The organism is Streptomyces sp. NPDC057287 (genome assembly GCF_042667905.1).
Classification (GTDB): Bacteria; Actinomycetota; Actinomycetes; order Streptomycetales; family Streptomycetaceae; genus Streptomyces.
The window spans coordinates 1-56,831 of sequence record NZ_JBHUYV010000027.1; the positions used below are offsets into that span (position 1 = coordinate 1).

Annotated in this window: 50 protein-coding genes (1 of these 50 running past the window's edge); 16 read left to right on the forward strand and 34 right to left on the reverse strand. The window is 71.0% G+C overall.

Annotated elements, in window-relative coordinates; translation table 11 throughout:
• Positions 1-41: 41 nt before the first annotated feature.
• From ACFUNE_RS35040 to sigE, 5 genes are all read right to left on the reverse strand, one after another.
• Positions 42-704: a hypothetical protein gene (locus ACFUNE_RS35040; RefSeq protein ID WP_383576566.1), complete on the reverse strand. Its 663-nt coding sequence runs from the start codon at positions 702-704 to the stop codon at positions 42-44.
• 125 nt (positions 705-829) lie between these two features.
• The gene (locus ACFUNE_RS35045) at positions 830-1,297 is read right to left on the reverse strand and encodes a sec-independent translocase (protein WP_383576568.1); all 468 of its coding nucleotides are present in this window, start codon (positions 1,295-1,297) and stop codon (positions 830-832) included.
• Positions 1,298-1,417: 120 nt separating this feature from the next.
• A complete protein-coding gene (locus ACFUNE_RS35050; RefSeq protein ID WP_383576570.1) occupies positions 1,418-3,301 on the reverse strand; it encodes a trypsin-like peptidase domain-containing protein in 1,884 nt (627 codons plus the stop codon).
• Between the two features lie 89 nt (positions 3,302-3,390).
• The gene (locus ACFUNE_RS35055) at positions 3,391-4,350 is read right to left on the reverse strand and encodes an anti-sigma factor family protein (RefSeq protein WP_383576572.1); all 960 of its coding nucleotides are present in this window, start codon (positions 4,348-4,350) and stop codon (positions 3,391-3,393) included.
• Positions 4,347-5,108, reverse strand: a complete 762-nt coding sequence (sigE, locus tag ACFUNE_RS35060; protein WP_383576700.1) for an RNA polymerase sigma factor SigE — start codon at positions 5,106-5,108, stop codon at positions 4,347-4,349. Before sigE ends, ACFUNE_RS35055 begins: the two co-directional genes overlap by 4 nt.
• A 177-nt stretch (positions 5,109-5,285) precedes the next feature.
• Between sigE and ACFUNE_RS35065 the strand changes: the two genes are divergently transcribed.
• Positions 5,286-5,951: an O-methyltransferase gene (locus ACFUNE_RS35065; protein ID WP_383576574.1), complete on the forward strand. Its 666-nt coding sequence runs from the start codon at positions 5,286-5,288 to the stop codon at positions 5,949-5,951.
• Between the two features lie 186 nt (positions 5,952-6,137).
• On the opposite strand, the gene ACFUNE_RS35070 is transcribed toward ACFUNE_RS35065, so the two are convergent.
• Complete coding sequence (locus tag ACFUNE_RS35070; RefSeq protein ID WP_003966491.1) at positions 6,138-6,305, reverse strand: DUF3117 domain-containing protein; 168 nt, start codon at positions 6,303-6,305, stop codon at positions 6,138-6,140.
• Positions 6,306-6,619: 314 nt separating this feature from the next.
• Between ACFUNE_RS35070 and ACFUNE_RS35075 the strand changes: the two genes are divergently transcribed.
• Positions 6,620-7,432, forward strand: a complete 813-nt coding sequence (locus tag ACFUNE_RS35075) for an enoyl-CoA hydratase/isomerase family protein (RefSeq protein ID WP_383576576.1) — start codon at positions 6,620-6,622, stop codon at positions 7,430-7,432.
• Positions 7,433-7,434: 2 nt separating this feature from the next.
• Here ACFUNE_RS35075 and ACFUNE_RS35080 read toward each other — a convergent pair whose 3' ends face one another.
• Positions 7,435-8,019, reverse strand: a complete 585-nt coding sequence (locus tag ACFUNE_RS35080) for a DNA-3-methyladenine glycosylase I (protein ID WP_383576578.1) — start codon at positions 8,017-8,019, stop codon at positions 7,435-7,437.
• On the reverse strand, positions 8,016-8,408 hold the full coding sequence (locus ACFUNE_RS35085) for a DivIVA domain-containing protein (protein WP_383576702.1): 393 nt from the start codon (positions 8,406-8,408) through the stop codon (positions 8,016-8,018). Before ACFUNE_RS35085 ends, ACFUNE_RS35080 begins: the two co-directional genes overlap by 4 nt.
• A 96-nt stretch (positions 8,409-8,504) precedes the next feature.
• Between ACFUNE_RS35085 and folP the strand changes: the two genes are divergently transcribed.
• Positions 8,505-9,377: a dihydropteroate synthase gene (folP, locus tag ACFUNE_RS35090; RefSeq protein WP_383576580.1), complete on the forward strand. Its 873-nt coding sequence runs from the start codon at positions 8,505-8,507 to the stop codon at positions 9,375-9,377.
• A gap of 51 nt (positions 9,378-9,428) precedes the next feature.
• Here the strand turns inward: folP and ACFUNE_RS35095 are convergent, their stop codons facing one another.
• Both ACFUNE_RS35095 and dapE read right to left on the reverse strand, forming a co-directional pair.
• Positions 9,429-10,214: a TIGR00730 family Rossman fold protein gene (locus tag ACFUNE_RS35095; RefSeq protein ID WP_356737962.1), complete on the reverse strand. Its 786-nt coding sequence runs from the start codon at positions 10,212-10,214 to the stop codon at positions 9,429-9,431.
• A gap of 85 nt (positions 10,215-10,299) precedes the next feature.
• Positions 10,300-11,379, reverse strand: a complete 1,080-nt coding sequence (dapE, locus tag ACFUNE_RS35100) for a succinyl-diaminopimelate desuccinylase (RefSeq protein WP_383576582.1) — start codon at positions 11,377-11,379, stop codon at positions 10,300-10,302.
• A gap of 62 nt (positions 11,380-11,441) precedes the next feature.
• Here dapE and ACFUNE_RS35105 point away from each other — a divergent pair, with 62 nt between their 5' ends.
• On the forward strand, positions 11,442-12,347 hold the full coding sequence (locus tag ACFUNE_RS35105) for a hypothetical protein (RefSeq protein WP_383576584.1): 906 nt from the start codon (positions 11,442-11,444) through the stop codon (positions 12,345-12,347).
• 308 nt (positions 12,348-12,655) lie between these two features.
• Positions 12,656-12,988 carry an ATP-binding protein gene (locus ACFUNE_RS35110; RefSeq protein ID WP_383576586.1) on the forward strand — a complete coding sequence of 111 codons (333 nt, stop codon included), beginning with the start codon at positions 12,656-12,658 and terminating at the stop codon, positions 12,986-12,988.
• A gap of 121 nt (positions 12,989-13,109) precedes the next feature.
• On the opposite strand, the gene dapC is transcribed toward ACFUNE_RS35110, so the two are convergent.
• Positions 13,110-14,213 (reverse strand): succinyldiaminopimelate transaminase, encoded by a 1,104-nt coding sequence (gene dapC, locus ACFUNE_RS35115; RefSeq protein ID WP_383576588.1) that lies wholly within the window; start codon positions 14,211-14,213, stop codon positions 13,110-13,112.
• A gap of 99 nt (positions 14,214-14,312) precedes the next feature.
• Positions 14,313-14,633: a ferredoxin gene (gene fdxA, locus ACFUNE_RS35120; protein WP_014154250.1), complete on the reverse strand. Its 321-nt coding sequence runs from the start codon at positions 14,631-14,633 to the stop codon at positions 14,313-14,315.
• 117 nt (positions 14,634-14,750) lie between these two features.
• Here fdxA and ACFUNE_RS35125 point away from each other — a divergent pair, with 117 nt between their 5' ends.
• The 3 genes from ACFUNE_RS35125 to ACFUNE_RS35135 all read left to right on the forward strand — a co-directional run bounded on the left by ACFUNE_RS35125 (position 14,751) and on the right by ACFUNE_RS35135 (position 18,673).
• Entirely contained in the window at positions 14,751-15,752 is a 1,002-nt protein-coding gene (locus tag ACFUNE_RS35125; protein WP_383576590.1) for a GNAT family N-acetyltransferase, read from the forward strand.
• A 30-nt stretch (positions 15,753-15,782) separates the two neighbouring features.
• Positions 15,783-16,634 carry a transglutaminase-like domain-containing protein gene (locus ACFUNE_RS35130; RefSeq protein ID WP_383576592.1) on the forward strand — a complete coding sequence of 284 codons (852 nt, stop codon included), beginning with the start codon at positions 15,783-15,785 and terminating at the stop codon, positions 16,632-16,634.
• 245 nt (positions 16,635-16,879) lie between these two features.
• Positions 16,880-18,673 carry a coagulation factor 5/8 type domain-containing protein gene (locus ACFUNE_RS35135; protein WP_383576594.1) on the forward strand — a complete coding sequence of 598 codons (1,794 nt, stop codon included), beginning with the start codon at positions 16,880-16,882 and terminating at the stop codon, positions 18,671-18,673.
• A gap of 66 nt (positions 18,674-18,739) precedes the next feature.
• On the opposite strand, the gene ACFUNE_RS35140 is transcribed toward ACFUNE_RS35135, so the two are convergent.
• The 5 genes from ACFUNE_RS35140 to ACFUNE_RS35160 all read right to left on the reverse strand — a co-directional run bounded on the left by ACFUNE_RS35140 (position 18,740) and on the right by ACFUNE_RS35160 (position 23,186).
• Positions 18,740-19,177: a VOC family protein gene (locus ACFUNE_RS35140; RefSeq protein ID WP_383576596.1), complete on the reverse strand. Its 438-nt coding sequence runs from the start codon at positions 19,175-19,177 to the stop codon at positions 18,740-18,742.
• Between the two features lie 116 nt (positions 19,178-19,293).
• Positions 19,294-21,114 carry a hypothetical protein gene (locus ACFUNE_RS35145; protein ID WP_383576598.1) on the reverse strand — a complete coding sequence of 607 codons (1,821 nt, stop codon included), beginning with the start codon at positions 21,112-21,114 and terminating at the stop codon, positions 19,294-19,296.
• Between the two features lie 430 nt (positions 21,115-21,544).
• The gene (locus ACFUNE_RS35150; protein WP_383576600.1) at positions 21,545-22,003 is read right to left on the reverse strand and encodes a DUF6113 family protein; all 459 of its coding nucleotides are present in this window, start codon (positions 22,001-22,003) and stop codon (positions 21,545-21,547) included.
• Positions 22,000-22,917, reverse strand: a complete 918-nt coding sequence (mshB, locus tag ACFUNE_RS35155) for an N-acetyl-1-D-myo-inositol-2-amino-2-deoxy-alpha-D-glucopyranoside deacetylase (RefSeq protein WP_383576602.1) — start codon at positions 22,915-22,917, stop codon at positions 22,000-22,002. Before mshB ends, ACFUNE_RS35150 begins: the two co-directional genes overlap by 4 nt.
• 74 nt (positions 22,918-22,991) lie before the next feature.
• On the reverse strand, positions 22,992-23,186 hold the full coding sequence (locus ACFUNE_RS35160) for a hypothetical protein (protein WP_014154257.1): 195 nt from the start codon (positions 23,184-23,186) through the stop codon (positions 22,992-22,994).
• 166 nt (positions 23,187-23,352) lie between these two features.
• On the opposite strand from ACFUNE_RS35160, the gene ACFUNE_RS35165 reads away from it, so the two are divergent.
• Positions 23,353-25,479: an alpha/beta fold hydrolase gene (locus ACFUNE_RS35165; RefSeq protein WP_383576605.1), complete on the forward strand. Its 2,127-nt coding sequence runs from the start codon at positions 23,353-23,355 to the stop codon at positions 25,477-25,479.
• A gap of 47 nt (positions 25,480-25,526) precedes the next feature.
• Here ACFUNE_RS35165 and ACFUNE_RS35170 read toward each other — a convergent pair whose 3' ends face one another.
• From ACFUNE_RS35170 to ACFUNE_RS35245, 16 genes are all read right to left on the reverse strand, one after another.
• Positions 25,527-26,648: a hypothetical protein gene (locus tag ACFUNE_RS35170; protein ID WP_383576607.1), complete on the reverse strand. Its 1,122-nt coding sequence runs from the start codon at positions 26,646-26,648 to the stop codon at positions 25,527-25,529.
• A gap of 203 nt (positions 26,649-26,851) precedes the next feature.
• A complete protein-coding gene (locus tag ACFUNE_RS35175; RefSeq protein WP_383576609.1) occupies positions 26,852-28,057 on the reverse strand; it encodes an ABC transporter ATP-binding protein in 1,206 nt (401 codons plus the stop codon).
• The gene (locus ACFUNE_RS35180) at positions 28,047-29,024 is read right to left on the reverse strand and encodes an ABC transporter ATP-binding protein (RefSeq protein ID WP_383576611.1); all 978 of its coding nucleotides are present in this window, start codon (positions 29,022-29,024) and stop codon (positions 28,047-28,049) included. The genes ACFUNE_RS35175 and ACFUNE_RS35180 overlap by 11 nt, the downstream gene beginning before the upstream one ends.
• A gap of 13 nt (positions 29,025-29,037) precedes the next feature.
• Positions 29,038-30,030: an ABC transporter permease gene (locus ACFUNE_RS35185; RefSeq protein WP_383576613.1), complete on the reverse strand. Its 993-nt coding sequence runs from the start codon at positions 30,028-30,030 to the stop codon at positions 29,038-29,040.
• Entirely contained in the window at positions 30,023-30,946 is a 924-nt protein-coding gene (locus ACFUNE_RS35190) for an ABC transporter permease (RefSeq protein ID WP_014154263.1), read from the reverse strand. Before ACFUNE_RS35190 ends, ACFUNE_RS35185 begins: the two co-directional genes overlap by 8 nt.
• Before the next feature lie 129 nt (positions 30,947-31,075).
• Positions 31,076-32,704: an ABC transporter substrate-binding protein gene (locus ACFUNE_RS35195; RefSeq protein WP_383576616.1), complete on the reverse strand. Its 1,629-nt coding sequence runs from the start codon at positions 32,702-32,704 to the stop codon at positions 31,076-31,078.
• A 157-nt stretch (positions 32,705-32,861) separates the two neighbouring features.
• A complete protein-coding gene (locus ACFUNE_RS35200; protein ID WP_383576618.1) occupies positions 32,862-34,004 on the reverse strand; it encodes an ABC transporter ATP-binding protein in 1,143 nt (380 codons plus the stop codon).
• Positions 33,997-35,055, reverse strand: coding sequence for an ABC transporter ATP-binding protein (locus tag ACFUNE_RS35205; RefSeq protein ID WP_383576620.1), 1,059 nt, complete (start codon positions 35,053-35,055; stop codon positions 33,997-33,999). The genes ACFUNE_RS35200 and ACFUNE_RS35205 overlap by 8 nt, the downstream gene beginning before the upstream one ends.
• An 11-nt stretch (positions 35,056-35,066) precedes the next feature.
• Positions 35,067-36,011, reverse strand: a complete 945-nt coding sequence (locus tag ACFUNE_RS35210) for an ABC transporter permease (protein WP_383576622.1) — start codon at positions 36,009-36,011, stop codon at positions 35,067-35,069.
• The gene (locus tag ACFUNE_RS35215; protein ID WP_383576624.1) at positions 36,004-36,933 is read right to left on the reverse strand and encodes an ABC transporter permease; all 930 of its coding nucleotides are present in this window, start codon (positions 36,931-36,933) and stop codon (positions 36,004-36,006) included. Before ACFUNE_RS35215 ends, ACFUNE_RS35210 begins: the two co-directional genes overlap by 8 nt.
• A 119-nt stretch (positions 36,934-37,052) precedes the next feature.
• A complete protein-coding gene (locus ACFUNE_RS35220; RefSeq protein ID WP_383576626.1) occupies positions 37,053-38,678 on the reverse strand; it encodes an ABC transporter substrate-binding protein in 1,626 nt (541 codons plus the stop codon).
• Between the two features lie 442 nt (positions 38,679-39,120).
• The gene (gene typA / locus ACFUNE_RS35225; protein ID WP_383576628.1) at positions 39,121-40,995 is read right to left on the reverse strand and encodes a translational GTPase TypA; all 1,875 of its coding nucleotides are present in this window, start codon (positions 40,993-40,995) and stop codon (positions 39,121-39,123) included.
• 334 nt (positions 40,996-41,329) lie between these two features.
• The gene (locus tag ACFUNE_RS35230; protein WP_383576630.1) at positions 41,330-43,579 is read right to left on the reverse strand and encodes an ABC transporter family substrate-binding protein; all 2,250 of its coding nucleotides are present in this window, start codon (positions 43,577-43,579) and stop codon (positions 41,330-41,332) included.
• A gap of 193 nt (positions 43,580-43,772) precedes the next feature.
• Positions 43,773-44,324: an isochorismatase family protein gene (locus tag ACFUNE_RS35235; protein WP_383576632.1), complete on the reverse strand. Its 552-nt coding sequence runs from the start codon at positions 44,322-44,324 to the stop codon at positions 43,773-43,775.
• Between the two features lie 115 nt (positions 44,325-44,439).
• On the reverse strand, positions 44,440-45,870 hold the full coding sequence (locus ACFUNE_RS35240) for an MFS transporter (RefSeq protein ID WP_383576634.1): 1,431 nt from the start codon (positions 45,868-45,870) through the stop codon (positions 44,440-44,442).
• Positions 45,867-46,334, reverse strand: a complete 468-nt coding sequence (locus ACFUNE_RS35245) for a MarR family winged helix-turn-helix transcriptional regulator (RefSeq protein ID WP_383576636.1) — start codon at positions 46,332-46,334, stop codon at positions 45,867-45,869. The genes ACFUNE_RS35240 and ACFUNE_RS35245 overlap by 4 nt, the downstream gene beginning before the upstream one ends.
• 194 nt (positions 46,335-46,528) lie before the next feature.
• Here ACFUNE_RS35245 and ACFUNE_RS35250 point away from each other — a divergent pair, with 194 nt between their 5' ends.
• Positions 46,529-47,584: a LacI family DNA-binding transcriptional regulator gene (locus ACFUNE_RS35250; protein WP_383576704.1), complete on the forward strand. Its 1,056-nt coding sequence runs from the start codon at positions 46,529-46,531 to the stop codon at positions 47,582-47,584.
• A 102-nt stretch (positions 47,585-47,686) separates the two neighbouring features.
• Here ACFUNE_RS35250 and ACFUNE_RS35255 read toward each other — a convergent pair whose 3' ends face one another.
• Positions 47,687-48,661, reverse strand: coding sequence for an acetylxylan esterase (locus ACFUNE_RS35255; protein ID WP_383576638.1), 975 nt, complete (start codon positions 48,659-48,661; stop codon positions 47,687-47,689).
• A 270-nt stretch (positions 48,662-48,931) separates the two neighbouring features.
• Between ACFUNE_RS35255 and ACFUNE_RS35260 the strand changes: the two genes are divergently transcribed.
• From ACFUNE_RS35260 to ACFUNE_RS35285, 6 genes are all read left to right on the forward strand, one after another.
• Positions 48,932-50,176: a sugar ABC transporter substrate-binding protein gene (locus ACFUNE_RS35260; protein WP_383576640.1), complete on the forward strand. Its 1,245-nt coding sequence runs from the start codon at positions 48,932-48,934 to the stop codon at positions 50,174-50,176.
• A gap of 5 nt (positions 50,177-50,181) precedes the next feature.
• Positions 50,182-51,168, forward strand: coding sequence for a carbohydrate ABC transporter permease (locus ACFUNE_RS35265; RefSeq protein WP_383576642.1), 987 nt, complete (start codon positions 50,182-50,184; stop codon positions 51,166-51,168).
• Positions 51,165-52,040 (forward strand): carbohydrate ABC transporter permease, encoded by an 876-nt coding sequence (locus ACFUNE_RS35270; protein ID WP_383576644.1) that lies wholly within the window; start codon positions 51,165-51,167, stop codon positions 52,038-52,040. The genes ACFUNE_RS35265 and ACFUNE_RS35270 overlap by 4 nt, the downstream gene beginning before the upstream one ends.
• An 80-nt stretch (positions 52,041-52,120) precedes the next feature.
• Positions 52,121-53,323, forward strand: coding sequence for a glycoside hydrolase family 1 protein (locus tag ACFUNE_RS35275; protein ID WP_383576646.1), 1,203 nt, complete (start codon positions 52,121-52,123; stop codon positions 53,321-53,323).
• A gap of 152 nt (positions 53,324-53,475) precedes the next feature.
• Positions 53,476-54,972, forward strand: a complete 1,497-nt coding sequence (locus tag ACFUNE_RS35280) for a glucoamylase family protein (RefSeq protein WP_383576648.1) — start codon at positions 53,476-53,478, stop codon at positions 54,970-54,972.
• Between the two features lie 111 nt (positions 54,973-55,083).
• Positions 55,084-56,831: the 5' portion of a TPM domain-containing protein gene (locus tag ACFUNE_RS35285; RefSeq protein ID WP_383576650.1), read on the forward strand. The gene runs 376 nt beyond the window's last position; the window shows 1,748 of its 2,124 coding nt (coding positions 1-1,748); its start codon is at positions 55,084-55,086; the stop codon falls past the right edge of the window.

A 56,831-nucleotide genomic window follows, 5' to 3' on the forward strand; every position in this document is an offset into this window, starting at 1 on the left:
CTCCTGAAGAGGAGGCCGCCCCCGCCCGTTCCGCGTGCCGCTCAGTTCTCGTACGAGGCGATGTCGCCGATCACGGCGAATCCCAGGCCGTAGGCGCTCATGCCGCGCCCGTACGCCCCGATGTGGACCCCGTCGGGTGCGGAGCCCGCGAGCACCCAGCCGAACTCGGACTCGCGGTAGTGGAAGTCCACCGGTACGCCGTCCACGGGAAGGGACAGCGTCGACCAGGGCGCCCGGCCCAGGTCGTCCGCGATCTCGAACGCGGTCTCGGTCTGCTGGTTCAGCCATTCACCACGCAGGGTGTGGTCCATCTGCGGGGGCCAGGTGCAGTCCAGCAGGCCGGAACCGGCCAGCCAGGCAGCCGACGCGACCGTGGTCGCGTCCAGCACCCCCGTGCCGTCGTCGCTGTGCCGTACGGGGCTGCTGCCCACGGTCACGACCACGGCGAAACGCGCCTTCTCCGCACCGGCGTCCGCCCGCACGACGGGCTCCTCGCCGTGCCCGGTGGAACCGTGCTGCACCGTGTCGTCCGCCGCGGCGGTGACGTGCATCAGCCAGCGCGGCCCCGTGAACGCCTCGTCCAGCCCGTACCAGGGGAACGGCGCCTTGAGATAGCCGTCGACAGTACGCCGGGTCGCCGGCAACCCCTCTGCGGTGACTGTGCTGGGCGCACCGTCCGCCCCTGCCCGACTCGTCGTCTCCACTGCCCGGCCGCCTCCTCGATCATTCGCTGATCCGGAGCGGCCCTCCCCCCGTGGGCATGGGCAAACTCGCAACCGGACAGATGGAGAATAGCCATACCGTCCGGACGAGCCGGGATTGACGGGTCTCAGGTGGCGTCTGCGTCGAAGGGCGGGCGCTCGTCCTTGGCCGGCTGAGCGGGCTTCTTCAGGAGGTCGGGCGCTGCCGCCGCGCCGGTCGCGGCAGCGGCCCCGGACGCCGCGGCCCTGCCGGCGGACGAGGCGCTCTCGCTGCCGTTCACCGCGTCGGTGACCTCGGCCATCTCCTTGCGCAGGTCGAAGCTCTCCCGGATCTCCTTGAGCCCCAGCTCGTCGTTCCCGTCCATGAGCTGCTTGCGGACGAACGTCTTGGGGTTGAGGTCCTCGAACTCGAAGTCCTTGAACTGCGGTCCGAGCTCCGAGCGGATGTCTTCCTTGGCACTGTCCGAGAACTCACGGATCTTGCGGATGGTGCGCGTGACGTCCTGGATGACCTTCGGCAGCTTCTCCGGGCCAAATACGAGCACGGCGAGAACCACGAGCGTCAGCAGCTCGAGTGCGCCTATGTCATTGAACACCTTGCTGCTCCTCGTGTTCTCTGCGTGGTCTCCGCGTGATCTCCGCCGCCAGGTCGTCAGGGGCCCGGACCGCTCCACGGTACCCGCCGAAGCTGTCCTCGCGGTACCTGCCGGTGGCCGTCAGGTGCCGCTCGCCGAACCGAGCGTCAAAGTCATGGTCAGGTCTTTGCCACCGCGGGTCAGGACGAGCGCCAGCCGGTCACCGGGGCGGTGGGCACGGATCTTGACGATCAGTTCCTCGCCGCTGTGCACGCGCTGGCCCTCCACCTCGGTGATGATGTCGCCCGACCGGATGCCGGCGTCGTCGGCCGGTCCGCCCTTGGTCACCGCGGCCCCGCCGTCGGCCCTCTCGCCGCCGACCTTGGCTCCGTCGCCGGTGAACTCCATGTCCAGGGTGACGCCGATCACCGGGTGGGTGGCCTTGCCGGTGTTGATCAGCTCCTCGGCGACCCGCTTGCCCTGGTTGATCGGTATCGCGAAGCCGAGGCCGATGGAGCCGGACTGGCCGCCTTCGAGGCCGGATCCGCTGTCGGCGGCGCGGATGGCGCTGTTGATGCCGATGACCCGGGCCTCGGCGTCCACCAGCGGACCGCCGGAGTTGCCCGGGTTGATCGGCGCGTCGGTCTGGAGGGCGTCGACGTAGCTGACGTCCGTCCCGTCGCCCTTCTCGCCGCCCGCGGTGATGGGCCGCTCCTTGGCGCTGATGATCCCGGACGTGACCGTGTTGGACAGGTCGAAGGGTGCGCCGATGGCCACCACCGGGTCGCCCACCTGGACGTTGTCGGAGTTTCCGAGGGGCAGCGGCTTGAGGCCCGCGACACCGGTCACCTTGACGACGGCCAGGTCGTACCCGCTGTCCTTGCCGACGACCTCGGCGGGCGCGCTCTCCCCGCTGCTGAACGTGACGGTGATGTCCCCGCTGGAGCCCGCAGGCGCGACCACGTGGTTGTTGGTCAGGATGTGGCCCCTGGCGTCGAGGACGAAGCCGGTGCCCGTGCCGGACTCGGCGGAGCCGTTGACGTGCAGGGTGACCACGCTGGGCAGCGCGCTGGAGGCGATACCGGCGACGCTGTCGGCTGCGCGGCCTCCGTCGTCCCGGCCGGCCTGCGGCAGTTCGACCGTGGTCAGACCGCCGTTGCGCTCGACGTAGGCACCGATTCCGCCGCCGATCCCGCCCGCGACGAGGGCGAGCAGCGCCGCTGCGACGACGAGCGGTCCCCGGCGGCCCTTGCGCGGCCGGGCGTCCGCGCCCTGGCCGGGGCCGGGGTGGCTCAGCGGCTGCTGCGGGAGCGTGCCCCAGGGGTCGTAGCGCAGCCACTGCGAGGCCGGCTGCGGGGACTGCTGGTCCGGAAAGGTGGATGACATGCCGGTCCCGGGCGCCGCGGGCTGCTGCGGCACCGCGGGAGCCGGGGGTGCGTAGACCTCGCCGTGCCCCTGGCCGCCCTGCGCGGGGGCGGCGGGGAGGGGCGCGGGCGCGCCGTGGCCGTTCGTCCCGGCGTACGGGGGCGGTACGGCGGTCCCGTGGGCCGGAGTCGGCACCGGGCGCTGCACGGGCGGCGCGGGCGCCCAGGGGCCCGGGCCGCCGTAGGGCGGGGTGCTGTACTCGTCGGGCGCGTGCAGCGGCTGCGCACGGGGCCCGGCGGCTGACGGTCCGTGCGGCTCGGCGACCGGGGGTGCGGGCACCACGGACTCCGGCGCCACCGGGCCCGCGGCCGGCGGTGCGGCGGCCGGCGGTGCGGCGGCCGGCGGTGCGGCGGCCGGCGGTGCGGTGATGAAGTCGCCGGAGGGCGGGGCAGGTGTGAAGTCGCCGTCCGGTGTCACCGCCCCGGGCGGCTTCCCGGCTCCGTGCACGGCGGCCTCGCCGGCGCCCGCCGTCGCGGGCCCCGCGTCGTCCGCGCCGGCGGTGGCCGGGGTGTCGTCCTCCGGTCCGGCCGGGCGGTTCCGTTCCGTGGAAGGACGGCTCCACCACTTCGTCTTCGGCCCGCTGGGCTTCCCGTCGTCCATGCTCTCCCCGCCACTGGCCCTCGCACGCCCCACAGAGGCGTCCCTGCCGGAATTCAACCAGGTTTGCGAATCCGTGCGCAGGGACCCGGTCAGCGCAGCGGGGTGAGCGGCATCGCACGGTCCTGCAGCGGCGGGGCGGAGGCCGTGGCGGACGGTGCGGACGGCTTCGTGTCCGCTCCCTCACCGAGCAGGGCCGAGTACAACGGGCCGGCGTCGGTCGGGCGTATCAGCGGGGGCACCGCGACGTTCAGTGCCGGGTAGGCGAAGGTGCCCCCGGTGACCGTCGAGGTGCTCAGCAGCGAGGGTGCGGAGGCGAGCGCGGATCGGGCGGAAGCGGACGGCGTGATGCCGGGCAGGGCTCCCCGGTCGTCCCCGACCGCTAGGGCGCCTCCACCGCTGCGGCTCACCGCGGCGGCACCACCGGTCCGGTCCACCGCGTCGAGCGCGGGCGTGCTGGTCCCCGCGCCCTCGGCGCTGAGGGGCGGCTCGGGGCCGTAGTCGAGCGGGAGGGAACCGCCCAGAGCGATGGCCGCGAGCGAGACCGCGCTGGCGGCGACGAACGCGAAGCGCCGGGCGCGCCAGGGCGAACGGTCCGCGTCACGGCCCACGTCGTGGATGCGGAAGCCGGAGGCGGACGGGCCGCCCGGCAGCACGGCGGTCGAGCCGTGGGGCGTGGGGAGGTAGCCGAAGCCGTCCAGCGGCGAGCGCTCCGGGCCGACGGGCCCGCCGGGCTGCAGCACGGGGAAGATCCCCTCCCCGAATCGCCGGCCACCGCCGAAGCCGTCACCGGGGCCGCCGTCACCGCCGCTGGGGCCCCCGGGGAGGCCCTGGAGACGGGCGAGGAAGCCCTCGGAGGGCGAAGGGGCGGCGGAGGTCGCGAAGGCGCTCTTCAGCCGCCGCTGGGAGTCGGCCTCGGCCTTGCACCTGGCACAGGTCGCCAGATGGGCCAGGACCCGCTCCCGCGCGTCGTGTTTGAGCTCGCCGTCGACAAGCGCGGCGAGCCGGTCCCCCAGATGCTGTTCCGCGGGGGTCGGACCTGTGCCACTCACGCCGTACCTCCCTCCCCCGCCAGGACCGCGTCCGCGAGGGAACGCTGCTCGGCTCGGGCCTCGGGCGAACGGTGCTGGAGCGCCTTGCGCAGGTGCGAACGGCCGCGGTGGATGCGGCTGCGCACCGTCCCGAGCTTGACGCCGAGCGTGGCGGCGATCTCCTCGTACGACAGGCCCTCGATGTCGCAGAGCACGACCGCGGCACGGAATTCGGGCGCGAGGGTGTCCAGCGCCTGCTGCACGTCCGCGTCGAAGTGCGTGTCGTTGAAGACCTGCTGCGGGGACGGCTCACGGCTCGGCAGCCGTTCGGCCGCGTCGTCGCCGAGGGAGTCGAAGCGGATCCGCTGCTTGCGGCGGACCATGTCCAGGAAGAGATTCGTCGTGATTCTGTGCAGCCAGCCCTCGAAAGTGCCGGGCGTATAGGTCGACAGCGACCGGAAGACGCGGACGAAGACTTCCTGGGTGAGGTCCTCGGCGTCGTGCTGGTTGCCCGTCAGCCGGTAGGCGAGGCGGTACACACGAGCGCTGTGCGTGCTGACGATCTCTTCCCATGAGGGCGGGGTCCACGCCTGGGAATCCGCATCTGAGGCGAAGGTCGCGGTCGGTGCGGAATCGTTGGAAGAACGGTCAGCAATGTCGGTCACGGATTTCGGCTCACCAGCCGACCTGAGAAAGCGCCGCAGCGCACCTCTCCGATCCACAGGCGCAGCCGCACCTCCCCTATCGGCTCTGGTGGTGTCCAGTAGAGCCCCTACCATAGCCACCTCGCCCGTTAGCTCCGGATAAGCCTTTTACCTGCTGGTGCCCCGGTGTTCCGGGGAGCAAGGGGAACATTCCGGGCCCGGCCCCGGGGCCCGGTCCACGTGTTTCCCTCTGCCCCTTCCTAACGCCCGGTCCCATCAGCGGGTTCCCGGGTCCAGCGGATACAGTCACCGTTGCGCCAACTACGGGGACAGGAGAGGGTCATCACCGCCAACCGGCAGACGAGCTGGGCATTCGCCGACGCCTTTGTCGCCGAGGAAGAAGCTCTGCTCTGGGCCCGGGACCGGGCACACGAGACAGGGCTCCGCCCCGTGTCCTCGGGCACCGGTGCGGCACTGCGCCTGCTCGCTGCCAGCGCGGACGCCAAGTCGGTCGCCGAGATCGGCACCGGAACCGGCGTGTCCGGTATCTATCTGCTGCAGGGCATGCGCCCGGACGGCGTACTGACCACCGTCGACCCGGAGCCCGAGCGCCAGCAGTTCGCCCGTGAGGCCTTCCGCGCCGCGGGCTTCGCCACGAACCGGGCCCGCTTCATCCCGGGGCGCGCGCTGGACGTCCTGCCGCGGCTCGCCGACGGCGGATACGACCTCGTCTTCTGCGACGGCGACCGGCTCGAGAGCCTGGACTGCCTCGCTGAATCGTTGCGCCTGCTGCGACCCGGCGGCCTGGTCTGTTTCGAGGGTGTCTTCGCGGACGGCCGCACGATCGACTCCGCCGCACAGCCGGCCGAGGTGCTGCGCCTGAGGGAGCTGCTGCGGGCCGTGCGCGAGAGCCAGGAACTCATGGCGACGCTGCTGCCCGTCGGCGACGGACTGCTGTGCGCGGTGCGGCGCGGCTGACCGCGGGCCGGGCACGGCGCGGCTGACCGCGGGCCGGGCACGGCACGGTGCGGCGCGGCTGACCGCGGGCTTGGCGCGGCGACCGTCCGGCCGTGTACGGGACATGCGTCGGAGCCGGCCCCGACGCACCGCTGCCCCGGTACGGATTCCGTACCGGGGCAGCGGTGAAGTGTGGGCGCTTCCGCCTCAGCCGACGACCTTCTTCAGCGCGTCGCCGAGTGCATCGGCCTCGTCCGGAGTCAGCTCGACGACAAGCCGACCGCCGCCTTCGAGCGGAACGCGCATGACGATGCCCCGCCCCTCCTTTGTCACCTCGAGCGGGCCGTCGCCCGTCCGCGGCTTCATGGCCGCCATGCTCGTTCCCCTTCCTGAAACCAGCTCATCGCAGCCGGCGGCCCCATGACAGGCGCTGCCTCACCGGCGTCGAACACAATGCTTCCTCCGCATTATCCCGCATCAAAGACCCCGATGACCAACATCGGCCGGCATCGCTTGCGCAACGCGCTCTCTCAAAACCACCCAATTCGGCGATCCGGCTGCGATACTGCGCCGCCGCCGGGCCCCAGCCGAGGTCCAATCGTTAGACGCAGGTCACATGTCCGGCCCGCCGGATGTCCGCCATGCTTGCCTGGACAGGCACAACGCCGGAGCCGTAAGGGGACTGAGGAATGGCCGACACCATGGCTGACACCGTGCTCACGGACGTGAGCGACGGGCTCGCGACGATCACGATCAACCGACCCGACGCGATGAACGCCATGAACACCGCCGCCAAGGTCGCGCTCCGCGACACGCTCCGGGCGGTCGCCGACGACCCCGCAGTGCGGGCGGTTCTGCTCACCGCGACCGGGCGCGCCTTCTGCGTCGGCCAGGACCTCAAGGAGCACGTCGCCAAGCTCTCCGAGGCGCGCGAGGCGGACGGCGGCAACGCGCTGAGCACGGTGCAGGAGCACTACAACCCCATCGTCCGGGCCCTCACGGAGATGGAGAAGCCCGTGGTCGCGGGGGTCAACGGGGTGGCCGCCGGGGCGGGCTTCGGATTCGCGCTCGCCGCCGACTACCGCGTGGTCGCCGACACCGCCTCCTTCAACACGTCCTTCGCGGGCGTGGCGCTGACCGCCGACTCGGGCGTCTCCTGGACCCTCCCCCGGCTGATCGGCGCGAGCCGCGCCGCCGACCTGCTGTTCTTCCCGCGCTCGATCTCCGCCCAGGACGCCTACGAGCTGGGCATCGCGAACAAGGTGGTGCCGGCGGCCGACCTGGCCAAGGAGGCGCACGCGGTGGCCCGCGCCCTGGCGGACGGGCCGACGGTGGCCTACGCGGCCCTGAAGGCCTCCGTGGCGCACGGCGCAGGGCACACGCTCGCCGAGACACTGGAGAAGGAGGACGAACTCCAGACGAGGGCGGGCGCGTCGCAGGACCACACGATCGCGGTCGAGGCCTTCCTCGCCAAGCAGCGGCCGAAGTACCTCGGCAGGTAGGGCTACCGGCCGCCGCCCCGCGCCACGCAGTCGGCCAGATGGTCGTCGACCAGGCCGCAGGCCTGCATGAGGGCGTACGCGGTGGTGGGGCCGACGAAGCGGATGGACCGCTTCTTCAGCTCCTTGGCCAGCGCGGTGGACTCGGGGGTGACCGCCGGGACGTCGCCGAGGACGCGCGGGGCCGGACGCGTGGCCGGATCGGGGGCGTACGACCAGATGAGCGCGTCCAGTTCGCCCGCGCCCCAGCCGGCCAGCACCCGGGCGTTGGCGAGCGTGGCGTCGATCTTGGCGCGGTTGCGGATGATCCCGGCGTCGGCGAGGAGCCGTTCCTTGTCGGCGTCGGTGAACTCCGCCACGGCGGAGATCTTGAACCCGGCGAACGCGCTGCGGAAGCCTTCTCGGCGGCGCAGGATCGTCAGCCACGACAGACCCGACTGGAACGCCTCCAGGCAGAGCCGCTCGAAGAGGGCGTCGTCGCCGTGGACGGGGCGGCCCCACTCGGTGTCGTGGTAGGCGAGGTAGTCCTCCGTGGACAGGCCCCACGGACAGCGCAGGCGCCCGTCGGGCGCCGGCTCGGCGCCGCTCACCGGCCGCCCTCCCCGTCCTGAGGACCTTCCCCGGCCGCGGGCGGCTCCCCGGGGCGCTTGAACAGGTCGGGGCCGTTCACCGCGGTCGCCTGGGCACCGGCGAGTGCCGACTCCAGCTCCGCGATGTGGGCGTCCCGCTCGGCCAGCTCGGCGCCCAGCCTGCCGAGGGCCTCGTCCACGTCCGTCATGCGGTACCCGCGCACGGCCATGGGCAGCCGCAGGGACTCGACATCGGCGCGGCCGACGGGCCGGTTCGTGGGCAGCGGGTCGGTGAGCCGCTCGGGCTCGACGTCCTGCAGCACCGCGCTTCCGCCTCCACCGACCACCGCCAGGGTGACCGCGGCCACGACCACGGCCATCGTGAGCAGCAAGAACCAGAACACGTGCATCTCCCCGGGAGCGGAATACCTGTCCAGGTCAGATCGTGCCATGCGCCACCGACAGTTAGGGTCGCAGGCGCAGGCGAGCTACAGGAGGAACCAGGGATGGGAAGCGCGGCGCTCAGGCTGGGGCGGCGGGAATTCGGGCCGGACGAGCCGGTGATCATGGCGATCGTGAACCGGACCCCCGATTCCTTCTACGACCAGGGCGCGACGTTCCGCGACGAGCCCGCCCTCTCCCGGGTCGAGCAGGCCGTCGCGGAGGGCGCGGCGATCATCGACATCGGCGGGGTGAAGGCCGGCCCCGGCGAGGAGGTGACGGCCCAGGAGGAGGCGCGCCGCACCGTCGGGTTCGTCGCGGAGGTGCGCCGCCGCCATCCGGACGTCGTGATCAGCGTGGACACCTGGCGCCACGACGTGGGCGAGGCCGTCTGCGAGGCGGGGGCGGACCTGCTGAACGACGCCTGGGGCGGCGTCGACCCGAAACTGGCCGAGGTGGCCGCACGGTACGGCGCGGGGCTCGTGTGCACGCACGCGGGCGGCGCGGAGCCCCGTACGCGGCCGCACCGGATCGCCTACGACGACGTCATGGCGGACATCCTGCGGGTGACCGTGGGGCTCGCCGAGCGAGCCGTCGGGCTCGGGGTCAGGCCGGACGGGATCATGATCGACCCGGGGCACGACTTCGGGAAGAACACCCGGCACTCCCTGGAGGCGACGCGCCGGCTGGACGAGATGACGGCCACGGGCTGGCCGGTGCTGGTCTCCCTCTCCAACAAGGACTTCGTCGGGGAGACGCTCGACAAGCCGGTGAAGGAACGCGTGCTCGGAACGCTCGCGACGACGGCCGTGTCGGCCTGGCTGGGGGCACGGGTGTACCGGGTGCACGAGGTGGCCGAGACCCGGCAGGTCCTGGACATGGTGGCGTCCATCGCGGGACACAGGGCCCCGGCGGTCGCCCGGCGGGGGCTGGCCTGAGCCGTCCCCGGCACCGGGGACGGCGGGCCCCGGGAGGGCCCGCCGCCGCTGCTACCGGCCGACCTCCTTCGTCACCAGCCGGACCGCCTCGTCCACGTCGTCCGTGACGTGGAACAGCATCAGGTCCCGCTCGGACGCCTTGCCTCCCGCGACCACCGTGTCCCGCAGCCAGTCCACCAGGCCGCCCCAGTACGCCGTACCGAACAGGACGATCGGGAAGCGCGTCACCTTGCCCGTCTGCACCAGGGTCAGCGCCTCGAAGAGCTCGTCGAGCGTGCCCAGACCGCCGGGCAGCACGACGAAGCCCTGCGCGTACTTCACGAACATCGTCTTGCGGACGAAGAAGTAGCGGAAGTTGACGCCGATGTCGACATGTGGATTCAGTCCGGACTCGAAGGGAAGCTCGATGCCGAGCCCGACGGAGACGCCCTTGGCCTCCCGGGCCCCCTTGTTCGCCGCTTCCATCGCCCCGGGACCACCGCCCGTGATGACGGCGAACCCCGCCTCGACGAGCGCCCTGCCGATCCGGACGCCCGCCTCGTAGTCCGGTCCGCCGGCCGGGGTGCGGGCGGAACCGAAGACGCTGATCGCGCTCGGCAGTTCCGCCAGCGCGCCGAAGCCCTCCACGAACTCCGACTGGATCCGCATGACCCGCCACGGGTCGGTGTGGACCCACTCCGAGTCGCCCTCGGAGTCCAGCAGCCGCTGATCGGTCGTGCCCGGCTGGACCTGGTCCCTGCGACGCAGTACCGGGCCCAGTCGCTGTTCCTCGGGCTTCACCGCGCCCTCGGGAATCTGCGCGCCCTCGGGGATCCGTGCGTCCTCCGGGTTGCCCATGACCTGCTCCCTCCGCCGACCTGCGATGTGCGTGTGTCGCTTCAGCGTAGATCGGCGGAGGTTACGCGCAGGGGAATGCCGTGAGTCAGCTGGTGAGCCAGGAGCGCAGGCGCTCCTCGCAGTGGGTGATCCGGTCGACCTTGACGTGCTCGTCCCGCTTGTGCGCGAACAGCGCGTCCCCGGGGCCGTAATTCACCGCGGGCACACCGAGCGCGCCGAAACGGGACACGTCCGTCCAGCCGAACTTGGGCTGGGCCGTGCCGCCGACCGCCTCCATGAAGGCCTTGGCGGCGGGGTGGGAGAGGCCGGGCATCGCGGCACCCGAGTGGTCGTCGAGGACGAACTCGGCGACGCCGCAGTCCGCGAAGACCTCCCGGACGTGCGCCTCCGCCTGCTCGGGGGTGAGGTCGGGCGCGTACCGGTAGTTGACCACCACGGTGCAGGCGTCCGGGATGACGTTGGTGGCGACGCCGCCCTCGATGCCCACGGCGTTGAGCCCCTCCCGGTACTCCAGTCCGTCGATGACCGGGCGGCGCGGCTCGTAGGCGGCGAGCCTGGCCAGGACGGGCGCCGCGGCGTGGATCGCGTTGGAACCCATCCAGCTGCGCGCGGAGTGGGCCCGCTCCCCCGTCAGCCGCAGGTGCACCCGGATCGTGCCCTGGCAGCCGCCCTCGACCTGCGCGTCGGAGGGCTCCAGGAGGACGGCGAAGTCCGCGTCGAGCCACTCGGGGTGCGCCTCGGCGATCTTTCCGAGGCCGTTGAGGTGGGCGGCGACCTCTTCGTTGTCGTAGAAGATGAAGGTGAGGTCGCGGTTGGGCTCCGGCACCGTCGCCGCGATCCGCAGCTGGACGGCGACGCCCGACTTCATGTCGGAGGTCCCGCATCCCCACAGCACGCCGTCGCCGTCGAGCCGGGACGGGACGTTGTCCGCGATCGGGACGGTGTCGATGTGCCCCGCCAGGACGACGCGCTCGGCACGTCCCAGCTGCGTCCTGGCCACGATGTTGTTGCCGTGGCGGTCGACGGTCAGGTGCGGCAGCGGGCGCAGGACCGCCTCGACCGCGTCCGCGAGGTCCTTCTCCTGCCCGCTGACCGAGGGGAAGTCGACCAGCCGGGCGGTGAGCTCCGGACCGTCCAGGGCGAGGTCGAGCGTGTGTCCATCCATGGTCCCGAGCCTAAGGGACTTCGGCCTCGGCCCCGGCCGTACCCTCCAGTACGGTTGGCCCCGTGCCCCGGACCAGCGCCCCTCCCCGCCGCCGCAGCCGCCTCCTCCGCGTCGTGGCCGCTCTCGCCGTGCTCGTGGCACTGTCCGGCTATCTGGCCGTGCAGTACCTCTCCGGGCACAGGGGGGCGCCCCGCTGCACCGTGGGCCCCGCCGACGGCGGCGAGGGACGTACCTACGAGCTGACCCCCGACCAGGCCGCCAACGCGGCGACCGTCTCCGCTGTGGGCACCACGCGCGGGCTGCCCGAGCGTGCGGTGACGATCGCGCTGGCGACCGCGCTGCAGGAGTCCGCGCTGCGCAACATCGACCACGGCGACCGGGACTCGCTCGGACTCTTCCAGCAGCGCCCCTCGCAGGGGTGGGGAACCCCCGAGCAGATCATGGACCCGGTCTACGCGTCGGGGAAGTTCTACGACCACCTGGCCGAGGTCCCCGGCTACTCGCGGCTGCCCCTGACCGTCGCGGCGCAGAAGGTCCAGAAGAGCGGGTTCCCGCAGGCGTACGCCAAGCACGAGCCGGACGCGGCGCTGCTGTCGGCCGCGCTGACCGGGCGCGCCCCCGCCTCACTGACCTGCTCGCCGTCGACGGCGGCCGAGGGCCCGGGGGACGCGGCCGAGGTGCGGTCCGACCTGGCGCGCGCCTTCGGGAAGGACGTCCTGCCGTCCGCCGGGTCGGCGGGGGCCGCTGCCGCGAGCACGGTGTCGGTGCCCGTGCCGGCCGGCGACGGGGCGGCGTCCCGTCGGGGCTGGGAGCTCGCCCACTGGGCGGTCGCCCGCGCCGGCACCCTGCGGATCGACGAGGTCTCGTACGCGGGCAGGGTGTGGACAACCGACACGGGCTGGCGGACGGAACGCGCCGAAGGCGGGAAATCGCTCGCCGGCACCGTCCGAATGCGTCTCGCTCAGTAGTTCTCCCTGTCATCCGTACGGGCCGTCCGAGGCCCATCGGACCCGTCGTCGCGCCAGCCTTCCTGAGCCCCCGCACGAGTGGGCAATCCCCTTGCCCACAAGGTGAAGTGACGGTTCGTCACACGCTTGCCCCCTGCACCGTTCGCCCGGGTTCCTCCGTTGCGGATTATCTGACGCATTACCCACTCTTTACGTCGGTGCCCCGCAACCTTCCCCGCCCCCGGACCGGTTGTTCAGTGCGTCCGATCACCGGACAGGCGGATTCCGCATCCGCCACGAACCCGTTGACGTCCCGCCGAAGGAGCATCATGTCCCTCCCCCTGACCCGCCGGATCGCCCGTGCCGCACTGCTGATCGCCGCAGGTGCGGCACCCGTGGTCGGCGCGGCCGGTGCCGCGGGTGCCGCGGGGCTCCCGCAGACCCCGGCGCTCGGCGGCCTCACCTCGCTCGACGGTGCCGGTGTCACCAGCACGCTGGACTCCACCGCCAAGCAGGGCGGCGAGGTGGCCAACGAGACCGGCGGCAAGGTGGTCGGCACGACCCTGCCCGCCGCCGGCAAGGCCCTGGAGACGGCCGGTGACGCCGCGGGCGGCGAGCTGTCGCCCGGCACCCTTCCGACCAAGGGCCTGCCGATCGGCTGATCCACCGGCACCCCACGCCGTACGGACACGCGAAGGGGCCTCGGGAGTGCGCACTCCCGAGGCCCCTCGCCGTACGGAGGCCCCTTCGCGGGCCGCCGCCGGAACAGCCGCTCGGCCGCCGCTAGGACAGCCGCTTGACCGCCGCGTCCACGCGCTCGTCCGAGGCCGTCAGGGCCACCCGTACGAAGCGGTCCCCGGCCGGCCCGTAGAAGTCGCCCGGAGCCACCAGGATGCCGAGCTCCGCCAGATGCGCCACGGTCTCCCAGCACGCCTCGTCGCGCGTGGCCCAGAGGTAGAGGCTCGCCTCGCTGTGCTCGATCCGGAAGCCGTGGGCCTCCAGCGCCGCACGCAGCACCGTGCGCCGCCGCGCGTAGCGCGCCCGCTGCTCCGCCACGTGCGTGTCGTCGCCGAGCGCCGCGACCGTCGCCGCCTGGACCGGCGCCGCGGTCATCATCCCGCCGTGCTTGCGGATCTGGAGCAGTTCACCGAGGACGGCCGCGTCACCCGCGACGAAGGCCGCCCGGTATCCGGCGAGGTTGGAGCGCTTGGAGAGCGAGTGGACGGCGACGACGCCCTCGTACGTACCGCCGCAGACATCGGCGTGGAGCACGGAGACGGGCTCGGCCTCCCAGCCGAGCTCCAGGTAGCACTCGTCGCTGAAGACCAGCACACCGTGCTCACGCGCCCAGGCCACGATCCGGATCAGCTCGTCCTTCGGCAGGACGCGGCCCGTCGGGTTGGACGGGGAGTTGAGCCAGAGCAGCTTCAGCCCTTCCGGGTCCAGCTCCGTCGGGTCGTCGTAGACGACGGGCTCGGCGCCGCAGAGCCGCGCGCCGACCTCGTACGTCGGGTAGGCGAGCCGCGGGTAGGCGACCTTGTCGCCGGCGCCGAGGCCGAGCTGGGTCGGGAGCCAGGCGACCAGCTCCTTGGAGCCGACCACGGGCAGCACGTTCCCGTGCGTCACCCCGACCGCGCCGAGCCTGCGCTCCGTCCAGCCGGTCAGGGCGTCACGCAGCGCCTCGGTCCCCCACACCGTCGGATAGCCGGGACTGTCCGCGGCGCCGATCAGCGCCTGCTGGATCAGCTCGGGCACCGGGTCGACGGGAGTGCCGACCGAGAGGTCCACGATGCCGTCCGGATGGGCCACGGCCGTCGCCTTGAAGGGCGCGAGCCTGTCCCAGGGGAAGGCCGGGAGGCGGGAGGAGACGGGAACTGCTGCGGACACGGAACTCTGCTTTCTCGTACGGGGGCGTGGCGGCCGGGAAACACCTCGGCCCCGCACGGTGACGAGCCGTACGGGACCGGGCGGCGCTCGTGCGGCCGCTTACTGGTTCTGCGGCGGCAGCGCGGCGATGAACGCGTGGTCGCGCTCGATGAGACCCAGCTTGGAGGCGCCACCCGGCGAGCCGAGATCGTCGAAGAACTCGACGTTCGCCTTGTAGTAGTCCTTCCACTCCTCCGGGGTGTCGTCCTCGTAGAAGATGGCCTCGACCGGGCAGACCGGCTCACAGGCTCCACAGTCGACGCACTCGTCCGGATGGATGTACAAGGACCGTGAGCCCTCGTAGATGCAGTCGACGGGGCACTCTTCGATGCAGGCCTTGTCCTTCACGTCGACACAAGGCTGCGCGATGACGTAGGTCACGCTGTCGTTCCTCCTCGGTAGGGCGTTGGCTCTCGCGCGGGAGCGCGGCGTCGTCGATGCCCGCCCCTAGTATCTCCGTTCCGGGGCACGATCCGAACAGGAGGGGCAGACAGAGCTGTGGAATTCACCATGGGCGGACGGCTCGAGGTTCGCATAACGGCCGCTGACGTGGGAAAACGGGTGTCCGTACGGCGCGTCGTCGACGCCCGGGGCGAGGGCGCGAAGTTCACCGACACGGTCGGGGTTCTCACATCGTGGGACGACGGCGTGCTGTCGGTCACGACGAAGAGCGGCGAGAGCATCCGCATCGCGGAATCCTCGCTGGTGGCGGGCAAGGTGGTACCTCAGGCACCGGCACGCCGCCGCGGCCCCGCCGCCTCCTTCGGCGAACTCGCCCTGGTCACCGCGCGCGCCTGGCAGCCCGTGGAGAGCGAACTCCTGGGCGACTGGCGCCTGCGCGCCGCCGGTGGATTCACCCGGCGCGCCAACTCCGTGCTGCCGCTCGGCGATCCGGGCGTCCCGCTGGGTGAGGCACTCGGGCGTGTCCGGGGCTGGTACGGGGACCGGGGGCTGCCCGCCTTCATCCAGACCGCCACCGGGGCCGAGGGCACGCAGGAGCGGCTCTGCGCGGACCTGGAGGAGCACGCGTGGCGGCGCGAGGTGACGGCCGAGGTGCGGATCGCGGCGCTGGCTCCGATCGGCGACCTGGACACGGACGTCTCCGCGGTGCGGACGGCCCGGCAGCCGGACGATGCGTGGCTGTCCCGGTACCAGCGCTTCGAGACCCCCGGGCCGCATGTGCTGACGGTGCTGGGCAGCGGCCCCTCGGTGTGGTTCGCCTCCGTAGCGGGCGACGGTCCGGAGGGGGTGCCCGCCGCGATCGGACGCTGCGTGGTGGACGGCCGCTGGGCCGGCTTCATGGCCGTCGAGGTGGGCCCGGAGCACCGGCGCCGCGGTCTCGCGACGGCCGTCATGACGGCGCTGGCCCGTGCGGCACTGGACGAAGGAGCCTCCGCGGCGTGGCTCCAGGTGGAGGCGGACAATGAAGGTGCCCGTGCGCTGTACGACGGCATGGGCTTCGCCACCCACCACCGCTACCACCACTTCCGGTCCGCGTAGCGGAGACAGCAGCGGGGATACGTGTCATACATGAGCTCCGATGATCCCGGCAGGTCCGAGCGACGGCGGCGGTTCGCCGAGGAGGCGCGCGCCGAACGGCCGGACCTCGCGCTCCTCTGCCTGCTGCTCGGCGCGGAGGCGTCCCCGCCCTCGGCGGGGGACGCCGATCCGTACGGCGTCGACGCGGCACAGATCGAGCTGGACCGGCTGGCCGGCCTCCTCCCGTACGGAGCCCGCGGCGCCCGCGTCTGGGCGTCGGCGCTCGCCGAACTGCTGGGCGAGCGATGCGGTTTCGCGGGCTCGTCCCCGGACTACCAGCGGCTGGACTCGTCGGTGCTCCAGCAGGTCCTCAGGCGCCGCAGAGGGCTGCCGATCCTGCTGTCCGTCGTCTGGATCGAGGTCGCCAGGAGGGCGGGGGCGCCCGTCTACGGGGTGGCGCTCCCGGGCCACTACGTGGTCGGGTTCGGCGACCCGGCGGAGCGGGTGCTGGCCGACCCCTTCGCCGGCGGCGCCCCGCTGAGCGGCGAGGACGCGGAGCTGATGGTGGCGGGTGCGACGGGAGCGCCGCCGGCGACCCCGATGCCGGCGCCCGCCAGACCCCTGGAGACGGTCCTGCGGATCCTGAACAACGTCCGGGCCTGGGCGTCGGCACGCCCCGAGCGCACGGACGTGGCGCTGTGGGCGCTCGAACTCTCCCTGCTGCTTCCCTCCCACCCCGCCAGGCTCCGGTACGAGCGGGCCCAGCTCCTCGTGCAGCGCGGGGAGTTCCTGCGCGGGGCGGCGGAGATGGAGGAGTACGCCGAGATCGTCGACGGCATCGAGCCGACGGCCGCCGAGGCCATCCGCCACCGCGCCCAGGCCGCCAGGGCGCTGCTGAACTGACGTGGGCCGGAGTTCCCGCCCGTCATCTTGTGAACTCAGGGCCGGCTCCATCTGCGCACAGAACACCGCAATCGGCGCACGGCCGACGCCACATGTTGCCCCCGCGCCGAACAACTGAGACTCCTGATGCACACCTCTTGACGTGTCCAGGGCGACAGCGGTTACATCGGCGACACGAGAGAGCGCTCTCTCGCTCTCTCGAAGTTCCGTCGTGCACCCGTACCACGACTCAGGAGACGTCATCCATGCACGTTCCCCCCACGAATTACGCGCCCCCCACCGCGCCCCGCAGGCACCGCAGGTCCAGAGCGCTCGGTTTCGCCGCGCTCGCCGTTTCGCTGCTCATGGCCTTCCCCACAGCCCAGTCGGCGTTCGGCGAGGAGTCCGCGGACCTGGTCGGCGGTGGTGACCTCGGTCCCAACGTCCTGGTCTTCGACCCCTCGACCCCGGACATCCAGGGCAAGGTCGACGAGATCTTCAAGAAGCAGGAGTCGAACCAGTTCGGCACCGACCGCTACGCGCTGATGTTCAAGCCGGGCACCTACAGCGACATCAACGCGCAGATCGGCTTCTACACCTCCATCGCCGGCCTCGGCCTGAACCCCGACGACACCACCTTCAACGGTGATGTCACCGTCGACGCCGGCTGGTTCAACGGCAACGCCACCCAGAACTTCTGGCGCTCGGCCGAGAACCTGGCCCTCAACCCGGTCAGCGGCACCAACCGCTGGGCCGTCTCCCAGGCCGCACCCTTCCGCCGCATGCACGTCAAGGGCGGACTCAACCTCGCACCCGACGGCTACGGCTGGGCCAGCGGCGGCTACATCGCCGACAGCAAGATCGACGGCCAGGTCGGCCCCTACTCGCAGCAGCAGTGGTACACCCGCGACAGCTCGATCGGCAGCTGGGGCAACGGCGTCTGGAACATGACGTTCTCCGGCGTCGAGGGCGCCCCCGCCCAGAGCTTCCCCGAGCCGCCGTACACGACGCTGGAGACCACCCCGGTCTCCCGTGAGAAGCCCTTCCTCTACCTCGACGGCGACGACTACAAGGTCTTCGTCCCGGCGAAGCGCACCAACGCCCGCGGTACGACCTGGGCGGGCGGCACCCCGCAGGGCGAGTCCATCCCCCTGGACCAGTTCTACGTGGTCAAGCCGGGCGCGACCGCCGAGACCATCAACGCGGCGGTGGACCAGGGCCTGCACCTGCTGTTCACGCCGGGCGTCTACCACGTCGACCAGCCCATCGAGATCGACCGCGCGAACACCGTCGCCCTCGGGCTCGGCCTCGCCACGATCATCCCGGACAACGGGGTGACCGCGATCAAGGTCGGCGACGTCGACGGCGTCAAGCTCGCCGGACTCCTGGTCGACGCCGGCCCGGTCAACTCCGAGACCCTCGTCGAGGTCGGCCCCGAGGGCGCCTCCGGCGACCACTCGGCCAACCCCACGTCACTGCAGGACGTGTTCGTACGGATCGGTGGTGCCGGCCCCGGCAAGGCCACGACCAGCATCGTCGTCAACAGCGACGACACGATCGTCGACCACACCTGGGTCTGGCGCGCCGACCACGGCGAGGGCGTCGGCTGGGAGACCAACCGCGCCGACTACGGCCTGACGGTCAACGGTGACGACGTCCTGGCCACCGGCCTGTTCGTCGAGCACTTCAACAAGTACGACGTCCAGTGGAACGGCGAGAACGGGAAGACGATCTTCTTCCAGAACGAGAAGGCGTACGACGCCCCGAACCAGGCCGCCATCCAGAACGGCGACACCAAGGGCTACGCCGCCTACCGGGTCGCCGACTCCGTCACCACCCACGAGGGCTGGGGCATGGGCAGCTACTGCTACTTCAACGTCGACCCGACCATCCGCCAGCAGCACGGGTTCCAGGCCCCGGTGAAGCCCGGAGTGAAGTTCCACGACCTGCTCGTGGTCTCCCTCGGAGGCAAGGGCCAGTACGACCACGTCATCAACGACACCGGATCTCCCACGTCCGGTGACACCACCGTCCCGTCCCAGGTGGTGTCCTTCCCGTAGTCCGGGGGGAGGCAGGGGCCCGGCCGTCCACGGCCGGGCCCCTGCCTCGTTCGCACCGCACGCCGTTCAGAGCACGCAGAACTCATGGCCTTCCGGGTCGGCCATCTCCACATGGTCGGGCCGCCCCTGCAGCTCGTGCTCCCGGATCACCGTGCCGCCCGCGGCCGTCAGCCGCTCCACGGCCTCGGTGACCCGCGGCCACCGGATCTCCCACGGGGTCTCCCGGCCGCCGCCCGCCTGCACGTCCAGGTGCAGGCGGTTCTTCGCCCCCTTCGGCTCAGGGACCTTCTGGAAGGACAGGCTCGGGCCCGTGCCGTCCGGGTCGGACAGATAGGCGCCGTCGTCCCACTCCTCCTCCGGTACGCCGTGGTGGGCGAACCACGCCTCCCAGTCCGCGAACCCGGCGGGCGGCGGCTTCTCCACGTATCCCAGGGCCAGCGCCCAGAAGCGTGCCAGTCGCTTCGGGTGCGCACAGTCGATCGTCAGGCTCCACCTGGTGGACATGAACCCTCTCCTCCGCGAGCCGGGCGGCCCGGCGCCTCGTCCGCGCCGGCGGCCGTATGACGCCGCCCCCGCCCGGACATCCGGGCGGGGGCGGTCGTGCGGTGCGGCCGGGCCGGTCAGCCCGCGCCGTTCAGGTCGATCGCGACGGTGCGCTCCGCAGGTGTCCTGCCGAGCAGTGCGCCCTGCATGGCCTGGGCCACGTCGTCCGCGCTGACCTCGTGCTTCTTGCCGTCGCCCTTGGTGATCGTGATGCCGTCGAAGACGCCGTCCAGCAGGGTCTCGATCGCCTGCTTGTCGTAGACCTCGACCAGCCTGCCGTCGACCGGCTTCATGGAGAGGATCTGCGGCAGGGACTTGGCGGGGCCGAAGTCGATCTGCTTGGGTCCGGCCTTGATGGTCACCAGACCGGACATCGCCGGCTCGGCGAACTCCTTCATCGCCCGGTCCAGTTCGGCCTTGCTGATGGTGGGTTCGTGTGCGGCCACGGGCAGTTCGACGACAGCCGGCTCACCGGTCTGCACCTGCGCGCGGTAGGCATCGCGCACGGAGATCAGGGACCGGTTGACGTCCAGCGACTTCCCCGCCTTCCCGGGGACGGCCACGGCCTTGTTCGGCTCGAACTCGATCGTGCCGTCGTTGGCGGAACCGGAGACACCGGCCAGGTCGGTGAGCGCGACCCCGAGCTTCTCCTCGTCGACCGGGATCACCGGGTCGGCGGAGCGCGCCCCGCCGAACAGGGAGCCGATCACCGAGACCGGGTTGTAGTCGCTGCCCGCGGCGCCACGGACGGTCTCCTGGCTGTCCAGGGTGAGACCGGCCTTGTCGGGGGCGAGCTGCTCCTCCTTGCCGTCCACGGACAGCTTCAGAGGCGTCCGGGCACGCTTGCCGAGGGCGGCCTCCAGCTTGGTGACCGCCTCCTCCTTCGTCCCGCCGCCGATGTCGACACCGAGCACGGTGGTGCCCTTGGGGATCTCGGAGTGGTTCATCAGCAGGCCTGCGCCGTAGGCGACACCGAACAGCACGAAGACGGCCACGCCCAGGAGGACCAGCTTGGAGCGGCCCTTCCTGGCCGGCGGCGCGGCCTTCGGAGCGGGCCGGGGGGCGGGCGCCGGGGCACCGAGGTCCGCCGGTCCGCCGCCCATCGGCCCCTCGGGCGGCCGGATCCCGCCGGGTCCGCCCGGGAACGCCGAGCGGGGCTCCGAAGGGATGACGGGGATGCCGCTGGTGAGCGTGTCACCGGAGACGTTGCCGCCGTTACCCGGCCCGGGGGCCGGGGCGGGGGCCTGCGGCGTCAGGATCGCGGTGTCGTCCGACATCCGGGGCGGTACGCCGCCGGGGCCTCCCGGCCGGGGGCCGGAGGGGCCACCGGGGCCCGCCTGGCTGCCCGCTCCGGGAAGACGGTCGAGGTTCGGCGTCAGCGACGAACTCCCGGTGACCGGCCCGGTGGTGGGTCCGGAGGGTCCCGGTCCGGCCGGCGGCCGCATGACGGGGTTCGGCCCGGACCGCGGACCGGCGGGGCCGCCCGCGTCCAGGTCGTCGAGCGCGCTCCGCCCGGGACGGGGCGCGCCGGGCTGCTGCGGGCCGTCCGAGAAGTACGGCGAGCCCGTGCCGGGCGGCGTCGGCCCGGGACCGCGGCCACCGCCGGACGGGTCACCGGAGGGGGCGCCGCCGGGGCCGGGCGCTCCCGGAGCCGAGGCGGCGGGAGCCGCGCCCGCACCGGGGGCGGGTGCCGGGGCCTTGCGCGGGGCGAACCAGTCGCTGCCGCTCTTCTCCCTGGCCGGCTTCTCGGCCGGGGCCTCGGCGGCGGGGCCGCCGTCGCGTCCGTCCGGACCGGCGCCGGGCACCCCACCGGACGACGGCGCGGACGCGCCGGGCCTCGGGGTGCTGCCGGTGCGCTCGGTGTCGGGACGTCCGCCGGACGGATCCGTCTCACTCATCGGCGTACGCATGACGACGGGCGGGATCGGACGCGAGCCCGGGATGTTGATCCGGATACGCGTCGTCAGCGTCGTCTCTGTTCTGGGCTCCTCGGGCTGAGGCGGATCCGCAGGCTCCGGAGTCTCCTCCGTCCCGTCCTGAGACGGGTGCAGCGACGGATACTGGCGTGATCCGTACGGCGGCGTACCCGACGGGTACGCGGCTCCGCCGCGCCCCTGGGGCCCGGAGGACGAACTGTCAGTTTCACGACTCAAAGCAGGTTCTCCCGATTGGCTCCGCCGCCCGTACTTCCCCCATGCCGCAGGCCAGGGGACGGCTCGGCGCGCGCACCACCATACTGGCCGCCACCGTACGACTCTCCGCGCCGGGGGGAAACAAGGATGCATGCTCCCGTGTGCGAAGGAGCAATCCGGGGGCGGTCATAGCACATCACGTGCCGGTTCGGCCGGTGTCGTCGGCCGGATACGGCAGTCGCGACATCGTGGCACAGATCACAGCGACAGCCATCCCTCCGAGCATGAAGAGGGCCAGGCCGATCTCCTGGCCGAAGACGTAGTCGCCCTCGGGACGTCCGCCGAGGAGGACGACGACGGCGACGAACCAGCCCACCGCCGGTACCAGCGCGCCGAGCTGCGTCCGCGTCAGCACCCGGCTGCCGTAGAACAGCCCCGCCGACGCGGCGAGCGCGAGCAGCAACCCGCCCGGGAACAAGGCCGCCTGGAGCAGGGTGCCCGCGATTCCGACGGCCGCGCCGACCACCGCGAGAGCGGCGTACAGCGGGATCCGCCGGGGGTTCGGGGGCGCCGCGAGCCCTGTGGGCGCACTCCTGGGCGGGGCGTTGGTACGCGGGGACTGCGACGCGGCGCGCTGCCTCTGCCTGCTGCTCATGTCCGTGCCCCCGGTGCGAGGGCCGATTCCGGCAGGCCCGCGAAGAGATCGTGCTCGCGGTCGCCGGCGTCCCCGCCGGGGACCCCCCGCACCAACTGGTAGTACTCGGTGGTGAAGACGGGCTGCCCCAGGTCGTTCGAGAGGGCGAAGAACGGCCCGTCGACGGCGATCTGGGTGGCGTGCGCCCGCATGGCGGCGGTCTTCGCCGCGGCGTACGCCGATCCGTCGATCTCGGCCGTGATCTCCGCGTCGTCCACGACACCGGGCACGTCGTCGATCGCGGCGATCCCGGGGAAGGCGTCGGGGGCGGTGTCCCGCAGCCGCGCGAAGGCCTCCTCGGCCACGGCACGGGGCACCCGGTTCCAGTAGATCTTGGCGACGGTGTGCGGGGCTCCGGCACCGGCGTCGTACGCGGGATCGGCGGCGAGGTCGGCCGCGCGCATCGCGACGCGGTGGGCCTGGATGTGGTCGGGGTGGCCGTACCCGCCGTCGGGGTCGTACGTGATCATGACCTGGGGGCGCAGCGACCGGATCACTCCGACGAGGTGGCCGGCCGCCTCGTCGAGGCCGGCGTCCCAGAAGGCGCCGGGCCGGTGGTTCTGCTCGGTGCCCATCATCCCGGAGTCACGGAAGAGGCCGGGGCCGCCCAGGAACCGGTGGTCGGTGACCCCGAGCTCTCGCATCGCGGCGGCGAGTTCACCGACGCGGTGGTCGCCCAGGCCGCCGGCCCGGTCCGCGGCGAGGTGTGCGAGGTCCGGCGGGATGACCTCGCCCTCCTCGCCGAGGGTGCACGTCACCAGGGCCACGTGGGCGCCCTCGGCCGCGTACCTGGCCATGGTGGCGCCGTTGTTGATCGACTCGTCGTCGGGGTGTGCGTGCACCAGGAGCAGACGGCGGGCGGGAAGGTCCTTCATGGGACCACCCTACGAGCAGGCCGCCCCACGGGCCGAACGCCCCACGGAGTCCGGGGCGCCCGGCGGCGCACCTGTCAGAACTTGATCCCCCCGATCATGCCTGCCACGTTCGACGTCACCTCCGAGATGGTCGGCGCGATCGACGAGCTCGCCAGGTAGAACCCGAGCAACATGCAGACCACCGCGTGTCCGCCCTTGAGTCCGGATTTCCGGATCAGCAGGAAGACGACGATCGCCAGCAGCACCACCGCCGAAATCGAGAGTGCCACGGCGGTTCACCTCCATCAGTACGGTCGGGACGGGCAGCACACATGGAGCCAGCAGGTTCATACCCACCGAGCGCTACGGATCATAACTATCCGTGCCGACGCATTGATCGGGGCACAGCAGCACGAGGGGCGCACGGACCGGCCGTCGCGGACTAGGTTCGGAGCCATGACCTCGCAGAAGCTGTCTTTTCCCCGCCAGCACGCCCGGACCCAGCGGTTCACTCTCGGCGCACCCCGGGCCTTCACCGTCTCACCGGATGGGACGCGGGTGCTCTTCCTCAGGTCGTGCTCCGGAACCGACCGGACGAACCGGCTCATGGTCCTGGACACGGGGACGGGCGAGGAGCGCGTCGCCGCCGATCCCGGCGCCCTGCTGGGCGGTTCGACGGAGAAGCTGTCGCCGCAGGAGCTTGCACGGCGTGAGCGGACGAGGGAGGGGTCGGCCGGCATCGTGGGCTACGCGGTGGACGACGCGGCGGAGTTGGCCGCGTTCGCGCTCTCCGGCAAGGCCTACGTCGCCGAGTTGAGGGCGGGCACGGCGCGCGCCCTGCCGGTGCCGGGCCCGGTGATCGATCCGCGCCCCTCCCCCGACGGCCGGCTCGTCGCCTACGTGACGCGGGGCGCGCTGCGCGTCGTGGGAGCGGACGGCGACGGTGACAGGCCCGTCGCCGAACCGGAGGACGCGCACACCGCGTACGGCCTCGCGGAGTTCGTCGCGGCGGAGGAGATGAGCCGCTACCGGGGTTTCTGGTGGTCGCCGGAGTCCGACCGCCTGCTGGTCGCCCGGGTCGACGACAGCGCCGTACAGCGGTGGTGGATCGCCGATCCGGCGCACCCCGGGAGCAAGCCCGCCGAGGTCGGCTATCCGGCGGCGGGAACGGCAAACGCGGAGGTGCGGCTCTTCGTGACGGACCTGGACGGCACCCGCACCGAGGTCGTCTGGGACCGGGCCCGCTTCCCCTATCTGGCGCGGGTGCACTGGTCCTCGCACGGCGCCCCGCTCCTCCTCGTGCAGGCCCGTGACCAGCGCAGTCAGCGGTATCTGGCCGTCGACACGGAGAGCGGAACGACCCGTACGGTGCACGTCGACGAGGACGCCGTCTGGCTCGACCTCTTCGCCGGGGTGCCCGCGTGGGCGCCCGACGGGCGGCTGGTGCGTGTGGCGGACGAGGGGGGCGCCCGGGTGCTCTCGGTCGGGGACCGGCCGCTGACCGGCGGCCAGCTGCACATCCAGGCGGTGCTGGACATCGGGGAGTCGGACATCCTGGTCCAGGCGGCGGCGGGTGAGGGCGCGGCGGACCCCGAGACGGGGCAGAGCCATGTGTACCGGGTCAACGAGCTGGGTGTGGAGCGGGTCAGCGAGGGCGCCGGGGTTCACTCCGCCGTGCGCGCGGGCGGGGTGACGGTGCTGGTGTCCGCGTCCCTGGAGCACCCGGGAACGGCCGTGCGGGTGCTGCGGGACGGCAAGCGGATCGCCGCGGTGGCCAATCTCGCCCAGGAGCCGGTCCTGACCGCGAGGGTCAGGCTGACGGAGGGGGGCGCACGGCGGATCCCGTGCGCCGTGCTGCTCCCCGCCGGCTACAAGGAATCCGACGGTCCGCTTCCGGTCCTGATGGATCCCTACGGTGGTCCGCACGGCCGCCGGGTGGTCGCCGCACACAATCCGCACCTCACGTCCCAGTGGTTCGCGGACCACGGATTCGCCGTGGTGGTCGCGGACGGGCGGGGCTCCCCGGGCCGGTCGCCCGGCTGGGAGAAGGCGGTGAGGGACGACTTCACCCTGACCCTCGACGACCAGGTCGAGGCACTGCACTCGCTGGCCGGGCGGTTCCCGCTGGACCTCTCGAAGGTGGCGATGCGCGGCTGGTCGTACGGCGGCTACCTCTCGGCGCTCGCGGTGCTGCGGCGCCCCGACGTCTTCCACGCCGCCGTCGTCGGCGCACCGGTGGCGGACTGGCGGCTGTACGACACCCACTACACCGAGCGCTACCTCGGCGACCCCGCGGAGCAGCCCGAGGTGTACGCCCGCAGCTCGCTGGTGACCGACGAGGGGCTCTCCGAGCCGGCCGACGGGGTGCGGCCGATGATGATCGTGCACGGCATGGCCGACGACAACGTCGTGGTCGCCCACGCGCTGCGGCTCTCCTCCGCGCTGCTGTCCGCCGGACGCCCTCACGAGGTGCTGCCGCTGAGCGGGGTGACGCACATGACCCCGCAGGAGCAGGTCGCCGAGAATCTGCTCCTGCTCCAGGTCGACTTCCTCAGGCGGTCCCTGGGGCTGCCCCGGGGGTAGGGCCTCCCGTCCGGATCAGGCCGGGCTCGCGTGCCCTGCCGGTCCTGTCACCAGCCGGGCGGCGGGGACGCGGGCGGCGGAGGGGAACCGGCACCTCCGCCCGGTGGGTAGCCGTGACCGGGACCGCCGGACTGCGGATAGCCGTACCCCGGGGCGCCCGGCTGCGGGTAGCCGTAGCCCGGTGCGCCGGACTGCGGGTAGCCGTAGCCCGGTGCGCCGGACTGCGGGTAGCCGTAGCCGCCGTAACCCTGGTTCCGGCCGTCCGCGTCCTCGAAGCCCCTGCGGGCCAGGGCCAGCAGCCCCGTGACGCCCGCGAAGGCGAGGAGGACCGAGGTGAGCACGATGAGCTGCTGCTCGGCCACCAGGTCGCCGAAGCGGTCCACCATCCGGTGGTGGAAGGCCCGGGCGATCCCGGAGGCGCCCGCGGCCAGCAGGAATCCGGCGACGATCATGCCGAGCGGCCGTGCGTGGACGGCACGGAAGAGCGCGGTCCACGCCACCACCAGGCAGAGGACCGCGAGGGCCACGCTGCTCCAGCCGGGCGGTGTCGCGGTCAGCCCCGTCGGGATGAGCCGCCCGCCGATGAACCAGTCCGGATACAGCGCGGAGGGCAGGGTGACGAACTGGCGGATCTCCCAGGCGATCATGACGGCCCCCGAGGCGCCGAACACCAGGAACGCGGTGACCCCGGCCCCTTGGCCCGGCCTGGTGGGCAGCGGCTCGTAGGAGTCGGCCTGCTGTCTGCGGCCGGCGGCTCCGGTGACGATCAGCGCGAGCCCGGCCGCCAGGGCGACGAAGGTCCCGATGAGCGCGCGGGTGCGCAGCTCGTCGCCGTACCGCTCGTCCGCCCACGAGGCGCCGATGGTCCAGACACCGGGCAGCCGGAGGGCGAAGGTGACGACGCCCGTGGCGACCAGGGTGGACGCGGCCACCGAGGAGCGCAGGGCGGCGAAGAAGGCGCAGGTGAGGACCACGAGGAGCACGGCGTCGGCCTGCGAGGTGGCAGGCAGCCCCTCGGGCCGCGCGTCCGTGTAACCGGCCCAGTAGCGCAGCAGGTCCAGCGGGTCGCCCGCCGCGCGGACGTCCCGCACGATCCAGCCCGCGACCATGGCGGCGAGCACGGCCGACAGCACTGCTCCGGTGATTCTGGCTCCCCGTGTGAGTATCACCCCAGCGATACTCCACCGCGGTCCGTCGATGGACAAGGGGACCTGCGGGAAGGGACGGACACGGGTAACCGGCCGGGGCGACGTGATGAACGCCCCGGCCGGTTCACGGCACCCGCACGGCCGTACGCTCTCTATGGTGGGACGTTCGTATATCGGTGTGGCGACGGTCAAGTTGCCTCTGTGTTAACGCACCTGAGGCTCTTTTATGGCTCTTTGTCACCCGGGGCCGGCCCCGGGGATTCCGGCCCGGCGGGGCCCGGGGACGGCGGGACCTCGGACCCGGGCGCCTCCCGCGGCACCACCTGCTTCTCCTCGGCGAAATGGCATGCCGAGTCGTGCCGGGCGGGCGTCCCCGACTCCCGGAAGACCGCAGGCACCGCCAGCAGCGGCACCTCCAGTTCGCACCGCTCCTGAGCCTTCCAGCAGCGCGTGCGGAAGCGGCAGCCCGACGGGATGTTCGCCGGCGAGGGGACGTCCCCGTGCAGGATGATCCGCTCGCGGTGCTCACGGGCGGTGGGGTCGGGCACCGGGACGGCCGACAGCAGGGCCTGGGTGTACGGGTGCGTCGGGTGGTCGTAGATCTCCTCGTCGGTGCCGATCTCCACGATCCGGCCGAGGTACATGACACCGACCCGGTCGGAGATGTGCCGGACGATCGACAGGTCGTGCGCGATGAACAGGAAGGCCAGGTCGAATTCGGCCTGCAGCCGGTCCAGCAGGTTGACGACCTGGGCCTGGACGGACACGTCGAGCGCGGAGACCGGCTCGTCGGCCACGATGATCTCAGGGTTGAGCGCGAGGCCGCGGGCGATCCCGATGCGCTGGCGCTGGCCGCCGGAGAACTGGTGCGGATAGCGGTTGATGTACTCCGGGTTCAGGCCGACGACGTCGAGCAGGTCCTGCACCCTCTGCCGCCGGCTTCCCTTGGGGGCCACCTCCGGGTGGATCTCGTACGGCTCCCCGATGATGTCGCCGACCGTCATGCGCGGGTTCAGCGAGGTGTACGGGTCCTGGAACACCATCTGGATGTTGCGGCGCACGGCCTTCAGGGCGCGGCCGGACAGCTTGGTGACGTCCTCGCCCTTGTAGCGGATCACGCCCCCGGTCGGCGGCTCCAGGTGCACCAGCATCTTGGCCACGGTCGACTTGCCGCAGCCGGACTCCCCCACGATGCCGAGCGTCTCGCCCGCAGCCAGGTCGAAGTCCACGCCGTCGACGGCCTTGACGGCCCCGATCTGCTTCTTGAAGAGGATGCCCCGGGTCAGCGGATAGTGCTTGACCAGGCCGCGCACCTCCAGGATCGGGTCCCCCTCGGCGTACGGCCGCGTCCGGCCCGCCTCCCGGGCCTCGGTGAGCAGCGTGGACCCTCCTGAGCCGTTCCCGCGCTCCCCCGCGTCATCAGCGTGCATCGAGCGTCTCCTTCCAGAAGTGGCAGGCGCTCCGGCGGTCCTCGTCCACGGTGTACAGCGGGGGAACGTCCGTACGGCACACGGCCTGGGCCATGGGGCAGCGCGGGTGGAAGGCGCAGCCGGGCGGGATGTGCAGCAGGTTGGGCGGCAGCCCCTTGATCGCGTAGAGCTCCTGGCCCTTCTGGTCGAGCCTCGGGATCGAGCGGAGGAGCCCCTTGGTGTACGGGTGGGCGGGGGCCTTGTAGATGTCGTGGACCGGCGAGGTCTCGACGATCCGGCCCGCGTACATCACCGCGATCTTGTCGGCCACGTCCGCGACCACACCGAGGTCGTGGGTGATCAGGATGAGCCCCATGTTGAGCTCGCGCTGGAGCTCCGCGAGGAGGTCCATCACCTGGGCCTGGACGGTCACGTCGAGCGCGGTGGTGGGCTCGTCGGCGATGATGAGGTCGGGCTCCAGGGCCAGCGCCATCGCGATCATGATGCGCTGGCGCATGCCGCCGGAGAACTGGTGCGGGAAGTCGCCGACGCGCTCCCGGGCGGCGGGGATGCGCACCCGGTCCATCAGCTCGATCGCCTTGGCCTTCGCGTCACCCCGGGACATCCCGCGGTGCACGACGAACATCTCACCGAGCTGCTGCCCGACGCTCAGCACCGGGTTCAGCGAGGACAGCGCGTCCTGGAAGATCATGGCCATCTCCTGGCCCCGGATCCGGCGGCGCGCCTCGGGCTTCAGCTTCAGCAGATCCTGGTCCTTGAAGAGGATCTCGCCCCCGCTGATCTTTCCCGGCGGCATGTCGAGGATGCCCATGATCGCCTGGGCCGTGACGGACTTGCCGGAGCCGGACTCACCGAGGACGGCGAGCGTCTCCCCCTCCGACACCGAGTAGTTGACCCCGTTGACGGCCTTGGCCACGCCGTCGCGGGTGTGGAACTCCACGTGCAGATCGCGTACTTCGAGCAGCATGGCAGCGGGCTCCTCAGCGCAGCTTGGGGTCGAGGGCGTCGCGCACCGCGTCGCCGAGCATGATGAACGCGAGCACGGTGACGGCCAGCGCCCCGGCGGGCCAGAGCAGCATGTGCGGCGCGTTGCGGACGTACTGGGAGGCGGCGGAGATGTCGATGCCCCAGGAGACGGCCGGCGGTTTCAGGCCGACGCCCAGGTACGAGAGGGTCGCCTCCAGCGAGATGTACGTCCCCAGGGCGATGGTCGCGACGACGATCACCGGCGCGATGGCGTTGGGCATGATGTGGCGCAGCATCATCCGCGAGTTGGAGGCTCCCAGGGCCCTGGCCGCCTGGACGTAGTCGTTCTGTTTGGCGGTGATGACCGATCCGCGCGCGATGCGCGCGATCTGGGGCCAGCCCAGCAGCACGATGAAGCCGATCACGGGCCAGATGGTGGAGCTGGTGACGACGGACAGGAAGACCAGTCCGCCGAGGACCACCGGGATGCCGAAGAACACGTCCGTGATGCGGGACAGCACGGCGTCCCACTTGCCGCCGAAGAAGCCGGCCAGGCCGCCGAGGACACCGCCGAGCAGCGAGACGCCGACGGTGGACAGGACACCGACGGCGACGGAGGTCCGCGCTCCGTAGACGGTGCGTGTGTAGACGTCGCAGCCCTGTCCGTCGAAGCCGAAGGGGTGTCCGGGCTGGGACCCCTCCTGGGCCTTGGCGAGGTCGCAGTCGAGCGGGTCCTGGTCCGCGATCAGGGACGGCCAGATCGAGATGATCACCAGGAAGAGGATGACCAGCCCGGAGATGATGAAGACCGGGTTGCGGCGCAGGTCGCGCCAGGCGTCGGACCACAGGCTGCGCGGTTTGCCGGCGGGCCCGGTGCCCTCGGGGCCGCCGGGCGTCTTCTCCAGCGTGGTGCCCTCGTCCATCGCGAGGTCCATCGCACCGCCCGCACCGGCCCCCGAGATGGCTCCGCTGCCCGTCGCGTCGTCCCACGGCTTCTGCTCAGGCATAGCGGATCCTCGGGTCGAGTACGGCGTACAGGAGGTCGACGATCAGGTTGGCGGCCAGGAAGACGAGGACCAGCACGGTGACGAACCCGACGACGGTCTGGGAGTTCTGGCGCAGGATGCCCTGGTAGAGCTGGTAGCCGACTCCGTGGATGTTGAAGATGCGCTCGGTGACGATCGCCCCGCCCATCAGGGCGCCCACGTCCGTGCCGATGAAGGTGACGACGGGGATGAGGGAGTTGCGCAGCAGGTGCCGGACGACGACCCGGCGTCTGGGCAGGCCCTTGGCCACGGCGGTGCGGACGTAGTCGGCGCGGGCGTTCTCCGCGATCGAGGTCCTGGTGAGCCGGGTGACGTAGGCCAGGGAGACGGAGGCCAGCACCAGTCCGGGCACGATGAGTTCGTCGACGGGCGCCTCCGAGGAGACGGACGGCTTGATGATGCCCCACTCCACACCGAGGAGGAGCTGGAGCAGCAGGCCGGTGACGAACGTCGGTACGGCGATGACGACCAGGGTCAGGATGAGCACCACGGTGTCCACGGGCCGTCCGCGGCGCAGGCCGGTGACGACGCCGAGGCTGATACCGATGACGATCTCGAAGACGATCGCGACGATGGTGAGCCGGATGGTGATGGGGAAGGCCGTGGCCATCAGCTCGGTGACCTTCTGACCGTTGAAGGCCGTGCCGAAGTCACCGGTGAAGATGTTGCCCATGTACGTCAGGTACTGCTGCCACACCGGCTTGTCGAGGCCGAACTCGGTGCGCAGCTGGGCGGCGGTCGCGGGGTCGCACTGGCGGTCGCCGCAGAGGCCCGCGATGGGGTCGCCCATCACGTTCACCATGAGGAAGATCAGCAGCGTGGTGCCGAAGAAGACGGGGATCATCTGCAGCAGCCGCCGGATCACATAACGTCCCATGAGGGGCTCCGGGGGTCTAGGGGTGTCCTTCCGGTAGGGCCGGCGGGACACCTCTCAGGCGAACGGGCGGAGGACCGGAAAGCCGGGTGGCCGGTGCGGTGTCCCGCACCGGCCCCCGGCTTCAGGGGGTCACTTGACCTTGATCTGGTCGTACACCGGGACGCTGAAGGGGTTCAGCGAGACGTTCTCGACCCTGTCCGAGTAGCCGGCGCTCCCGTTCTGGTACCAGAGCGGGATGACGGGCATCTGCTCGACGAGGACCTTCTCCGCGTCCTGGAAGGTGGTCACGGCCTTCGCCTTGTCGCTCTCCGCGTTGGCCTTGTCGACCAGGTCGTCGAACTTCTTGTCGCTCCACTTGCCGTCGTTGGACGGGGCGTTGGTGTAGTAGAGCGGCTGGAGGAAGTTCTGGATCAGCGGGTAGTCCATCTGCCAGCCGGCGCGCCAGGCGCCGGTCAGCTTCTGGGTGGAGACCTGGCTGCGGAAGTCGGCGAAGGTGCCGACGGGCCCGCCGACGCACGCCTTGTTGTTGCCCATGACGTTGTTGATGCTGTTGCAGACCGCGTCGACCCACTCCTTGTGGGAGCCGGTGTCGGCGTTGTACGAGATCTTGAGCTGGCCGCCGGGGATCCCGCCGCCCTCCGCGATCAGCTTCTTGGCCTCCGCCTTGTCGTACTCGCAGGCCGGGCCGCAGAGGCCCTTCTTGAAGCCGCCTTCCTCGCCGAGGACCGGTGAGGTCCAGTCGGAGGCGGGAGTGCGGGTCTTCTGGAAGATCTGGTCGGTGATCTGATCACGGTTGATCGCCATCGACAGGCCCTGGCGGACCTTGATCGCACCGGGGGTGTCCCAGGCCTTCTCGTAGAAGGGGAAGGCGAGGGTCTGGATGATGCCGGCGGGTGTGTTGATGTACCGGTCGCCCAGGTCCGAGGAGACGTTCTTGAGCTGTGCGGCGGGGACGTCGTCGACGAGGTCGAGGTTGCCCGCCGTCAGGTCGGTGTAGGCGGTGTTGTTGTCGGTGTAGACCTTGAGGTCGATGCCGCCGTTCTGCGCCTTGTCCGCACCGGGGTACCCGTCCCACCTGCGCAGGTTCATCGACGAACCCTTGGCGTACTGGTCGATGGTGTAAGGACCGTTGCCGACGGGCTTGGAGAGCCACGCGTCGTGGTCGTCGTAGAAGGCCTTGGGCAGCGGCACGAAGGCCGCGTAGCCGAGGGTGTCCGGCCAGAGCGAGAACTTCTGCGACAGCTTGGCCGTGAAGGTCGTGCCGTTGACGACCTTCAGCCCGGAGAGCGTGCCGGCGGTGGCCGAGCCCGACTCGGGGTGGACCTTGTCGTAGCCGTCGATGTACTGGAAGAAGTAGGCGTTCTTCTGGTTGTTCTTGAGAGCGGCGCCGTAGTTCCAGGCGTCCACGAACGACTTCGCGGTGATCTTCTCACCGTTGCTGAAGGTCCAGTTGTCCTTGATCGTGATGGTGAAGTTCTGCGAGTCCGTCGACTCGATCTTCTCGGCGATCTCGTTCTTGGCCTCGCCGGTCTTCGGGTCGTAGCGCACGAGCCCGCGGAAGACCATGTCGAGGACCTTGCCGCCCTGCACCTCGTTGGTGTTCGCCGGCTCCAGCGGATTCTGCGGGTCACCCCAGGACGAGCTCACGATCCCGTCGGCACCACCGCCGCCGTCGCTGTCCCCGCCGCCGCAGGCCGTGGCCGCGAGGGTGACAGCGACCGCGCATGCGGCCCACCTGGCCTGTGTGGCTCCGCGCATGGAGTGCCTCCTAGGGTTCCCGTGAGTGGCTCAATGCCTCATACCACCTCATATGACACTGCGTCGCATGTCTTCCTCCGCCGTACGGGGACCGCGGAACGCAAAGGCGCCCGGCCCCCTCGTGGGGGCCGGGCGTCCTCGTTGGACCGATCAGGTGCTACGCCGCGTGGACGACGTCCTTCTCCTCGGCGAAGTGGCACGCCGACTCGTGCGCGGCCGGGGTCTCCGAGGCCTTGAAGCGCTCGGGGATCGCCAGCAGCGGCACCTCGGTGGCGCACTTGTCCTCGGCCTTCCAGCACCGCGTACGGAAGCGGCAGCCGGACGGCGGGTTCGCCGGCGACGGGACGTCACCGGAGAGGATGATCCGCTCACGGCCCTCACGGGCGGACGGGTCAGGGACCGGGACCGCCGACAGCAGCGCCTGCGTGTAGGGGTGCGTCGGGTGGTCGTAGATCTGCGTGTCCGTACCGATCTCGGCCATCTTGCCGAGGTACATGACGCCGACCCGGTCCGAGATGTGCCGGACGATCGACAGGTCGTGCGCGATGAAGAGGTAGGAGAGGTTGAACTCGTCCTGGAGCTTCTCCATCAGGTTGATGACCTGCGCCTGCACCGACACGTCGAGCGCGGAGACCGGCTCGTCGCAGATGATGATCTCCGGGTTCAGCGCGAGGCCGCGGGCGATCCCGATGCGCTGGCGCTGGCCGCCGGAGAACTGGTGCGGGTACCGGTTGATGTACTCCGGGTTCAGACCGACGACGTCGAGCAGGTCCTGCACCTTGCGGCGCCGCTCGCCCTTCGGAGCCACCTCGGGGTGGATCTCGAAGGTCTCCCCGATGATGTCGCCGACCGTCATGCGCGGGTTGAGCGAGGTGTACGGGTCCTGGAACACCATCTGGATGTTGCGGCGCACGGCCTTCAGGGCGCGGCCGGACAGCTTGGTGATGTCCTGGCCCTTGTAGAAGACCTCACCCGCGGTGGCCCGCTCCAGCGTCATCAGGAGCTTGGCGACCGTGGACTTGCCACAGCCGGACTCGCCCACGATGCCGAGGGTCTCGCCCTGGTAGAGATCGAAGGAGATCCCGTCCACGGCCTTGACCGCGCCGACCTGCTTCTTGAACAGGATGCCCTGGGTCAGCGGGAAGTGCTTGACCAGGTTGCGCACCTGGAGGATCGGCTCGCCCTGCGACACCGGGGCGTCGAGGGCCGCGACGGCCTCCGTCTCGGTGGCCGCGTTGACCGTCGCCACTTCGGTGACGTTCGGGGTGGCGTCCACGGACTCCTTGTCGAGCTCAGCCATGGATCGTCTCCTTCCAGAAGTGGCAGGCGCTGCCGCGGCCGGCCAGCTCGGTGCCGTCCTTCTCGGTCACCGGGCGCAGGGCCGGGATCTCGGTACGGCAGATGTCCTGCGCCATCGTGCAGCGCGGGTTGAAGGCGCAGCCGGACGGCACGTGCAGCAGGTTGGGCGGCAGGCCCTTGATCGCGTAGAGCTCCTGGCCCTTCTGGTCCAGGCGCGGGATCGACTCCAGCAGGCCCTTGGTGTACGGGTGCGCGGGGCGCTTGTAGATCTCGTGGACCGGAGCGGTCTCGACGATCCGGCCCGCGTACATCACCGCGATCTTGTCCGCGACGTCGGCGACCACGCCGAGGTCGTGGGTGATCAGGATCAGGCCCATGTTGTAGTCGCGCTGGAGCTCCGCGAGCAGGTCCATGACCTGCGCCTGGACGGTCACGTCGAGCGCCGTGGTGGGCTCGTCCGCGATGATCAGGTCGGGCTCCAGAGCCAGAGCCATCGCGATCATGATGCGCTGGCGCATACCGCCGGAGAACATGTGCGGGTAGTCGTTGACCCGCTCCTTGGCCGCCGGGATGCGCACGCGGTCCATCAGCGCGATGGCCTTGGTCTTGGCCTCCTTCTTGGAGAGGCCCTGGTGCACGCGGAACATCTCGGCGAGCTGGTAGCCCACGGAGAGGACCGGGTTCAGCGAGGAGAGCGCGTCCTGGAAGATCATGGCGATCTTCTGGCCGCGGATCTGCCGGCGCTCCTCGTTGGACATCTTGAGCATGTCCTGGCCGCGGAAGAAGATCTCGCCCTTCGGGATGCGGCCGGGGGGCATGTCCAGGATGCCCATGATCGCCTGGGCGGTCACGGACTTGCCGGAGCCGGACTCGCCGAGCACGGCGAGGGTCTCGCCGGCGCTGACGCTGTAGTTGACGCCGTTGACGGCCTTGGCCACGCCGTCCCGGGTGTGGAACTCCACGTGCAGGTCACGGACTTCGAGCAGCGGGCCGCTCTCGTCGTTCGAACCACGCGGAGCAGGAACATCCGCCGTCTTTTCGATGATGGTCATGTACGCCTCCCTCAGCGCAGCTTGGGGTCGAGGGCGTTGCGTACCGCATCGCCGAGCATGATGAACGCCAGAACGGTGATCGACACCATGACCGACGGGATGATCAGCACGAACGCGGCGTTGCGCAGCTGCTCCTGGCCGGAGGAGATGTCGACACCCCACGACACGGTCGGTTCGGCGAGGCCGATGCCCAGGAAGGACAGGGTGGCCTCGGCCGAGATGTAGCCGCCGAGCGCGATGGTCGCCACGACGATGACCGGGGCGATCGCGTTGGGCAGGATGTGCCGGAGCAGGATGCGGGAGGTCGAGGCGCCGAGCGCCTTGGCCGCCATCACGTAGTCGGCCTGCTTGATCGTCAGGACGGAGCCGCGCGCGACACGGGCGATCTGGGTCCAGCCCAGGAAGGCCAGGGCCAGGATGACGACCCAGATGTGCCGCTCCTCGAACGAGGTCAGGACGACCATCGCGCCGAGGATGAACGGGACGCCGAAGAAGATGTCGGTGACCCGGGACAGGATCGTGTCGATCCAGCCGCCGAAGTAACCGGCGAGCATGCCGACCACGGTGCCCAGGACCGTCACGAGGACCGTGACGACCACGGCGACGGTGATCGAGGCACGGGCGCCGTAGACGACACGCGCGTAGATCGAGCGTCCCTGGATGTCGTACCCGAACCAGTCCTCCTGGAAGAAGTTCCCCCACTTGGGCTTCTGCAGGTAGTGGTGGGCCAGGTCCGCGTAGCGCGGGTCGGCGCCGGTGAAGAGACCGGGGAACACCGCCATCGTCATCAGGAAGACGATGAGGACCGCCGAGACGACGAACAGCGGGCTGCGGCGCAGGTCGTGCCAGGCGTCCGACCAGAGGCTGCGGGGCTTGCCGACCGCGGCGGTGGGAGCCGGGACGGCGGCGATCGGCGCGGAAGCGTCCGCGGAGGTTTCCTTGAGCGTCTCAGGCATACCGGATCCTCGGGTCCAGGACCGCGTAGAGCAGGTCGACAATCAGGCTGGCGGCGAGGTACACGACGACGATCAGCGTCACGATGCCGACGACCGTGGCGCCTTCGCGGTGCCGGAGCGCGTCGAAGACGGCGGAGCCGACACCCTTGACGTTGAAGATGCCCTCGGTCACGACGGCGCCTCCGAGCAGGGCACCGAGGTCCGTCCCGAGGAAGGTGATCACCGGGATCATCGAGTTGCGCATCAGGTGCACGCCGATGATGCGGCGGCGCGGGAGGCCCTTGGCCACGGCGGTGCGCATGTAGTCGGAGCGCAGGTTCTCCGCCACCGACGTACGGGTCAGTCGTGCGACGTACGCGAGCGACAGCGACCCGAGCACGACCGCCGGAAGGATCAGTTCGCTCGAACTCGCTTCCAGGCTGACGTTGGGCTCGACCCAGCCGAGCTGGAAGGCGAAGAAGTACTGGCCGAGGAAGCCCAGCACGAACGACGGCACCGAGATGAGCAGCAGCGTCAGGATGAGCAGTCCGCGGTCGCGGAGGGTGTCGGCCTTCAGACCGGCGAAGACGCCCATGGAGATACCGACGACGACCGTGAACAGGAAGGCAAACAGGGCCAGCCGGATCGTGATCGGGAACGCTTCCGAGATGATGTCAGCCACCGGTCGCCCACTGGCGATCTGGGTACCGAAGTCGCCCTGGAAGAGGCCTACGAGGTAGTTCCAGTACTGGTGCCAGAGTGGCAGGTCCAGACCGAGGTCCTTCTTCATCGCCGCGATCTGCGCGGGGTCGACGGTCTGTTCGCCGGCGAGCGCGCGCACGGGATCGCCGGGCAGCGCGTACATCATGGCGAAGACCAGCAAGGTCGACCCGAGGAAGACCGGGATCATCTGGAGCAGTCGCCGCGCGACATAACGCCCCATGTTTGCCTCCGATTAGGGGTAATGCAGCCCAGGGACCGCGCTCCGGATATCGGAGCGCGGCCCCCGGGACCTACTGCCTGTGTGGGCGGCTGATGGCCGAGTGGGGCCCTCAGGCGTGGTTACTTCACGGTGACGTCGGTCATGACGTAGTCACCGCGGAAGTCGATCGCGACGTTGTCGACGGACTTGCCGTAGCCACCGTTGATCTTGTAGTTCCAGAGCGGGATCGCCGGCATCTTCTCGAGGACGAGCTTCTCCGCGATCTGGTAGTCCTTGATCGACTCGTCCAGGGAGGCCGCGTTGTCGCCCTTCTTGAACTCCGCGTCGACCTCCTTGTCGGAGAACCGGCCGTTGTTGGCCTCGGCGGTGGTGCCGTACAGCTCCCGCATGAAGTTGACGTTCAGCGGGTAGTCGGCGACCCAGCCACCGCGGTACATCGACTTGACCTGGTCGTTGTCACGCGCTTCCAGGTCGGTCTGGAAGTCCGGCTTGGCGTCCGGCACGCAGTCGACACCGGTCGAGTTGCGGATCGACTCGCAGACCGCGGTCACCCACTCCTTGTGGCCGCCGTCGGCGTTGTACTGGATCCAGATCTTGTTGTCCGGAACGCCGCCGCCTTCCTTGATGAGCGACTTCGCCTTGGCCGGGTCGAACGTGAAGACGTCCGTGTCCAGCTTCTGGTTACCGGCGACGCCCGGGGGCGTGAAGCTGGTGGCGGGCTCGCGGGTGCCGTTGAGCACGGTCTTGGTGATCGTGGCCCGGTCGATACCCATCGACAGACCCTGGATGACCTTCGGGTCGATGTCCTTGAAGGTCTTCGAGTAGAAGGTCGGGACCAGCGACTGGACGGCCGCGTAGGGCTCCTCCACCGTACGGTCACCGAGGTCCTGCTTGTACTTCGGCAGGTCCTTCGGGCCGATCTGGCGGATCATGTCCAGGTTGCCCGAGATCAGGTCCTGGTACGCGGCCTCGACGGTCGCGTAGTTCTTGAACAGGATGCCCTTGTTCTTGGCCTTGTTCGGGCCCTGGTAGTCAGGGTTGGCCTTGACGCGGATGAGCTTCTTGTGGTCCCACTTCTCGAAGATGTAGGGACCGTTGCCGACCGGCGCCTGGCCGAACGCCTTGGTGTCCTTGTAGAACACCTCGGGCAGCGGGGCGAAGGTGTAGTAGCCGAGCTTGTACTCGAAGTACGGAACCGGCTTGTCCAGCTCGATCGTGAAGGTGGTGTCGTCCACCGCCTTCAGACCGGACATCTCCTGGGACTTGGGGTCACCCTTCTCCGGGTGGACGTCCGCGTAGCCCTTGACGTCCTCGAACCAGAAGGCGTTCTGCTGGTTGTTCTTGATGTTCGCGTACCAGTTCCACGCCTTGACGTAGGACTCAGCGGTGACCGGGGTGCCGTCGTGGAACTTCCAGCCGGGCTTGAGCTTCACCGTCCACGTCTTGTTGTCGTCCGACTTCACGGACTCCGCGTTCGTGTAGACGATGTTGCCGTCGCCGTCGAACTCCAGCAGCTGGGTGAACAGCGACTGGATGACATAGCTGCCGAGCGACTCGTTGGTGTCGGCCGGAATCAGCGGCTTCTGCGGCTCACCGACGTCGACGGAGACGTAGCCCGCGGGCTTGCCCTTCTCCTTCGAAGCGGCGTTGCCGCCGTCGTCACTGTCGCCCCCGCCACAGGCAGTCGCGGCCAGGGCGATGATTGCCGCTCCCGCGACCCACTTGGCGCTCTTGGCACCGCGCATGGGTTTCCTCCTCATGAGTCCACTTTTGACTACAAGAGGGGCACTGGAGAGATCCACCGACACCCCTGACGGCGATCGTTTTCAGTGCCCCGAGTGTGCTCGTGAGTCCGCACTCCCCACAGTGCGCCGACCCATTGACCCGAGCTCAATGGAGCCAACTATTAAGTAACACCGGGCTGTAAACCACACTTAAAGGGTCTCGGTTTGACAACATCGGGAAGGTGCGGTTGCCCGAAATCCGGACAAAGGGAGCCCAGACAGACACCCCCGAAACGGACTGTTAACACATGTTCCGGAGAGCGACGCACGATATGCGGACACGTCGGTCAGGAAAACGAGTTGACGAAAGGCCCGGACCCCCACAGTGTCTGCGGGGATCCGGGCCTCGTGTCAATGGCTCGTACCGACGGTTCGCAGGCCGGAGAGGCCCGCTCCGGTCAGGTCAGCCGTTCTTGGCGCGCGAGGCCGTACGGCCGCGCTGCTTCTGGTCCAGGACGACCTTGCGGATACGCACGGTCTCCGGGGTCACCTCGATGCACTCGTCGTCGCGGCAGAACTCCAGCGACTGCTCCAGCGACAGCTTGCGGGCGGGCACCACGTTCTCGGTGGTGTCCGCGGAAGCCGCACGCATGTTGGTGAGCTTCTTCTCCTTGGTGATGTTCACGTCCATGTCGTCGGAGCGCGAGTTCTCACCGATGATCATGCCCTCGTAGACCTCGGTGGTCGCCTCCGTGAAGATGACACCGCGCTCCTGGAGGTTGACCATCGCGAACGGTGTCACGACGCCGGCGCGGTCCGCGACCAGCGAGCCGTTGTGGCGCGTGCGCAGGTCGCCGAACCACGGCTCGTGGCCCTCGAAGAGGGAGTGCGCGATGCCCGTGCCGCGGGTCTGGGTCAGGAACTCCGTACGGAAGCCGATGAGGCCTCGGGACGGCACGATCCACTCCATGCGGACCCAGCCCGAACCGTGGTTCGTCATCGTCTCCATGCGGCCCTTACGGGTCGCCATGAGCTGCGTGATGGCACCGAGGTGCTCGTCCGGCGAGTCGATCGTCATGCGCTCGATCGGCTCGTGCGTCTTGCCGTCGACCTGCTTGGTGACCACCTGCGGCTTGCCGACGGTCAGCTCGAAGCCCTCGCGGCGCATGGTCTCGATGAGGATGGCCAGGGCGAGCTCACCGCGGCCCTGGACCTCCCACGCGTCGGGGCGCTCGGTCTCCAGGACACGGAGCGAGACGTTACCGACGAGCTCCCGGTCCAGACGGTCCTTGATCTGACGGGCGGTGACCTTGTGGCCCTTGCCGCCCTTGCCGACCAGCGGCGAGGTGTTCGCACCGATGGTCATCGAGATGGCCGGCTCGTCGACCGTGATCAGCGGCAGCGCGATCGGGTTCTCGGGGTCGGCCAGGGTCTCGCCGATCATGATGTCCGGGATACCGGCGATCGCGCAGATGTCGCCCGGCCCGGCCTTCTCGGCGGGCTTGCGGGTGAGCGCCTCGGTCATCAGCAGCTCGGTGATGCGGACGTTGGACATCGAGCCGTCGCGCTTGATCCACGCGACGGTCTGGCCCTTGCGCAGCTCGCCCTGCTCCACACGGCAGAGCGCGATACGGCCGAGGAAGTTGTCGGCGTCCAGGTTGGTGACGTGCGCCTGGAGCGGGGCGTCCTCGTCGTACTCCGGGGCCGGGACCGCGGAGAGGATGGTGCTGAAGAACGGCTCCAGGCTGTCGCTGTCCGGCGGGACGCTGCCGTCCTCCGGCTTGGTCAGCGAGGCGACGCCGTCACGGGCACAGGCGTAGACGATCGGGAACTCGATCTGGTCCTCGTCGGCGTCCAGGTCCAGGAAGAGGTCGTACGTCTCGTCGATGACCTCGGCGATCCGGGAGTCCGGGCGGTCCGTCTTGTTGATGCAGAGGATGACCGGCAGCTTGGCCGTCAGCGCCTTGCGCAGCACGAAACGCGTCTGCGGGAGCGGGCCCTCGGATGCGTCGACGAGCAGGACGACGGCGTCCACCATCGACAGGCCGCGCTCGACCTCACCACCGAAGTCGGCGTGGCCGGGGGTGTCGATGATGTTGATGGTGATGACGTCGCCGCCATCCTTCGGGTGGTACTTGACGGCCGTGTTCTTGGCCAGGATCGTGATGCCCTTCTCACGCTCCAGGTCGTTCGAGTCCATCATGCGTTCGTCGAGGTTCTCGGCGGCGTGCGCGGCGAAGGCGCCCGCCTGCTTGAGCATGGCGTCGACCAGCGTGGTCTTGCCGTGGTCGACGTGGGCGACAATGGCTACGTTACGGATGTCGTGGCGCGTGGGCATGGGTGGCTTGCGCTTCTCTCGGATCGTGGGATCAGGCGTCTCAGTCGGTCTCGAGTCCTCGTACGCCCGCCGGGCGGCACGCCACGGCTAGTCCAATGGTACGGGCCCGATGGGTCCGGGGCTTCCCGGCCCGATCTCCGGGGCAGGGCTACGGCCGCAATTCAGCCGATATTCAGGCGGTATTACGTCATCGTCCAGGCGACGGGCGGCCGGACGGCAAGGGGTGTGGGAAGGCGGGCGGCCCGGGTCGGGGCGGACACCACCTTGCCCGCCGGGCGCTCCGGCGGGCAAGGGAATTGAGCTGCATCTGAGCTTCTGGTGTGGCTTTGACCTGCTACTTCTTACGATTCGCGGGGGAACCTGCCGCTTCCTTGCCGGTGAATCCGATGTCCTGGTAGCGAGGCGCGGCGAAGCCGAAGGCGCCGATGTTCGCCAGCTTCTTGTCGACGGCGACCAGCTGTGGCCTCTGATACAGCGGAATCGATCCTGCGGCGGCCCAGATCCGTGCGTCGGCCTGCTTCAGGAGGTCCCTCGACGCGTTGGCGTCGAGCTCGGAGACCGCCCGGTCGAAGAGCTGGTCGATGTGGTCAGAACCGACCCGGGTGTAGTTCTGCTCGACGAGCAGCGACCCGTCGGTGGCGGGCTCCGGCTTGGCGAAGATCGGGCGGCCGTCGGTCGCCGGGTAGGCGGTGGCGGGCCAGGAGTACAGCGCCATGTCGTACGCGCCGGACGCGATGTGGTCCTTGAAGTAGCTGTCGTCGTCGACCTTGGTGACCTGCGTGCTGATGCCGATCGAGTCCAGCATCGCGACGATCTTCTCCCCGACGGCGCGCAGCGACTGCGAACCGGGGCCCGAGGGCAGGACGAAGCGCAGACTCAGCGGCTTGCCGCCCTTGCCGAGCCGGTCCTTGACCGAGGCGGGCGCCGGTGCCGCGGTCCCCGCGGGGGCGTAGGCGCCCGCGGCCCCGCCGGGACGCTTGTCCTGGGCGGTGACCTCGGCGTCGCCGGCCGGGCGCTCGCCCGCCTTGTCGTCGCCGACGACGTAGCTCCCCTCGTCGCGCGAGGCCTTCTCGGCGGCCTTCTCGTCCTTCTCGGCGGCCTTGTCGCCCTTCTCGGCCGTCTTGTCGTCCGCCGCCTTCTTCTCGCCGGCCGCCTTCTCCTCGGCCTTCTTCTTCTCGGCCTCGCTGCCCGCCTTGGTGTCCTCGGTCTTGCGGACCGCCCCGCCCACGGTCCATCCCGCGTCGGCCAGCAGCGCCTGCGCCTCCTTGGTGTCCCGGTCGCCGAGCGCCCCGCTCCCGTCCTTGTAGGCGGGCTGCCCGGCCAGGGCGAGGTGGCTGCCGGGCGGCTTCGCCGGCAGGCCGAGCGGCTTCAGCACGGAATCGGCGAGCTCCTGCCGGTCCAGGGTGCGGGCGATGGCGCGGCGCACCCTGTCGTCGGAGAGGGGCCCGGACTCGCCGTTCAGCGCGAGCTGCGTGTAGGCGGGCTCCAGGGACTTGCGCACGGCGAAACCGCGGAGCGACTTCTGCTCGGCCGCGTACACGGCGACGGCTTCCCGGCTCTTCTCCCGGGCGGCCTGCGCCGTCTCGGCGGCCTCCTCGTCCGAGCCGTGGGCCAGCGCCCAGGAGCGCAGGGCGGAGGCGGGGGTGGTGTCGGCTCCCGGGCCGTGGGCGGGCTGCTGCCCGTTCCCGCCCCGGTAGCGGGCCGCGAGGGCGATGCTGTTCGCCGCTGCCGGGTCGATGTCGGCGACGTCCACCGTGCCCTTGGTCAGGGCCGCGGTGCGGTCCTCGGGCGCGACGGCCCGGAAGACCAGGGACTCGAGCTTGGCCTCGTCGCCCCACCAGCGCGGGTTCCGGTCGAGCACGACCGTCCCCTTCGCCTTGCTCACGCTGCGCAGCCGGAACGGTCCCGCGGTGTTCTTGAGGGTGGTCCTGGCACCGTCGTTGAAGGTGCCGGGGGAACCCGTCACCTCCTTCGGGTACAGCGGCGAGAAGAGCGAGCGCCAGTCGGCGTACGGCTTCGCGAACGTGACCCGGACCTGCAGGTCGTCCTTGCCGCGCTCGATCTTCTCGATCCGCTCGTACCCGGCGTTGCGCGCGGTCCAGAAGGCGGAGTCCTTGCCGCTCAGCGCGCGCCACTGGGCGACGAAGTCGGGGGCGCCGATCTCCCGGCCGTCGCTCCACACGGCCTGCTGGTCGAGCTTGTACAGGACGACCTGCTTGGGCTCCTGCTCGATGACCTTCGCCGACTCCAGGTAGTCGGGGTTGAGCCGGGGCTCCCCCCGCGCGTCCATCGGGAAGAGGGAGGGAAGGAGGGCGCCGGTGATCCGCGTGGTCGCGCTGTCGGCGTCCGCCTGGAAGGCGTTGAGGGTGGCGGGGACCGCGTCGATCGCCCAGGTGAGGGTGGAGCCCTCGGTCACCCGGTCCCGGGAGGCCGGGGCGATGTCCTGCGGGAAGGCCACCGAGGCGGGCCCCTCGCTGTCCGAGGTGCAGCCCGCCAGTACCGGGATCGTGAGCACACCTGTCGCCAGGAGCGCGACCGAGCGGCGCTTCCGGGCCGTCCCGCGCGGGACACCGACGTGGGCCATGGCTGATACCTCCGGGGCCGGCCCGGTCCACCCCGTACCGGAATGGACCGGATGATGCGTTCTGGTGGCATTTGCAGTTGATCACATTGATTCGCTGATCCACTGAACGCACCTGCACGCGCGGGGGGAGGCAGACACGGCCGGTGGGGCCGCGGAAGTCACCCGTGCGGCCCCGGTTCCGGCCCGGCGGCGGTCAGCCCAGCAGCTCGACGATCGCGGCGGTGGTGTCGGTCTCGCCGAGCCTCGGGAAGATCTTCTCGACGCTGTTGCTGTGGGCGTCCGCGTCCATGTCGGTGACCGCGTCGGTGGCGATGGTGACGTGGTAGCCGTGCTCGTGGGCGGCGCGGGCGGTGGACTCGACGCCGATGCTGGTCGCGACACCGGTCAGCACGACCTGGGTGATGCCGCGGCGGCGCAGTTCGAGGTCGAGTGCCGTGCCGTGGAAGGCGCCCCACTGCTGCTTGGTGACGACGATGTCGCCGTCCTGCGGGCCGAGCTCGGGTACCAGGTCGGCCCAGTCCGCCGCGGGCTTGCCGGACGGCGCCTTCCCTTCGTTGCGGCCGGGGGCTCCCCCGGTGACGCGGACCAGGACGACCGGGAGGCCCTTGGCGCGGAAGGCGTCGGCGAGGACCGCGGAGCGGGCGACGACGTCGCCGGTCGGGTGCGCCGTCGGAAGGGCGACGATGCCCTTCTGCAGGTCGACGACGACGAGTGCGGTCCGGGGGTCCAGGACGGTGGCGGTCATGTGCGTACTCCTTGAGGTGCTTGCGATCAGGTGCGTGCGCGCGGGGCGCGGGCGGGTGAGGTCGGTCGGGATCAGGTGCGTGCGCGCAGGGCGCGGGTGGATGAGGTCGGTGGGATCAGGTGCGTGCGCGCAGGGCGCGGTCGGTGAGGGTCAGGACGGCCAGCAGGACGGCCAGCACGACGGAGACCGCCGCCATGAGGTGCAGTCCGGCGTCGCTCGCCGCGTCGGCGTAGGCGAGGGCGATCAGGCTGGACGCCGTGATGGCCCCGATGTACTGGGCGGTGCGCTGGAGCCCGGCCGCCGCGCCGATCGCCTCCGGGGGCGCGTGGGCCTGGACGGCCGCCTGGTTGCTGGTGCCGATGAGCCCCTGCGGGGCACCGAAGCACGCTCCGGCGAGCAGCAGGACGGCGAGCGGGGTGTCACCGGTGAGGAACAGCAGGATCCCCGCACCGGCGGTGAGCAGGAGGCAGGCCGCGGTCAGCGGCCCGCGCAGGCCCTTCGTCCGGGCGCCGAGCAGCGAGCAGACGAGCGCCGTGACGGACATCGGGAGCATGAGCAGCCCCGTGTGGCCCGAGGAGAAGCCGCGGGCCTCCTCCAGCCACTGCGTGTAGCCGTACATGACGCAGTAGATGAGGAGATAGCTGAGCCCGTGGCGTACGTACGTGCGCAGCAGGGGGCCGTTGCCCGCCAGCATCCGGATGTCTATGAACGGCTGCGGCGTGCGCAGCTGCCAGCGGACGAGGACGGCCGTCAGCACGGCGAAGGGGGCGAGCAGCCACCACTGCGGGTGGGCGAGGTCGAGCAGGAAGAACACCAGCAGCGTCAGCGCCGTGGCGAACAGGCCGATGCCCAGGGGGTCGAGGGAGAGCTTCGGCGTGCTCCCGTCGGCGGACCGCTCGCGCGGCGGGTCCGCCGGGACCCAGAGCAGTGCGGCGCCGAGGGCGAGCAGCGCGATCGGCACGTTGACCGCGAAGATGCCGCGCCAGCCGACGACCGACACGAGCAGCCCGCCGAGGGCGGGGCCGACGGCGGCGCTGCCCAGGGCGGCGAAGGAGAGCCTGGCCAGCACGGGGCGCGGGGTGGGCCGGCCGAGGCGCCGCGACTCGTCGCGGAGGACGGCCATGGCCGCCGGGTAGGCGGCCGACGTGCCGATGCCGAGCAGCAGGCGGGAGGCGATCAGCGTGCCGAAGCCGGGAGCCAGCGCGCCGACCAGTCCGGACGCGATGACGACGACGAGGCCGGCCAGGAAGACCCGGCGCGGGCCGAGGGTGTCGGCGAGCTTGCCGAGGACCGGCTGGGCGACGGCGCTGGCGAGGTAGAGGACGGAGATGAGCCAGGCGGTGTCGGCCGCCCCGATGCCGAAGGAGTGCCCGATGGCCACCAGGGCGGTGGAGATCATCGTGGTGTTGAGCGGGTTGAGCAGGGACCCCATCAGCAGCGGCGCGGTGAGGCGAGCGCTGAACCCGGTGTCCCGCCGGGCCGGTCCGGCGGGCAGGCTTCCCGCCACCGGTGCGGCGGGGGTCAGGTCCGTCCCGTACCGGGTCACTTGTCGACCAGACGGCCGATGAGCTCGACGGCCTCGGCGAGTGAGCGGCGCTCCGCCCCGTCCAGCTCGGCGGCGATCGCCTCGGCCAGCCAGCTCCGCTTGGCGGCCCGCACGCCCGCCAGGGTGGCGCTTCCCCCCTCGGTGACCGACACGACCGACTTGCGGCCGTCCTCCGGATCGGGTGCCCGGGTGACGAACCCCCGGCTCTCCAGCGCGCCGAGGGTCAGCCGCATCGACTGGGGCCGCACCAGCTCGGCCCGGGCCAGCGCCGCCGTGGTGGCCGGTCCGCCGTCCTGGAGCCTGGCGAGGACCGAGCGCTGCGAGGGGGTGAGCAGGCTGTCGGCCGAGGAGCTCCGCAGCCGCCTGAGCAGTCGGCCGACGACGTCCGAGAGATCCGTGGCCACGCGCTCCGCGCTCGGGTCGCCGGGGTGCTGCGGCTGAGGGGTCTCGGACGTTTCGGACATGTACGCCACGGTAAAGATGGACAGGACATCTTGCAAGGCAGCCTGTCCATTATTGGGCAAAGCACGGACGGCGCGGCAGGGGCCGCTGTTGCCCGCCGCCCGGCCCGCGATCTAGCATGAATGCGCTTTCAGACGAGGGCCGCCACCCGCAGCAGCGGGTGCAGCGTACGAAGAAGAAGCGGACGGTCGGTCGAGTGAGCGCCCCTACGGTGTACGACGTCGCCGAGCGGTCGGGCGTCTCGATCGCCACGGTTTCCCGGGTCTACCGCAACCCCGACTCCGTGCGCGCCCAGACCCGCGAAAGGGTCCTGGAGGCGGCCCGCGCACTCGGCTACGTACCGAGCGGGAACGCCCGGGGGCTGGCCAGCCGCACCACCGGGGTGCTGGGACTCTGCTTCCCCGATTACGCCGATCCGGACGCCGAGGCGGACGCGGAGACCGACAGCGGGGCCGACGACGCGGCGATGCTCTACTCCGACCAGATCATCCGCGGCATGGAGCGGGCGGCCCGCCGCCACGGCTACGCCCTGCTGATCGCCGCCTCGCTGGAGGGCGGCCCGGAGAGCCTCGTCGCCAAGGTGGCGGGACGAGTGGACGGCTTCGCCGTGCTGGCGCAGACCGTGCCGACCGAGGACCTCGAGGTCATATCGCGCCGGCTGCCGGTGGTGATGCTCGCCGGACCACGCGAGATCGACCACCTCGACCACCTCGTCGTCGCGAACGCCGCCGGGGAGCGCGAGCTGGCCCGGCATCTGATCGAGGACCACGGGCTGCGCCGTCTGGCCTTCGTCGGGGGTGGGCCGGACTCCCCCGACGCGGAGGCACGGTTCCGCGGCTTCCGGGACGCGTGCCGCGACGCGGGACTGCCGGTCCCGGACTCACCGGACCTGCGGACCGGGATGATGACCCGGGCCGAGGGCGCGCGGGCCGCCGAGACGCTGCTCGACCGGGGCACGGACCGGCCGGAGGCCATGGTCTTCGCCAACGACCAGATGGCGGTGGGGGCGCTTCGCGCACTGGAGCGGCGCGGGGTGCGGGTGCCCGAGGACATCGCCGTGACCGGCTTCGACGGGATCCCGCTGAGCCGGATCGTGCGCCCTTCGCTGACGACCGTGCGACAGCCGATCCGGCAGCTGGGCGAGCAGGCGGTGGAGTTGCTGGTGCAACGACTGGCGGACCCGACCCGCGACCCGGTCTCCCTGGAGCTGCCCGTCTCCCTGGCCCGCAGGGCGAGCTGCGGCTGCGGCTGATCCCGCCGGGAGAGCCGCGCCGATCCCGCAGCGCGCCGGGCGGGCTGCGGCCGATCCCGCCGGGCGCGGAACGCGCGCGCCCGGGCGGCGCGGGCGCAGCCCTCAGAGCCACGCCCCGAAGAAGCGTTCGCGCCGCCGGGTGAGCTCGGCACCCTCCTCCGCGAGCCCCTCGTACGCGAAGTGGCCCGCCCGCAGCACCATCAGCTCCCGGTGCCCGGCCAGCGCGTTGTGCACGGCGAACTGCCCCGGCGGCGGGACCGCGGGGTCGAACAGGGCCGCGGCGACCAGCGTCGGCAGTTCCAGCGACATGGCGGCCGTCGCCGCGTCGAAGTACCGCAGCACCTCCGTCACCTCGGGGTACTGACGGTGGTGGGCGCGTACCGACTCCCCGCTGCCGTCACAGGGCAGGGTGAGCCGCAGCGGATGATTGCCGAAGGTGGGGACGGTGAGCTGCGCGGCCCCGAACCGGTCGTCCCAGGGCAGCGCGAGTGCTCCGAGCCCGCCGCCGAAGCTCTCCCCCAGGTAGCCGAGGCGGCCCGGGCCGGCGAGCCGGGGCAGCAGCTCCTGGAGCGCCGATGCCGCGCACCACAGGTCGGCCACGCAGTCACCGATGACGTAGGTGTCGCGCGACCCGATGCCGTGCAGGACGTGCCCGGCGGCCTCGTCCGGCACGCCCGGCAGCCGGCTGCGGGACCCCATGCCGCGGACGCAGGGCAGGATCGCGGCCGACCGGGACAGCGGCAGCGGCACGTCGGGCCCGGCCCCCTGGCGGCCGCCGTACCCGTGCCCGACGACGAAACCGTGCTCCACCTCGCCCTCGACGGGCAGCGCGAGCCAGCCGCCGATGCGTACGCCTCCGACGGACGTGTAGGTCACGCCGTGCAGGCGGACCCCGTCGCGCTCCTCCTCGACCGGGCCCGCCTCAGGGGCGGTGTCGACCGCGCGCGCCTCGTCGTGACGCGCCTTCCAGAACGCCGCGAAGTCTTCGGGGGCAGCGGGTGCCGGTATGCGCGACAGGTCGTCGAGGGTCAGGCCGTAGGCGGGGTCGAACGGGAAGTCGTGCGCGAACGAAGTCATGAGCAGGACAGTAGGGCCGCGCGCCCTGCGGATCATGTGCATTCTCCGCCCGCGGAACCCTGCGGTCCCGCCCAACGGAGCGGAATCGGTCACATCCACTTCAAAACCGCAAACGGTGTGCTTACGGTGCCACGACCCGGCCCCAGGTGTCGGGCACGTTGCACGAGTGTGACCCAGCACCCTCTTGCGGATTCCCGGACGGCTGTCGCAGAGTGATGTATGCGCTTACAGGCAGCGCATACATTCGGATTGCTCAAGGAGGAGCCCTCCATGTCCCGCACCGCCAGAACCGCCTCCGCCGCCACCGCCGTGGCGCTCGCCCTCGGCCTCTCCGCCTGCGGCAGCTCCGGCGGCGACGACGTCGCCGCGGACGCGAAGCAGACGCTCACCGTCTGGGCCATGGGGGCCGAGGGCGAGAAGCTGGCCGAGGTGGCCGAGGTCTACGAGAAGGCCAACCCCAACGTCACTGTCAAGGTCACCCCGGTCGGCTGGGACGTCGCCCACCAGAAGCTCGTCTCCGCCGCCGCGGCCGGCACGATGCCGGACGTGGCGCAGATGGGCGGCAGCTACATGGGAGAGTTCGCCGAGCTCGGCGTGCTGGAGCCGGTCGACACGAAGACGTTCGACAAGAAGGACTTCTTCCCCGCCGGCTGGGAGCAGGGCGAGGTGGACGGCACCGCGTACGGCGTGCCGTGGTACGTCGACACCCGCGTCCTGTACTACCGCACCGACCTGGCCGAGAAGGCAGGTGTCGACAAGGCCCCCGCCGACTGGCAGGAGATGCGGGACCTGGCGACCGCGTACCAGGAGAAGGCCGGCACCAAGTGGGGGCTTTCCATCCAGCCCAGCGGCCTCGACACGGTGCAGAACTTCTACCCCTTCCTCTACTCCGCCGGCGGCGCGATCCTCGACGACAAGGGCGAGGCGGTCATCGACAGCCCCGAGGCCGTCAGCGCGCTGAAGGAGTACGGCACCTACTTCGACAAGGGCCTCGCCAACAAGTCGGTGCAGCCGGGCTACGACGTCGTGAAGGACTTCGGCAACGGCCGCGTCCCCATGTTCTTCGGCGGCCCGTGGCACGTGACCCTGCTCGACGAGGGCCAGCCGCAGATCAAGGGCAAGTGGGCCGTGGCCCCCGTCCCGGCCGGCACGTCCTCCGTGTCCATGGCGGGCGGTTCCTCGCTGGTGGTCTCCAAGGACAGCGAGCACAAGGCGGCGGCCACCGACTTCATCACGTACCTCACGGACACCGAGGGCCAGGCCGACTGGTACGCGCGCACGAAGGACCTCCCCGCGAACACCGCGGCCTGGGATTCCGGCAAGCTCGCCGACGACGCGAACCTCCAGGTCTTCAGGAAGCAGATGGACACCGCCAAGTCCTCGCCGTCCACGGCACAGCTGACGGAGATCACCGACAAGGTCGACCAGGCGATCGCGAAGGTGACGCAGGGCAAGGCCTCCGCCGAGGACGCGCTGAAGTCCGCGCAGTCCGACATCGAAGGCCTCGTGAAGTAGCAGCCATGGGCACCACGACCGCAGGGGCCGCGCAGCCGGCCGAGGTGAAGGACGACCCCGGGGCACCCACGCCCCGGGCCGGCCGGGACGAGCCCGGGCGCAGGAAGCCCTCGATGGGTGTGCAGAACGCGGCGGGCTGGCTGTTCTCCATGCCCTTCCTCGTCCTGTTCACCGTCTTCATGGCCTTCCCCATCCTCGCCACGCTGCTGATGAGCTTCACGGACTTCGGGCTGCGCAACGTCACGCGGCCCTGGGAAGCGAACTTCATCGGCTTCGAGAACTACACCGAGCTGTTCGGCGACGAGAAGTTCCTCAAGTCGCTCTTCAACACCGCGTACTTCGTCGTGGTGGGCGTCCCGCTGACGATCGCCCTCGGGCTGGTCGTCGCCGTGCTGCTGAACAACGGCATCGACCGGGCGAGGACCTTCTTCCGCGTGGGCTTCTACGCCCCGGTGGTCACCACCATCGTGGCGGTCGCCGTGGTGTGGCGGTTCGTCCTGGACCCGAGCGACGGGCTCGTCGCGGGCCTCTTCTCCGAAGTGGGTCTCACCGCACCGGACTTCCTCGGTTCCGAGGCCCTGGCCATGCCGTCGATGATCGCGATGGCGGTCTGGCGCAACGTGGGCACGGTCATGGTGCTCTTCATCGCGGGCCTCCAGGCCATCCCCACCGAGGTCCGGGAGGCCGCGCGCCTCGACGGAGCGGGGATGTGGCAGGAGTTCCGGGGGATCACGGTGCCCCTGCTCCGGCCCACACTGCTCTACGCCACGGTGATCACGACCATCGGCTATCTGAACGTCTTCGAGGAGCCGTTCGTGATGACCCAGGGCGGCCCCTCCGACTCCACGCTCACCGTGTCGCTGAACATGTACCGCGAGGGCTTCAACTTCTTCCACATGGGCTACGCGAGCGCCATGGCGTACGTCCTCTTCGTGGTGATCATGGGCATCACGGTGCTGCAGCTCCGACTGCTGAAGGACAACACGAAATGACCGTCGGCCGAGCGCCCGGTGCCGTGCGGACGGCCCCCACGGGCAAGTCCCGGAACCTGAAGCGTCCGCTGGTGTACGTCCTGCTCTCCCTGGGGCTGCTGATCATGTCGGCACCCTTCCTCTGGATGGCTCTCTCGTCGTTCAAGACGACGAGCGAGCTCTCGGCCAGTCCCCCGGTGTGGATCCCCACCGAGTGGACCCTGGAGAACTTCCGGCAGCTGCTCGACAAGCTGGACCTGCCGCTCTACTTCATGAACTCCGTGATCGTGGCGGTGCTGGTGACCGTCTCGAACCTGGTGTTCTGCTCGATGCTCGGCTACGCCCTGGCCAAGCTGAGGTTCGTCGGCCGGAACAAGATCTTCGGTGTGGTCCTCGGCGCCCTGATGGTGCCCGGGAACCTGATGCTGCTGCCGCTGTTCGTGCTGATGAGCAAGCTGAAGCTGATCGACTCGTACGCCGGGCTGGTGCTGCCGTTCGCGGCCGGGGCGTTCGGCGTCTTCCTGATGCGGCAGTTCATGCAGTCGATCCCGGACGAGCTGCTGGAAGCGGCCCGGATGGACGGTGCCGGCGAGTGGTACATCTTCTGGCGCATCGTCATGCCGCTGGTGAAGCCCGCCCTCGCGACGCTCTCGATCTTCACCTTCCTCGGCTCCTGGAACAACTTCGTCTGGCCGCTGATCGCGACCAACGACCCCGACAAGTACACGCTGCCGGTGGCCCTGGCCACGTTCGCCACCGACCCCAACAAGGCGGGCGGCTCCAACGGCATGCTCATGGCCGGGGCCTTCCTGGTCGTCCTGCCGGTGCTGATCCTCTTCATCGCCCTCCAGCGGCACTTCACCCAGGGCATCGCCACGGCGGGCATGAAGTAGCCCGCCCGCCCCACGTACGCACACGAGGCCGCACCCCACCCCGCGGCCACGCCCCTTCACGCACAGAAAGACACTCCGCGATGACGCACGCCCCTGTCCCGTTCCCCGAAGGCTTCCTGTGGGGCGCCTCGACCGCCGCCCACCAGATCGAGGGCAACAACACCGACAGCGACTGGTGGGTCAAGGAGCACTCCACCGGCACCCACATCCAGGAGCCCAGCCTGGACGCCTGCGACAGCTACCACCGCTGGCGCGAGGACATGGACCTGCTGGCGTCCCTGGGCTTCACCGACTACCGCTTCTCGATCGAGTGGGCGCGTATCGAGCCCCTCGAGGGGCGGTTCTCCCGGGCCGAGCTGGCCCACTACCGGCGCATGGTCGAAGGAGCGATCGCGCGCGGACTGCGCCCGATGGTCACGCTGCACCACTTCACCGTGCCGCAGTGGTTCGAGGCGCGCGGCGGCTGGACGGCGGACGGCGCCACCGAGCTCTTCGCCCGGTACGTCGCGGCCTGCGCCCCGGTGATCTCCGAGGGCGTCGGCCACGTCTGCACGATCAACGAGCCGAACATGATCGCGGTGATGGCCGGCCAGGCGAAGCGCGGCGACATCGGCTTCCCGCCCGCCGGGCTGCCCACCCCGGACGACGAGACGACCGAGGCGGTCATCGCCGCGCACCACGCGGCCGTGAAGGAGGTCCGGGCGATCGACGCGGGGATCCAGGTCGGCTGGACCATCGCCAACCAGGTCTACCAGGCCCGCCCGGGCGCCGAGGACGTCACCGCCGCCTACCGCCACCCGCGCGAGGACGTCTTCATCGAGGCCGCCCGCGGCGACGACTGGATCGGTGTCCAGTCCTACACCCGCACGGAGATCGGCGCCGACGGCCCGGTCCCCGCGTCCGCCGGCGTCGAGCGGACGCTGACGCAGTGGGAGTACTACCCGGCCGCCGTCGGGCACGCCCTGCGCCACACCGCCGAGGTCATCGGCGCCGACATGCCGCTGATCGTCACGGAGAACGGCATCGCCACCTCCGACGACACCCGCCGCGTCGACTACTACACGGGCGCGCTCAGCGAGGTGGCCTCCGCGATCGAGGACGGGCTGAACGTCCGGGGCTACCTGGCCTGGAGCGCCCTCGACAACTACGAGTGGGGTTCGTTCAAGCCGACGTTCGGCCTGATCGGCGTCGACTGGGAGACCTTCGAGCGGACCGCGCGTCCCTCGGCCGAGTGGCTGGGCTCCCTCGGCCGCTCCCGCGAGCTGCCCCGCACCGCCGGCTGAGACCGGCCCCCGGACAGGGATCGCCTGACGGCTCCCTGCGGTGCGGGAGGCGCCGTCACCTGACCGGCGGCGGCTCCCGCACCGCGCCTCCGTGCCCGGAAACGCTGTTCTGCCCCGTCGCAGTCGATGTCTCTTCCTCCGAGAGGTTTCCGATGGACCGTCGCACGTTTCTCACCGCTTCCGGGACCGGGGCGGCCGCCCTCTCCCTCGGGGCGTTCTCCGCTCCCCACGCCGCCGCCGCGCCGGCCGGCCGCTCCGGCTCCGGCTCCGGCTCCGGCTCCGGCTCCGGCTCCGAGCAGCTGCTGGTCTGGTTCCGTGACACCTACCGGTCGATCGAGGCGATGACGACCGGTTTCGGTCTCACCGCCGACAAGATCGACCTCGGCGGAGCCGCGCCCGTCGTCTCCCGTCAGACCTCGCCCACCAACATCGGCTGCGGCCTCTGGTCGGCGGTGGCGGCCGCGGGGCTGGGCGTGATCGGCGAGGCCACGATGGTCCGCACCCTTGAGCGGACCGTCTCCGCGGTCGAGAGGCTGGAGCGCCACCACGGCTTCTGGCTCAACTGGTACGACGCCCACGACGGGTCGGTGCTGACCGAGTGGCCCGGCACCGGGGACCCCGTCCGCCCGTTCCTCTCGTCGGTCGACAACGCCTGGCTGGTCACCGGCCTGCGGATCGCGGCCGACGCCGCGCCGTCACTGCGCCCCCGCATCGCACGGATCCTCTCCGCCGCCGACTGGTCGTACTACTACACGCCGTACGACTCCGCCGACCCGGTGGCCGGTCCGGGACAGCTGCGCGGCGGCTTCTGGACCGACACGGAGGAGCCCACCGCCCACCATTACGGCGCTCTCAACACCGAGCCGCGCATGGCCAGTTACCTCGGCATCGCGGACGGCTCGCTGCCGCCCGAGCACTACTGGCACCTGCTGCGCACCATGCTGCCCGAGCACGAACAGGAGCAGCACCCGCAGGGCGCGTACGCGGTGATGGACGGCGTGCGGGTCTGGCAGGGGCACTACACCCACGGCGGACGGAAGATCGTCCCCACCTGGGGCGGGTCGATGTTCGAGGCCCTGATGGTGCCGCTGTTCGTCCCGGAGCCCGAGTGGTCGCCGCAGTCCTGGGGCCGCAACCACCGGCGTTACGTCCGCAGCCAGATCGAGCACGGGCTGCGGGAGGCGGAGTACGGGTACTGGGGCTTCTCCCCCGCGAACGTCCCCGAGGGCGGCTACCAGGAGTACGGCGTCGACGCCCTGGGCATGCAGGTCGACGGCTACGCCTCCAACACCGACCGCACGTACACCACGGACGGGGAGCCCCTGCCGGACCCGTCGGCCTTCACCCACGGCGTGGTCACTCCGCACGCCTCGTTCCTCGCGCTGCCGTACGCCCGCCGGGAGGCCCTGGCCAACCTCCGGGCGCTGGACCGTGACTTCGGGGCGTACGACGAGGGCTACGGCTTCCGGGACTCGGTCGACATCGGCACCGGACGGGTGAGCGACTTCGTGCTGGCGCTCGACCAGGGCATGATCGCCGCGGCGCTGGCGCAGGAGCTGAGGCCCGGACTGCTGCAGCGGCCGTTCCGGACGGGCGGCTTCCGGTCCCGGGTGCGACCGCTTCTCGCCGCGGAGCGCTTCAGCATCTGACCGCGGGCCCCTCGGTCCCGGGAGGCCCTCGACCGGCCGGTGCGGGAGCCCCTGCGGCGGGGCGGAACACTCCGGTCGCGGGCGGCCGAAGGCGGACATAGCCTCCCACATGTGACACCGCCTGCGAGCCGCACCGGGATCTCCCGGCTCTCGATACCCGGCAGGGTCCTCGTCGCCGCCCTGACAGCGGTGCTCTGGATCTCCCTGCCGGGCAGCCGGGACGCCCGGGCCGAGGACCCCGCCCCCCTGTCCCGTGACGGGCAGATCACCGACAAGGTGGGGGCGCTCGGCGACCGCGAGCCCCAGGTCGAGGCCGCTCTCGACCGCTTGTTCGAAGAGCGGCAGGTGCAGCTGTTCGTGGCGTACGTCCGTGACTTCTCCGGCCGCGACGCCCAGACCTGGACCGACGAGACCGCGAACCGCAACGGTCTCGGCCAGGAGGACGTGCTGCTGGCGGTGGCCACGCACGACCGGCAGTACGCCTACTCCGTCGACCAGGGATCGAGGCTCACCGACGCCCAGCTCCGGGACGTGGCGAACACGGCGATCGAGCCGGCCCTCCGGCAGAACGACTGGGCGGGTGCGGCGATCGGCGCCGCCGACGGCTATGCGGCGGTCCTCGCCGGCGACCCCGTGCCGGCCCCCGCCGTCACCCCGGGAGCGGCGGACCCCGGCGGCTCCGACAGCGGCGCCTCGGTGAATCTGATCGTGCCGCTGGCCGTGGTCGTCGTCGCGGGCGCGGTCGCCTTCCTGGCCTTCACGCGCCGCAGACGGCGTACGTCGACGAGGACGACTCCAGCCGCCGGCGGCTGGGGCGGCGAGGGCGGAGCGGCGGCCGAACCGTTGGTCCCGCTGCCGGAGCTCGACGCGCGGGCGAAGGAGGACCTGGTCGACACGGACGACTCCGTGCGCACCAGCGAGGAGGAACTCGGCTTCGCTACGGCCCAGTTCGGCGAGGAGGCAGCCGCTCCGTTCGCCGAGGCCGTCGCGCGCGCCAAGACCGGGCTGACGGCGGCCTTCCGGCTGCGGCAGCAGCTGGACGACGCCTTCCCCGAGGACGACGCGACACGGCGCCGCATGCTCGACGAGATCATCAGCCGCTGCGCCGACGCCAACGAGCGCCTGGACGCCGTGTCGGAGGACTTCGACCGGCTGCGCGCCCTCGAACAGACCGCGCCCCAGGCGGTGGGCACCGCCGAGACCACCTTCCGCGAGCTGATCGCACGGGTGTCCGCCACGGAGACGGCACTCGCCACGATGCGCGGACGGTACGCGGATTCGGCCACCGCTCCCGCTGCCGGAGACATCGAGCAGGCCAAGGACCGGCTGGTCTTCACCACCTCAACCCTCAACCAGGCGCGCCAGGCCGTGGACAGCGGGAACAACTCCGAGGCCGCGGTGTACGTCCGCGCCGCCGAGGGTGCCATCCAGCAGATCTCCACCCTGGTGGACGCCGTCGACCGGCGGGCCGGGGAGCTGGCCGAGGCGGCGGAGAAACTGCCGGGCGCTCTCACCGAGACGGAGACGGACCTGGCCGACGCCCGGGGGCTGCTCGACGGCACACCGGAGGGTGTGCCGACCGCGGATCTGCGGGGCAGGGTCGCCCGCGCCGAGGCGGTGGTCGCGGATGTGAGGGGTGAGACGGCCTCCGGACCGTACGACCCCATCGACGCGCTGCGCAGGGTGGAGGAGGTGGACGCGACGCTGGACGAGGCCCTCACCGGGGCGCGCGAGCAGGAGCACGGTGATCAGCGGGCCCGCTCGCTCCTCGACCAGGCGATGCTCACCGCCCGGGCGGCGATCGGCGCCGCGGCGGACTACGTCACCACCAACCGGGGAGCGGTCGGCAGCCAGGCGCG

Excerpts from the sequence above, each read along its gene's own strand:
- ACFUNE_RS35050 (WP_383576570.1), bottom strand. The coding sequence starts at position 3,301 with ATGGACGACGGGAAGCCCAGCGGGCCGAAGACGAAGTGGTGGAGCCGT.
- sigE (WP_383576700.1), bottom strand. The coding sequence starts at position 5,108 with ATGGTAGGGGCTCTACTGGACACCACCAGAGCCGATAGGGGAGGTGCG.
- ACFUNE_RS35070 (WP_003966491.1), bottom strand. The coding sequence starts at position 6,305 with ATGGCGGCCATGAAGCCGCGGACGGGCGACGGCCCGCTCGAGGTGACA.
- ACFUNE_RS35075 (WP_383576576.1), top strand. The coding sequence starts at position 6,620 with ATGGCCGACACCATGGCTGACACCGTGCTCACGGACGTGAGCGACGGG.
- ACFUNE_RS35085 (WP_383576702.1), bottom strand. The coding sequence starts at position 8,408 with ATGCACGTGTTCTGGTTCTTGCTGCTCACGATGGCCGTGGTCGTGGCC.
- folP (WP_383576580.1), top strand. The coding sequence starts at position 8,505 with ATGGGAAGCGCGGCGCTCAGGCTGGGGCGGCGGGAATTCGGGCCGGAC.
- ACFUNE_RS35095 (WP_356737962.1), bottom strand. The coding sequence starts at position 10,214 with ATGGGCAACCCGGAGGACGCACGGATCCCCGAGGGCGCGCAGATTCCC.
- dapE (WP_383576582.1), bottom strand. The coding sequence starts at position 11,379 with ATGGATGGACACACGCTCGACCTCGCCCTGGACGGTCCGGAGCTCACC.
- ACFUNE_RS35110 (WP_383576586.1), top strand. The coding sequence starts at position 12,656 with ATGTCCCTCCCCCTGACCCGCCGGATCGCCCGTGCCGCACTGCTGATC.
- ACFUNE_RS35130 (WP_383576592.1), top strand. The coding sequence starts at position 15,783 with ATGAGCTCCGATGATCCCGGCAGGTCCGAGCGACGGCGGCGGTTCGCC.
- ACFUNE_RS35135 (WP_383576594.1), top strand. The coding sequence starts at position 16,880 with ATGCACGTTCCCCCCACGAATTACGCGCCCCCCACCGCGCCCCGCAGG.
- ACFUNE_RS35140 (WP_383576596.1), bottom strand. The coding sequence starts at position 19,177 with ATGTCCACCAGGTGGAGCCTGACGATCGACTGTGCGCACCCGAAGCGA.
- ACFUNE_RS35145 (WP_383576598.1), bottom strand. The coding sequence starts at position 21,114 with ATGAGTGAGACGGATCCGTCCGGCGGACGTCCCGACACCGAGCGCACC.
- ACFUNE_RS35150 (WP_383576600.1), bottom strand. The coding sequence starts at position 22,003 with ATGAGCAGCAGGCAGAGGCAGCGCGCCGCGTCGCAGTCCCCGCGTACC.
- mshB (WP_383576602.1), bottom strand. The coding sequence starts at position 22,917 with ATGAAGGACCTTCCCGCCCGCCGTCTGCTCCTGGTGCACGCACACCCC.
- ACFUNE_RS35165 (WP_383576605.1), top strand. The coding sequence starts at position 23,353 with ATGACCTCGCAGAAGCTGTCTTTTCCCCGCCAGCACGCCCGGACCCAG.
- ACFUNE_RS35175 (WP_383576609.1), bottom strand. The coding sequence starts at position 28,057 with ATGCACGCTGATGACGCGGGGGAGCGCGGGAACGGCTCAGGAGGGTCC.
- ACFUNE_RS35180 (WP_383576611.1), bottom strand. The coding sequence starts at position 29,024 with ATGCTGCTCGAAGTACGCGATCTGCACGTGGAGTTCCACACCCGCGAC.
- ACFUNE_RS35185 (WP_383576613.1), bottom strand. The coding sequence starts at position 30,030 with ATGCCTGAGCAGAAGCCGTGGGACGACGCGACGGGCAGCGGAGCCATC.
- ACFUNE_RS35190 (WP_014154263.1), bottom strand. The coding sequence starts at position 30,946 with ATGGGACGTTATGTGATCCGGCGGCTGCTGCAGATGATCCCCGTCTTC.
- ACFUNE_RS35195 (WP_383576616.1), bottom strand. The coding sequence starts at position 32,704 with ATGCGCGGAGCCACACAGGCCAGGTGGGCCGCATGCGCGGTCGCTGTC.
- ACFUNE_RS35200 (WP_383576618.1), bottom strand. The coding sequence starts at position 34,004 with ATGGCTGAGCTCGACAAGGAGTCCGTGGACGCCACCCCGAACGTCACC.
- ACFUNE_RS35205 (WP_383576620.1), bottom strand. The coding sequence starts at position 35,055 with ATGACCATCATCGAAAAGACGGCGGATGTTCCTGCTCCGCGTGGTTCG.
- ACFUNE_RS35210 (WP_383576622.1), bottom strand. The coding sequence starts at position 36,011 with ATGCCTGAGACGCTCAAGGAAACCTCCGCGGACGCTTCCGCGCCGATC.
- ACFUNE_RS35215 (WP_383576624.1), bottom strand. The coding sequence starts at position 36,933 with ATGGGGCGTTATGTCGCGCGGCGACTGCTCCAGATGATCCCGGTCTTC.
- ACFUNE_RS35220 (WP_383576626.1), bottom strand. The coding sequence starts at position 38,678 with ATGCGCGGTGCCAAGAGCGCCAAGTGGGTCGCGGGAGCGGCAATCATC.
- typA (WP_383576628.1), bottom strand. The coding sequence starts at position 40,995 with ATGCCCACGCGCCACGACATCCGTAACGTAGCCATTGTCGCCCACGTC.
- ACFUNE_RS35230 (WP_383576630.1), bottom strand. The coding sequence starts at position 43,579 with ATGGCCCACGTCGGTGTCCCGCGCGGGACGGCCCGGAAGCGCCGCTCG.
- ACFUNE_RS35235 (WP_383576632.1), bottom strand. The coding sequence starts at position 44,324 with ATGACCGCCACCGTCCTGGACCCCCGGACCGCACTCGTCGTCGTCGAC.
- ACFUNE_RS35245 (WP_383576636.1), bottom strand. The coding sequence starts at position 46,334 with ATGTCCGAAACGTCCGAGACCCCTCAGCCGCAGCACCCCGGCGACCCG.
- ACFUNE_RS35255 (WP_383576638.1), bottom strand. The coding sequence starts at position 48,661 with ATGACTTCGTTCGCGCACGACTTCCCGTTCGACCCCGCCTACGGCCTG.
- ACFUNE_RS35260 (WP_383576640.1), top strand. The coding sequence starts at position 48,932 with ATGTCCCGCACCGCCAGAACCGCCTCCGCCGCCACCGCCGTGGCGCTC.
- ACFUNE_RS35265 (WP_383576642.1), top strand. The coding sequence starts at position 50,182 with ATGGGCACCACGACCGCAGGGGCCGCGCAGCCGGCCGAGGTGAAGGAC.
- ACFUNE_RS35270 (WP_383576644.1), top strand. The coding sequence starts at position 51,165 with ATGACCGTCGGCCGAGCGCCCGGTGCCGTGCGGACGGCCCCCACGGGC.
- ACFUNE_RS35275 (WP_383576646.1), top strand. The coding sequence starts at position 52,121 with ATGACGCACGCCCCTGTCCCGTTCCCCGAAGGCTTCCTGTGGGGCGCC.
- ACFUNE_RS35280 (WP_383576648.1), top strand. The coding sequence starts at position 53,476 with ATGGACCGTCGCACGTTTCTCACCGCTTCCGGGACCGGGGCGGCCGCC.